Consider the following 55,934-nt stretch of genomic DNA (forward strand, 5'->3'; position numbering starts at 1 on the left):
GCTGGAGTGCAGCTTCCACAATCAGGCCTTCGACAGCCTGATCCCGAGCCTCAAGTTCCGTCGCTATGATGCCGCCATCGCCGCCATGGACGTGACCCCGGAGCGGGCCGCCCAGGTCGACTTCTCCGACATCTACTATGTGAACTCCGCGGTGTTCGTGACCAAGAAGGATGCCTTCAAGGGTCCGGAAGAGCTGGTCGACAAGACCGTCGGCGTGCAGAACGGCAGCTCGCACCAGTCCTATCTGGTGGACAAGTGGATCAGCAAGGGCCTGCTCACCGTGCCTTACGCCAGCTACCAGAGCGCCTTCCTCGATATGATGAACGGCCGTATCGACGGGGTGTTCGCCGATACCGCCGTCGCCGCCGACTGGCTCAAGCAGCACAAGGATTATGCCGTCATCGGTACCCCTGTGACCGACGCCAAGTACTTCGGTACCGGCTTCGGCATCGCCGTGGCCAAGGGCAATCAGGAGTTGCTGACCCAGCTGAACAAGGGCCTGGCCGAGATCAAGGCCAATGGTACCTATCAGAAAATCTTCGACAAATACTTCGCGCAGTAAGCCATGTTGAGCCTGTTGTTGGATGCAGCCTGGATGACCCTGGGGCTGGCCTTGGCATCACTGGTCGGGGGCATGGCGCTTGCTCTGGGATTCAGCGCGGCCGAGCTCAGCAAGCGCAGTTGGTTGGTGTGGCCGGTGGCCACGCTGACCACGTTGATCCGTGGCCTGCCCGAGCTGCTGGTGGTGCTGTTCATCTACTTCGGCTCGACCCAGGTGCTGTTCCTCATCACCGGTGAGTACGTGGAGTTCAGCCCCTTCGCCTGCGGCGTGCTGGCGCTCTCTCTGCTGTTTGCCAGCTATGCCACTCAGACCCTGCGGGCGGCGCTCAATGCGGTGCCCGCCGGGCAGCGTCTGGCGGCGCTGGCGCTCGGCCTTGGCAAGGCCCACATCTTCTTTCGCATCGTGTTGCCGCAGGCCTGGCGTTACGCCCTGCCGGGTCTCGGCAACCAGTGGCTGGTGCTGCTCAAGGACACGGCCCTGGTCTCCCTCATCGGGGTGAACGAGATGATGCGTCAGGCCCAGATGGCTTCGGCCAGCACCTATGAACCCTTCACCTGGTATGCCGCCGCGGCCCTCATCTATCTGGCGATCAGCCTGGTGAGCGAGCTCGGGCTCAAGCAGGCTGCCCGTTATACCCGCCGGTACGGAGGCTGATCATGCAGGACTATCTCATGACCCTGTTGGGTGGTCTGGCGATCACCCTGCAGCTCACGGCACTTAGTTTGCTGCTCGGGGTGTTGCTGGCGGCCGCCATGACCTGGGTGCTGGAGCGACGCCTGCCGGTGGCGACCCAGCTGGTACAGCTGTGGGTGTTGCTCTTCACCGGTACCCCGCTGCTCATTCAGATCTTCCTCATCTACTACGGGCCGGGTCAGTTCGAGTGGCTCAAGTCCGGGCCGCTCTGGCCGCTGCTCAAGCAGCCCTGGTTCTGTGCCGTGCTGGCGCTGGGCTTCAACACGGCGGCCTATTCCACCCGGCTGTTCAAGGGGGCGCTCGACGCCATCCCCGCCGGTGAGGTGGAAGCCTGTCGGGCGCTCGGTTTCTCGGCCGGGCAGACCCTGTGGATGAAGGTGCGCCATGCCGCCCGCCGGCTGGTCCCCGCCTACTCCAACGAGGTGATCCTGGTGCTCAAGGGCAGTTCCCTCGCCAGCACCATCACCATCATGGATATCATGGGTCTGGCCCAGCGTCTCAACGCCCAGACCTATGACACCCTGGCGGTGTTCACCGTGGCCGGTGCGCTCTATCTGACCATGAATGGATTGTTAACAATTGGTTTCCGCTGGTGTGAGCGCAGAGCACTGGCATTCCAGTCCTGAAGCAGTCGTAATTACCCCTTAATGGAAGGGAAAGCACAGGAAATCTGTGCTTTCCGTCCCATTTATCGCATATTCCTCTCCGTTTTCGTCACCGCTTGCTCCCTGGCTCACAGAACCCGTGATTACAACTGTTATCAGATTGTTTTTTATCGGGGGATCCTTTAAGGTGAGGCGCACAATAAGAAACAGCTTTGACCCCCAACAAGAAACAACCTTAAACCTACGCTTGAACATGGAGTTGATCATGAAAGTTGCCGTTCTGGGTGCCGCCGGTGGCATCGGCCAAGCCCTCGCTCTGCTGTTGAAAAATCGCCTTCCTGCTGGTTCCGAGCTGAGCCTGTATGACATTGCCCCGGTCACTCCGGGTGTCGCGGCCGATCTGAGCCACATCCCGACTGACGTGAAAGTAAAAGGTTTCTGCGGTGAAGATCCGAGCCCGGCTCTGGTCGGCGCCGATGTCGTACTGATCTCCGCCGGCGTGGCGCGCAAGCCCGGCATGGATCGTTCCGACCTGTTCAACATCAACGCCGGTATCGTCAAGAACCTGGTAGAGAAGTGCGCGGCCAGCTGCCCGAAGGCGCTGATCGGTATCATCACCAACCCGGTCAACACCACGGTCGCCATCGCCGCCGAAGTGTTGAAGAAGGCCGGTGTCTATGACAAGCGTCGCCTGTTCGGCGTCACCACCCTGGACGTGATCCGCGGTGAGACCTTCGTGTCCGCTGCCAAGGGCCTGAACATCGACAAGATCCGTGTCAACGTGATCGGTGGCCACAGTGGTGTGACCATTCTGCCGTTGCTGTCCCAGATCGAAGGCGCCAGCTTCACCGCCGAGGAAGCGGCTGCCATGACCAAGCGCATCCAGAACGCCGGTACCGAAGTGGTGGAAGCCAAGGCCGGTGGTGGATCCGCCACCCTCTCCATGGGCCAGGCTGCCTGCCGCTTCGGTCTGTCGCTGATCAAGGGTCTGCAGGGCGAAGCCAACGTGATCGAGTGCGCCTACGTGGAAGGCAACGGCGAGCACGCCACCTTCTTCGCGCAGCCCATCCTGCTTGGCAAGAACGGCGTCGAAGCCGTGCTGGATTACGGCAAGCTGAGTGCCTTCGAGCAAGAGGCGATGGACAGCATGCTGGCCACCCTGAAGGCCGACATCCAGCTGGGCGTCGACTTCGTCAAATAAGCGCCAGCGCGTGCATGAGGGGAGCTTCGGCTCCCCTTTGTCGTTATGGCGATCCGCCGCGGCGGGCTAAGGGGTTGGGGTTTGCTGCCGATAACAGAGGGCAGCAGGAGATCCTCATGATGAAACCCAGTACCCTAATCGGCCTTATCTGTCTCGTCAGCCTCCCCTCGCAGGGGGCCGAGCCGGTCTCGGCCGCCCCAACCCAGACCCCGGCAGCGACCACCCCGGCGTCTTCTGCCGCCCTGTCATCGGCAGCTTCCAGTGCAGCGACGCCTGCTGTGACCACCGCCTCTATCGCTGCCGTAGCCACCCCGTTACCCTCCACGGCCGCACTGGCTGTACCGCCAGCCGCACCTGTTGTGCCTGTGCCGGCTGTCCCGCTGCCGACGGCGCCCGTCGCGGCGCCCTTGCCCAAGGCGGCCACGCCGGCACCCCTGACCACGGGGGATCTGCAGGCGGTGCCACTCTATCGACAGGACGAGCTGCTCAACTGGATAGAGCAGGGGCGCCATTTGACCCAGGTGAAGCAGGACAGATGCCAGCTGACCCAGGACATAGAGGCGCGCGCCTCTGTGATGAAGATCCCCGCCTACCAGTTCCTGTGGGGGGACATGCTGGCTTGGGGGGTCTGCATCAAGCCCGACGCCCAGATCGGGGTGCAATACATGTGGGAGGCGGCCAATCAGGGGCTGGCACCGGCGCTGGAGCAGCTGGGGCGCTACTACTGGAAGGGGATCCTGGTCCAGAAGGATCTGGTGCGGGCCGAGACCCTGATGCGGGAGGCCGCCAGCTTGGGGTTCCAGCGGGCACAGATGGAATGGGTCGAGATGCTGCTGCAGGGCATGGGCAGTCCGCTGGATTACGAGGAGGCCTATCACTGGCTGCACGGCGCCGTCATCGGTGACAAGGCCCGCCATCAGAAGGCCGCCAGCCTGCTGAGCCGGCTCGGCAATCGCATGCCCGCCAATGCGATCGCCCGCGCCAAGGCGATGCGCTAAGCCCGACTCGCTGCGACCCCTGCTATGACAAGGCCCACGAACCTGCGTTCGTGGGCCTTGTTGCATCGCATCATGAGCGAGAGTGAGGGCTCACAGATCCTGATGGGGGCCGAAGACCTCGTAGTGCAGCCTCTCTTCGGCGACGCCGAAGGCCAGCAGCTGCCGTTTCACCGCCTGCATGAAGCCGAGGGGGCCGCAGAAGTAGTAATGGGCGTTGGCCGGAATGAGCGCCGCGACCTGCTCCAACTCCATGGTGCCGTCGAAGTCGTAGTCTTCCCCCAGTACGTCCTGCTCGGCAGGCGCGCGATACCAGACCCGGCTCTGCAATCTGGCGTGCTGCCGGCTCTTCTCCCGGATCTCCTCCTTGAAGGCGTGCAAGGCACCCTGTTCGCAGGCGTGCAACCAGCGAATGTCGGCGTCGTGCCCGTTGGTCAGCAGCTGATTGAGCATGCTCAGCATGGGGGTGAGGCCGACCCCGGCGGAGAGCAGCACCACGGGCGTGCTGGCGTCGGCTTGCAGGAAGAAATCGCCGGTCGGCGGCATCAGCGCCACCTCATCACCGACTTGCAGCTGGTCGTGCAGCAGGTTGGATACCTGGCCATCCGCTTCGCGCTTGACGCTGATGCGGTAATCACGGCCGTTGGGTGCATCGGAGAGGGAGTACTGGCGGATCTCCTGATATTCCAGCTGCGGGTGGTTGAGCTGGATGCTGAGGTATTGACCCGGCTTGAAGTGCAGCACGGGCTGGCCATCGCTGGGGGCCAGCACGAAGGAGGTGATGAGTTCGCTCTCCACCCGCTTCTCCTTGATGAGGAAGGGGCGGGGGCCTTGCCAGCCACCGGCCTGGGTCGCCTTCTCCTGATAGATCTCGCTCTCGCGGCCGATGAAGATGTTGGCCAGCACCCCGTAGGCCTTGCCCCAGGCATCCAGCACCTCCTCGGTGACCGCACTACCACCCAATTCTTTGAGCGTGGCCAAGAGATGACTACCTACAATGTGATATTGTTCCGGCTGGATCATGAAGCCCGTATGCTTGTGGGCGATGCGCTCCACCGCGCCGGCCAGGGCGCCCAGGTTGTCGATGTTCTTGGCGTATGCCGCGACGGCGTTGAACAGGGCCAGCGGCTGGCCACCACTGCGCTGGTGCGCCAGGTTGAAGATATCCTTCAGCTCGGGGTTGTGGCTGAACATGCGCTGATAGAAATGCTGGGTGAGGGCAGGCCCCGCCGATTCGAGCAAGGGAATGGTACTTTTGATGACGGCGATGGTTGCTTGATCTAACATAAGAGGTCCTTACTAATTGAGCATTTAAAATGTCACTTAATAAGTTGCATCCTAGATGTTTAATTGATCTGAATCAACAAACAATTTTGCGCTATGCGCCATAGGCACTATGAGACTAACGAGTTATACCGATTTTGGATTGAGAGCCCTGCTCTATCTGGCGACCCTGCCGGAGGGGGAACTGTCGAGCGTGGCCAAGGTGTCCGCCCTGTACGGCGTGTCCCGCAATCACATGGTGAAGGTGGTGAATCAACTGGTGAAGCTGGGCTATCTGCAGTCCCAGCGCGGCAAGAATGGCGGGATCCGCATGGCCTGCGCGCCGGACACCGTCAACATCGGCCAGGTGATCCGGGCGCTGGAAGGCAATCTGGACGGGATCGACTGCAACTCCCCCGCCTGCCACATCGTCTCGGTCTGTCTGCTGAAGAATGCCTTGAAGGAGGCGATGAACGCCTTCCTGGCGGTGATGGACAGCTACACGCTGCAAGACTTGCTGGCCAATCGCGACGAGCTGCAGAAGGTGTTTGGTGACTTGATCCCGACCCTGGTGCTGGAGCCGGACGAAGAGAGCGAGTGAGACGAAAAAGGCTGCCATCGGCAGCCTTTTTTCAATCCTCGTAACCCGACTCGTCACGGTATAGATGCGGTATGATCCGCGCCATTTTCACCATGTTGTTCTCCACTTCGAGGATCTCGATCGGATAGCCTGCCAGCCTGACGCTGATGTTGGGCTGGGGGATCTCCTCCAGGTACTCCAGGATCACCCCGTTGAGGGTGCGGGGGCCGTCGATGGGCAGGTGCCAGTTCATCTCCTTGTTCAGCTCGCGGATGCTGGCGGAGCCTTCCACCAGGAAGGAGCCGTCCGGCTGGGGGTGGACCTCGTCGCTCGGCGTCGGTGTCATGGAGGTGGTGAAGTCGCCGACTATCTCCTCCAGTATGTCGTCCAGGGTGATCAGCCCCTGAATATCGCCGTATTCGTCGACGATCAGCCCAATCCGCTCCTTGTTGCGCTGGAACTTGGCCAGCTGCACGTTGAGTGGCGTCCCCTCCGGAATGAAATAGATGGGATCGACCTCCCGCAGCAGGCTGGACTTGCTGAACTGATCTCTGGCAACCAGCCTGAGGGCGTCACGTGCGTGTAAAAATCCGACAACGTCGTCGATATTGTCGCGATAGAGCAGGATCTTGGTGTGAGCACAGTGAGCCAGCTGGCGCAGTATGGTTTTCCAGTCGTCGTTGATGTCGATGGCGGCGATCTCGCTGCGCGGCACCATGATGTTTTCCACCGTCATCTTGTCCAGATCCAGAATGCTGAGCAGCATCTCCTGGTGGTGCTGGGGGATGAGGCTGCCCGCCTCGTTGACTATGGTGCGCAGCTCCTCGGGGTTGAGGGAGTGCGCATCTTTGGTGTGGTTCAACCGCATCAGCTTGAGCAGCAGCGTGGTGATGCCGTTGATGAGCCAGACGAAGGGGTAGAGCGGCACCATCAACCCCTTGAGCACCCAGGAGGCCGGGTAGGCGATCTTCTCGGGGTACATGGCCGCCAGGGTCTTGGGGGTAACCTCCCCGAACACCAGCACCACCAGGGTCAGGCCGAAGGTGGCGATGGCGACCCCGAGATCCCCGAACAGCCGGATGCAGACGATGGTAGCGATGGCGGACGCCAGTATGTTGACCAGATTGTTGCCGATGAGGATCAGTCCCAGCAGGCGATCCGGGCGAGCCAGCAGTTTTTCTACCCGACGGGCAGCCTTGTGCTTGGTCTGGGCGAGATGCCGCAACTTGTAGCGGTTGAGGGACATCAGGCCGGTTTCGGAACTTGAGAAGAAAGCAGACAAGAGGATCAAGATAACGAGAACAATCAGTAATGTGCTCGTTGAGATACTGTCCAAGAAGGGGCTCCTGTTGGATGTGTGGGTGAGGGTTGAGCAATCAGCTCAGCAAGACTTCCTTGACGAAACGGCTGCCAAAGTAGGCCAGGGTCAGGATGACGCTGCCGATGAGGCTCAGGGTGATGACCTTGCGACCGCGCCAGCCACGGGTGTGGTGACCCCACAGCAGCAGCACATAGATGCACCAGGCCAGGATCGAGAGGACCGCCTTGTGGGACTTGCCTTGGGCGAACATGTCCTCCAGAAAGAACAGGCCGGAGGCGATGGAGAGCGTCAGCAGGAACAGGCCGGCCGAGATCAGCTGGAACAGCCGCTTCTCCACCGTCATCAGCGGAGGCATGGCTGGCAAGTTGCTAATTTTTCTGGATTTAAGCTGTCTGTCCAGGTAGGCGAGCTGCAGCGCAAACAGGCAGGCGATCATCAGCACCGAGTAGGCCATCAGGGCGAGCCCTATGTGCAGCAGCAGCTGGGGGTGAGCCTCCAGGTGGGTGATGTAGCGACCGGGAATGAGGGCGCTGGCGGCGAGCAGCAAGGCCGAGAAGCTGTAGACCACGGGCAGCAGGATCCAGCCGTTGAAGCGGCGGGTGACGCAGGTCATGAAGCAGCTGATGATGAGGCTGACCAGGGAGGCGACGTTCAACATGCTGAGATTCTGGCCGGAGTGAGTGGCCAGCACTTCGCTTCCCACCGCGATGCCATGGGCGGTCAGGGCCAGGCCGACACAGGCGAACAGCGACACTTGCCCGACGGGCTTGGCACTGAGCAGCAGGTGCAGCGAGGCGATGATGGCCAGCAGGTAAAACGCCAGGGCCAGAACAGAGATCACGATCATAACCAGGTCGTTGTTAAGCAAGCTTTATGGATAAGAGGGGCAGTATACCTTGCACAAGATATGCTCGCCAGTTGTGCCAGGGGCTAACTGCCCATATATAAGTAGCAGGTGGTCACCCCGTGCGGCGAATAATCGTCCTCTGGCGTTGACTGGGGTATAATGCCCCCCATTTATTTCACCTGTCCATTCGATGGCAGCTAGCCACCGCAAGCGGTGAGTAATCGTCCTCATAGTGCTGACTGGGGTATAATGCCTCATTTGTTACGCCAAGAACCGGAATGCGTCATGTTTGAGAATTTGACTGAACGACTCTCGCGCACCCTGCGCAATGTCAGTGGCCGTGGTCGGCTGACCGAAGAGAACATCAAGGATACCTTGCGTGAAGTGCGCATGGCGCTGCTCGAGGCGGACGTCGCCCTGCCGGTCGTGCGTGACTTCGTGGCGCGGGTCAAGGAGCGGGCCGTCGGCCAGGAAGTGGCCAAGTCCCTGAGCCCGGGCCAGGCGTTCATCAAGATAGTGCATGGCGAGCTGGTCTCCGTCATGGGCGAGGCGAACGAGCAGCTCAACCTGGCCGCCCAGCCGCCGGCCATCATACTGATGGCGGGTCTGCAAGGTGCCGGTAAGACCACGACAGTGGCCAAGCTGGCCAAGTTGCTGAAGGAGCGCCACAAGAAGAAGGTGCTGGTGGTCAGTGCCGACGTCTATCGCCCGGCGGCGATCAAGCAGCTCGAGACCCTGGCCAGCGACATCGCGGTCGACTTCTTCCCCAGCGACGTGACCCAGAAGCCGGTGGCGATCGCCACCGCCGCCATCGATCAGGCGCGCAAGAAGTTCTATGACGTGGTGATCGTCGATACCGCCGGTCGTCTGCACGTCGACAGCGAGATGATGGCGGAGATCCAGGATCTGCACGCCACCATCAAGCCGGTCGAGACCCTATTCGTGGTCGATGCCATGACGGGTCAGGATGCGGCCAACACCGCCAAGGCCTTCAACGAGGCGCTGCCGCTCACCGGTGTCATCCTCACCAAGGCGGACGGTGACGCTCGTGGTGGTGCGGCCCTGTCCGTGCGCCACATCACCGGCAAGCCGGTCAAGTTCATCGGTATGGGCGAGAAGACCGATGCCCTGGAGCCGTTCCACCCGGACCGACTCGCCTCCCGCATCCTCGGCATGGGCGACGTGCTGTCGCTGATCGAGGAAGTGGAGCGCACCGTCGACAAGGAGAAAGCCGCCAAGCTGGCCGACAAGGTCAAGAGTGGCAAGGGCTTCGACCTGGAAGATTTCCGCGAGCAGCTGGCCCAGATGCGCAACATGGGCGGCATGATGGGCATGCTCGACAAGTTGCCCGGTATGTCCGGCCTGCCGGATAACGTGAAAGATCAAATGGATGACAAGCTCACCGTGCGGATGGAGGCCATCATCAGCTCCATGACGCCCAAGGAGCGTGCCCATCCCGATCTGATCAAGGGCTCCCGCAAGCGCCGCATCGCCGCTGGCTCCGGCATGCAGGTGCAGGACGTGAACAAGCTGCTCAAGCAGTTCACCGAGATGCAGCGCATGATGAAGAAGATGTCCGGCAAGGGCGGCATGCGCAAGATGATGGGCCAGATGAAGAACATGCTGCCGCCCGGATTCGGAGGGGGCCGCGGCCCGTTCTGATTTTTCTGCCCACCGGCAAGAAAGGCTCACCGGGGTGAGCCTTTTTCATGAGAATCCCTGTGCAAAAAATGGCTGGCTTGGTTGCAATTATTACGAATCCAAGTAGAATTACGCGGCTTATTTTAAGCTAGGGTCCGCGTATTTGCGGGCCTTGTTCATTAGATGTTTATGAGGACGATATGGTAACCATTCGTTTACAACGTGGTGGCGCGAAAAAGCGTCCGTTTTACCAGGTAGTAGTTTCCGACAGCCGTTGCGCCCGTGATGGTCGTTTCATCGAGCGTGTTGGTTTCTTCAACCCGGTTGCTACCGGCAACGCTGAAAAGCTGAAGCTGGACCTGGCTCGTATCGAGCATTGGGTTGCTACTGGTGCCGCTGTTTCTGACCGCGTTGCCAAGCTGATCAAAGACGCTGCCAAAGCTGCTTAATCAGCCAAACGGTAAGGAGTTAAGGTGGAAAAACCTATAGTTCTGGGCACCCTGGGTACCGTATACGGCATCAAGGGTTGGCTTAAAGTGAACTCCTTCACCGATGTTGCCGAAGCGATTTTCGATTACAACCCCTGGCTGATCAATCAGAACGGGGTATGGAGTGAGCTCAAGGTTTCGGCCTGGAAGCGTCACAACAAGGGTCTGATTTGCAAGATCGATGGTATCGATCTGCGTGAAGATGCCCTGGCATTGACCAATGTCGAGATTGGCGTCCCCGCCGATCTGTTGCCTGCGTTGCCTGAAGGTGAGTTCTACTGGCGTGACCTGATTGGTTGCTCGGTATCGACCACCAAGGGATACGACCTGGGCAAGGTGACCGAATTGATGGAAACCGGCTCCAACGATGTGTTGGTGGTTGAGGCCAATGTAAAAGATGCCTTCGGTGCGAAGGAGCGGTTGATTCCGTTCCTGGAAGAGCAGGTGATCAAGAATATTGATCTGACTGCTCGCACAATCGAAGTTGATTGGGATCCTGGTTTCTAGTTTCCCGCGCTAACACGGGTGCCGGAGGTTTCTTATGTGGATTGGGGTGATTAGCCTCTTCCCGGAAATGTTCCGAGCCATTACCGAGCACGGGGTAACGGGTCGGGCCGTCAAGAGTGGCCTGCTGCAGATTGAGTGCTGGAACCCTCGGGATTTCACCCATGACAAACACCGTACGGTCGATGATCGTCCTTATGGTGGTGGGCCTGGAATGCTGATGATGGTGCAGCCGCTGCGTGATGCAATTCATGCGGCCAAGCAAGCGGCGGGAGACGGGGCGAAAGTCATCTATCTCTCTCCTCAGGGGCGCAAGCTGACTCAAGCGGGCGTAACCGAGTTGGCGACGAGTCAGAAACTGATTCTGGTCGCCGGTCGATACGAAGGTATCGATGAACGCGTGATCCAAACCGAAGTCGACGAAGAGTGGTCTATCGGTGATTACGTGTTAAGTGGTGGCGAGTTGCCTGCCATGACCCTGATCGATGCGGTTTCGCGTCTGGTCCCCGGGGTCTTGGGTGATCAGGCCAGTGCCGAGCAGGACTCCTTTACGGATGGCCTGCTGGATCATCCCCACTACACTCGGCCGGAGTTGTTGGATGGATTGGCGGTGCCCGAGGCGCTGACAAGCGGCAATCACGAAGTGATTCGACGCTGGCGTCTCAAGCAGTCGCTCGGACGAACCTGGCAGAGAAGGCCGGAACTTATTAACAACCTAGCTCTGACTGACGAGCAAGAATCACTTCTTGCCGAGTATGTCCGCGAAGTGCGTGACAGCGTTAAGTAGAGTTTTCAGTTTATCCTAGGTAAGGAAAGACAATGAGCAAGATTATTCAGCAGCTTGAACAAGAGCAACTGCGTACCGACATCCCGGCATTTGCCCAGGGCGACACCGTACGTGTTCAAGTTCGTGTTAAAGAAGGTGGTAAAGAGCGTCTGCAGGCTTTCGAAGGCATCGTCATTGCCAAGCGTAACCGCGGTCTGCACTCTGCTTTCACCGTTCGCAAGATTTCCAACGGCGAAGGTGTTGAGCGTGTATTCCAGACTCACTCTCCGCTGATCCACAGTGTAGAACTGAAGCGTCGTGGTGATGTTCGCCGCGCCAAACTGTACTACCTGCGCAACCTGTCCGGCAAAGCTGCTCGTATCAAAGAGAAGCTCAACTAATTCTATTCGAATTGGTGTCGAAATATCGACAGGTAGTGAAAAGGCTCGCCAATGGCGAGCCTTTTTTGTATCCGGTGCCGGGCGTGCCGGCGCGACTCAGCCTGGCTGGCTGACCCGGATCACCGAGTTGTCCCGTCCGAAGGGGCCGGGCACATAGTCATCGGCCGCCCAGTCGTTGTCGTAGTGGCTCTCCCCATCCGGCTGCACCAGCTGGTAACAGTACTCGAAATGGCTGGGGCCATCGGTGGGCAGGTTGAGGGTTGCCCTGAACTCCCCACTCTTCATCCGTTTAAGTTCAATGGGTTGCCACTGGCTGAACTCCCCCAGCAGCAAGACCTGTTCGGCCTCGCCCGCGGCCTCTTTTTCCACTGCAAAGGTCACCTTGACCTCGGGACGCGACTTGAGAAACTGCTTGTTTATCGGCATGAAGCCTCCTTGTCATTAGCTGCGAAGAAAGTGTGTCTGGTTATTTTTATACCACTTTATGACAAGGATGTTTATAGGCGAGATCAAAGGGGCAGGGCGAAGTGGCGCCGCAGCAGCTGATGGGTGAAATCAATCTTGAGGTAGAAGCCTCGCGGCAGGGTCTGGATCGGCTGGCCGTTGCGGCCGATGGCGCGGGTCAGCGCCTTGCTGTTGGCCGCCTTGGGGCGCAGCTGCATGATCTGGCCGTGGCGGGCGCTGATCTGCTCCACTTCCCCCAGCACTATCATGTCCATCAGCTCCTCCCAATCCTGACGCAGCAGCCGATCTTCTTCCTCGCTCGGGCTCCACAGCAGCGGCATGCCGACCCGGCGCTCGCCGACGGGAATGTCACGGCTGCCCTCCACCGGGATCCAGAGCACCCGCGACAGCTTGTTGCGCACGTTCGACTCTTCCCAGCGCTGGCCGCTGATCCCGATGAGCGGTGCGACGCAGACGAAGGTGGTCTCCAGCGGCTTGCCATGAGGATCGACCGGGATCGTCTTGAGCTCTATGCCCAGATCCGGGAAGTCCTGCTCCGGCCTGCTGCCCGCACTGGCCCCCAGCTGCCATTCGATCAACTGGCCGATCCAGCCCTTGTCCCGCCTCAGATCGTGCGGCACCGGGATCCCGGCGGTCGCGGCGAGCTGGGCCAGGGTGAGGCCCGCCATGGCGTAGGCGCGAGCCAGCAATTCCTGCTCTGACTGGGGATTGGCGGGCATGGAGGACTCCTGTTAGAGGGGATGAGTCTAGCAAGTCTGATCCTCGCGGAGGATCGCTGTTTTTATAACCGATCCTTGCCCGGCTGTGCACAGGGTGGGCAAGATTGTGGATCATCATCTATGGCAATGATTTTAAAGGAATTTGACTTCTTTCTCCAGTCGTCGCGAGCGCAGGATCCCGGTTGCAATAAGTTGTCCAAGGGTTTGGCCTGGCTGTTGCACATAGTTATCCACAGAAATCTTGGATAACTGGCATAAAGTGGTGATGAAGGGTCAGCTATCAGAAATAAATGTGAGAGTGCACCGATTTTTCTCGCCATATCGGTGCAGATAATGCGCCATCCTTGTGGATAAACTAGCCTTGGTGGATCTTTGAGCAGTCGAACTTGTTCACAATTGACAGCCAGGATCCTCGGTGGCAAAAGACATGGATCTTGATCCAGCACTAAAATATTAACTGTATGTATTTAAATGAATATTATGTTTTTTAACGAATCGGGTATGATACGGCATGACTGGATGTCTTAGTATAAAACTACTGTATATACCCGCTTGATCACAGGCTTATGCACAGTCTGGGTGGGCAACTCGCAGAGCTTGATCTTCAGATTTGTTTATAACTTGGCTTGAAATGCCAAGTTATTCATGAGTGGCTGACTGCAGTCCCTGTTTGCTGCCACGGAGTGAATGTGGAACAATCTCTTTATAGATTCAGCCTTTATAAGGTGATCACGTGATAGATGGTGACGGATTTCGTCCCAATGTCGGGATCGTGATCTGTAACCGTGACGGACAAGTATTGTGGGCTAAGCGCTATGGGCAGCACTCCTGGCAGTTTCCGCAGGGGGGAGTTGATGATGGTGAATCGCCGGAACAGGCCATGTATCGTGAGCTGTACGAGGAGATAGGCCTCAGGCAAGACGATGTGACCATACTGGCGACCAGTCGCAACTGGCTGAAGTACCGCTTACCCAAACGACTCGTTCGCTGGGACAGTTCACCGGTCTGTATTGGCCAAAAGCAGAAATGGTTTTTGTTGCAGCTCGATCCGGGCAAAGAGTCCAGGATCCAATTCGGCTGTCATGGTCACCCGGAATTTGATGATTGGCGTTGGGTCAGCTTCTGGTACCCGGTCCGTCAGGTCGTCTCCTTCAAGCGGGAAGTCTACCGCCGGGTGATGAAGGAGTTTGCCCCGCTGGCCATGCCGGTACCCGTGGTGCAAGTTAATCGAAAGGATGGGCGGCGCAACCGCTCTCGCTAAGGAGCACAGCTAGTTGCTGACGGAACTCAGACGCATCGTCGAAAGCATGGCCGAGGCCAACACCCTCGAGCAGGCCTTGCAGGCATTGGTGAGCCAGACCCGGCTCGCCATGACGGTGGACTGCTGCTCCGTCTACGTCGCCGAACCGGACATGCGCCGTTATCGTCTGGCGGCGACCGATGGTCTGGCCGAGTCGGCGGTGGGCAAGGCCACGCTGCCGTTCGAGCAGGGCATCGTCGGCCTGGTGGGTCAGCGGGAAGAGCTGATCAACCTGGCCGATGCCCCTTCCCACCCCAGTTTCAAGTTCCTGCCCGATGTCGCCGAAGAGGCGTTTCGCTCCTTCCTCGGTGCCCCCATCATGCATCAGCGCCAGGTGGTGGGCATCCTGGTGGTACAACAGAAAGAGAGCCGGCTGTTCGATGAGGGGGAAGAGTCCTTCATGGTCACGCTGGCGGCGCAGCTGGCGGCCCGCATCGCCCAGGCCCAGGCCAAGGGCTGGTTGCAGAAGACCGACTGGAGCAAGCCGCTGCGCGGCATCGCCGGGGCCAGTGGCATCGCCATCGCCAAGGCCTGGGTGTGGCGCCCGCGCAAGGCGCTCAACAGCATCACCCCGCGCAAGGACGAGGAGCACGGCAAGCAGCTGGCGCGCCTGGAGCTCGCGGTGGAGGAGGTGCGCCACGATCTGGAGAGCCTGGCGCTGCGTTTTCGCGAGAGCTACAGCCAGGATTCGGTCGCCATCTTCGACATCTATCTGCACCTGCTCAACGATCCCGGTTACATCAAGCCGATCCGCAACAAGGTCAGCAAGGAACACTGGACCGCGATCTCCGCGGTCAAGCTCATCAGCGATCGGCTGATCGAGCAGTTCAAGGGGATGAAGGATCCCTACCTGCGGGAGCGCTCCACCGATGTGAAGGACATAGCCCAGCGGCTCATCAGCCGCCTGGTGCAGGATGAGCCTGAGCAGCTCACCATAGGGGAGCCGGTGGTGCTGGTCGCCGACGAGGTGACCGCCACCATACTCGCCGAGATCCCGCGCGAATTCTTGAGCGGTGTGGTCTCGCTGAAGGGGGGGACCAACTCCCATGCCGCCATCTTGGCCCGCGCCATGGGGGTCGCGGCCATCATGGGGGTGGATCTGCCGCTCGGCGACATCGGTGGTCGCACCCTGGTGGTCGACGGCTATAGCGGCGATCTCTTCATCGAACCCAATCAGGTGATCCTGACCGAGTACCGGCAGCTGCTCAATGAGGAGCGGGCGCTGGATACCCTGGTGCGCACCGTGGATCATCAGCCGTCCGAGACCGCTGACGGCACGCCGGTATCGCTGCTGCTCAACGCGGGCCTCAGCGCCGACACCGAGATCTCCCTCAATCATCTGGCGGACGGGGTGGGGCTCTATCGCACCGAGATCCCCTTCATGCTGCAGGACAGCTTCCCCTCCGAATGGGAGCAGACCGCGCGCTATCGCGGCATCCTGGAAACCTATCGCGATCGTCCGGTGTGCATGCGCACCCTGGATGTGGGCGGCGACAAGCAATTACCTTATTTCCCCATCGTCGAGGAGAATCCCTTCCTCGGCTGGCGGGGGATCCGGCTCACCCTAGATCATCCCGAGCTGTTCCTGGTCCAGCTCAAGGCCATGCTGCGCGCCAGCGAAGGGCTGGACAATCTGGCCATCATGCTGCCGATGATCAGCAGCGTCGGCGAGATCCGGGCCTCCCGCCGGCTGCTGGATCAGGCCTGGCGCGAGGTGTCGGAAGAGGCCGCCAGCCGCGATGCCGTGATCCGCTACCCCAGCCTGGGGGTGATGATAGAGGTGCCCTCCGCCCTCTATATCCTGCCGGAGATGGCGCCCCTCATCGACTTCTGGTCGGTGGGCAGCAATGACCTGACCCAGTATCTGCTGGCGGTGGATCGCAACAATGCCAGGGTCGCCAGCATCTATGATGCCTTCCATCCGGCGGTGATCCGCGCCCTGCAACTGCTGGTCGATGCCTCCCACCGTTACCAGAAGCCGGTCTCGGTGTGCGGCGAGCTGGCCGGGGATCCGGTCGGCGTGTTGCTGCTGCTGGCCATGGGCTACCGCCGCTTCAGCATGAATACCCACAACATCTCCCGCATCAAGTACGTGCTGCGCCAATCCAATCTCGGCGAGCTGAAGGCCCTGATGGCCGATGGCCTCAAGCACGACAATCCCCATGTGCTGCGTGGCCTGTTTGCCCGCTATCTGGAAGAGCACGGCCTCGGCGGTTTGCTGCGCGCGGGCCACAAGGCCAAGCTGCCCGATTGATATTCAGTCTTGTTCCTGCTGACGAATGATCGGAGAATGCGGCTTTTCTTATGACTGGGGCCGCACTATGCAGCACGATGGATATTGGGTTTTCTCGCAGATTGATCCCGTAGCATTCAGTTTGGGACCACTATCGGTACGCTGGTATGGTCTCATGTACCTGTTTGGCTTCGCCTTTGCCATGTGGCTGGCGGGCCGTCGCGCCGATGCGCCAAACAGTGGCTGGACCCGCAACGAGGTCTCTGATCTGCTGTTCTACGGCTTCCTCGGGGTGATCCTGGGTGGCCGGGTCGGTTACGTGCTGTTCTACAACTTCGACCTCTTCCTGGCAGACCCTCTCTATCTGTTCAAGATCTGGACCGGCGGCATGTCGTTCCACGGTGGCCTGATCGGGGTCATCACCGCCATGATCTGGTTTGCCCACAAGACCAAGCGCCATTTCTTCACCGTGGCTGACTTCGTGGCGCCGCTGATCCCGTTCGGGCTGGGGGTCGGCCGCATCGGCAACTTCATGAACGGCGAGCTGTGGGGTCGGATCACCGATGTGCCCTGGGCCATCATCTTCCCGGAAGCCGGCCCGGAGCCGCGCCATCCCTCCCAGCTCTACCAGTTCGCCCTGGAAGGGGTGGTGCTGTTCATCATCCTCAACCTGTTCTGGCGCAAGAATCCGCCTCGTGGCGCCATCTCCGGCATGTTCCTGCTGTGCTACGGTCTGTTCCGCTTCCTGGTGGAGTTCGTACGCCAGCCGGACAGCCAGCTTGGTCTCTACTTCCAGGAGATCAGCATGGGCCAGATCCTCTCTACCCCGATGATCATCATCGGCGCCCTGATGATCTGGGTCGCCTACAAGCGGCCGCAGCTGTTCGGTAACGGGGCAAAGGAGGCTAAGCAATGAGGGCTTATCTCGACCTGATGCAGAAGATCCTGGATGAGGGCACGGTCAAGTCCGACCGTACCGGCACCGGCACCGTCTCTCTGTTCGGTCACCAGATGCGCTTCAATCTGGCCGACGGCTTCCCGCTGGTCACCACCAAGAAGTGCCACCTGCGCTCCATCATTCACGAGCTGCTCTGGTTCCTCAATGGCGACACCAACACCGCCTATCTGAAGGAGCACGGGGTCAGCATCTGGGATGAGTGGGCCGACGAGCACGGCGATCTGGGCCCGGTCTATGGCGCCCAGTGGCGTTCCTGGCCGGCGGCCGATGGCAGCGTCATCGACCAGATCCAACGGGCGGTGGATGACATCAAGCACAACCCGGATTCGCGCCGTATCATCGTCTCGGCCTGGAACGTGGGCGAGCTGGACAAGATGGCGCTGGCACCCTGCCACGCCTTCTTTCAGTTCTACGTGGCGGACGGCAAGCTCTCCTGCCAGCTCTACCAGCGCAGCTGTGACGTCTTCCTCGGGTTGCCGTTCAACATCGCCAGCTACGCCCTGCTGACCCACATGATGGCCCAGCAGTGCGATCTGGCGGTGGGGGACTTCGTCTGGACCGGTGGCGACGTGCACCTCTACTCCAACCACATGGAGCAGACCGCTCTGCAGCTCTCCCGCGAGCCGCGCCCCTTGCCGCAGCTGGTGATCAAACGCAAGCCGGACTCCATCTTCGACTACCAGTTCGAGGATTTCGAGATCCAGGGCTACGATCCCCATCCCGGCATCAAGGCGCCCGTCGCCATCTGATCCGGGCTTTCGCGTCGGTGGCGAGCTATTCCCTGAGTGGGAGCGCCATCCGACATCGAGACAGGGTTCGACCGCATCTGTTCGAAAGGCGCCTCAGGGCGCCTTTTTTACGCACCCAATAAAATATTTATGCATTTTCATGAATGGCGAGATGGCTGGGAAAAGGCATGTGAAAACATGCTTATAGCAGATGGCTTTATTTTTGCCTTCGGTTTTCCCGTTGTTAATGGCAGTTAGAAACGATTTTTCATTGGCTCACTTCGACTCTAGACTGAAAAAAATGCAATATTGTGGACAGTTAGACCATGAGTGACGTATTCAAAAGATTTCTCAAACTGGAGTCGGCCTCCGGAATAATTCTGATCCTGGCGGCCCTGCTGGCCATTGGCCTGGCCAACTCGGCTTTTGCCGAGCACTACCAGGCCTTCCTCAATACCCCGGTGCAGGTGCGCATCGCCGCCCTCGACATCGACAAGCCGCTGTTGCTCTGGATCAACGACGGCTTCATGGCGATCTTCTTCCTGCTGGTCGGGCTGGAGGTCAAGCGTGAGATGCTGGAGGGGGCGCTGTCGTCCCGGGTACAGGCGACCTTCCCGGCCATCGCCGCGGTGGGTGGCATGCTGGCCCCTGCGCTCATCTACGCCTTCTTCAACTACGAAGACGAGGTGACCCGAGCCGGTTGGGCCATCCCGGCCGCGACCGACATCGCCTTCGCCCTCGGCGTGATGGCGTTGCTGGGCAAGCGGGTGCCGACCAGCCTCAAGGTGTTCCTGCTGGCGCTGGCCATCATGGACGACCTGGGGGTCATCATCATCATCGCGCTCTTCTATACCCAGCAACTGTCGCTGACCGCACTGGTGGTCGGCGTCCTGGCGACCCTCACCCTGCTGTGGATGAACCGCCGTGGCGAAGACAGGATCGGCCTCTACATGCTGGTCGGTCTGGTGCTCTGGGTGGCGGTGCTCAAGTCCGGCGTCCATGCGACCCTGGCCGGGGTGGTGGTGGGCTTCATGATCCCGCTCAACGGCAAGCGTTATGCCTCGCCGCTCAAGCACCTGGAGCATTCGCTGCATCCCTGGAGCGCCTACCTGATCCTGCCGCTGTTTGCTTTCGCCAACGCCGGGGTCTCCCTCGATGGAATAGGCATGTCGGCCCTGCTGAGCCCGGTGCCCCTTGGCATCATGCTGGGGCTGTTCGTCGGCAAGCCGCTCGGGGTGTTCACCATCAGCTGGCTGGCGGTGAAGCTCGGCATCGCCCAGCTGCCGAACGGGGTCAACTTCAAGCAGATCTTCGCGGTCAGCATCCTGTGCGGCATCGGCTTCACCATGTCGATGTTCATCGCATCGCTGGCCTTCGAGCACGGCGGATTGGATTACGGCAGCTACTCACGCCTCGGGATCCTGGTGGGATCCACCCTGGCGGCCGTGGTCGGTTATCTCGCCCTGCGGATATCGCTGCCCAACCGGGAGGCGGATCAAAGCACGGAGGGGTTATGAGAAGACTAGGATGGTTGGTCATGCTGGCTAGCCCGGCGCTCTGGGCTAGCAGCCTGGCGGATTGCCAGCAGGATGCGGCATCCAGCAGTTGTTCCGCCTATCTCAATGGGGTGGTCGACAGCGCCGTCATGCTGGGTGACCAGCAGGCCAGGGCCCAGTTCGGCGAGACCTTCGCCGAGCGGGCCCTGAGCAGCCGGGCCGGGGAGCGGGTGAAGAAGTCCCACAAGCGCTACTGCGGGGAGCGGATACCGGACAAGGCGCAGCTCAAACTCCGGTTGCAGACGCAGTTCGCCGCAAACAAGGTTGACTCGATCAGCGACATGTATGACATTCTGGCGGCTGAACTCAGCTGCTACCGGAGTCCGCCAGCCGCGGGAACCCCAACGGATGTCACACCTTAATTACAACCACCTTTACTATTTTTGGATGACTCAGAAGAAGGGCTCCGTCACCCAGGCGGCGGAGGCCCTCTTCCTCACTCCCCAGACCGTCACCGGTCAGATCAAGCTGCTGGAGCAGCGTCTGGGCGGCAAGCTGCTGATGCGCAAGGGGCGTGCCCTCGAAGCCACCGAGCTCGGTCAGCTGGTGTTCCGCTATGCCGACAAGATGTTCAGCCTCTCCTATGAGATGCTGGATATCGTCAATTATCGCAAGGAGAGCCAGATCCTGTTCGACGTCGGCATCGCCGATGCGCTCTCCAAACGTCTCGCCAGCCGGGTGCTGCTCTCGGTCATCCCCAACGATGGCTCCATTCACCTGCGCTGCTTCGAATCGACCCACGAGCTGCTGCTCGAACAACTGAGCGAGCACAAGCTCGACATGATCCTCTCCGATTGCCCGGTGGATTCCAGCCAGCATGCGGGCCTGCTCTCCAAGCGGCTCGGCGGTTGCGGTGTCAGCTTCTTCTGCAAGGCGCCGCTGCCCGAGAAACCCTTTCCCGCCTGTCTGGAGGAGCGCAAGCTGCTCATCCCCGGTCGTCGCACCGCCATGGGGCGCCAGCTGACCCAGTGGTTCGAGCAGCAGGGCATCTCTCCCAGCATCCTGGGGGAGTTCGACGATGCGGCGCTGATGAAGGCATTCGGCTTCTTCAATCAGGGTATCTTCATGGCACCGACCATCTATCGGGAGGAGATCCTGGAGGGGGAGGAGGTGATGCTGCTGGGGGAGACCCAGGATCTGATGGAGGAGTATTACGTCATCTTCGCCGAGCGGATGATCCAGCATCCGGCGGTGAAGCGGGTATGCGAGAGCGACTTCTCCTTCCTGTTTGCCGGCCAGGAGGATTTCGCGACGATCCAGCCGGCGACCCTGTCGTTTTAAATGGAAGGGGCAGGGGGTATGATCCTTGCCTCGCATGAGGGGAGATGAGATGCAACTGGAAGAGATGGCGGCGAATGCTGGGCGTGCGGTGGCCTTGCTCAAGGCGCTGGCCAATGAACGACGGCTGTTTATCCTGTGTCAGTTGCTGGAGCGGGAGTTGTCGGTGGGGGAGCTCAACGAGCGGCTCGGTCTGAGTCAGTCGGCCCTGTCACAACATCTGGCGTTGCTGCGGCGAGATGAGCTGGTGGCGACGCGAAAAGAGGCCAAGACGGTCTACTATTCGCTGCGCAGCCATGAGGTGCGGGAGTTGATAGGTTTGCTGCACCGGCTTTACTGCAGCGCAGATAAATAAAAAACCGGCACTAGGCCGGTTTTTTGAGCTTTATTCAGCCGAAGCTGATTAAGCCATAGCTTTGATCTGGGCAGACAGGCGGCTCTTGTGACGAGCAGCTTTGTTCTTGTGGATCAGGCCTTTGGTAGCCATGCGATCCATGATCGGCTGAGCGGTAGCGAAAGCAGCAACGGCAGCAGCTTTGTCGCCAGAAGCGATTGCAGCAATTACTTTCTTCAGATAGGTACGGGTCATGGAACGACGGCTGGCGTTGTGTTGACGACGTTTCTCTGATTGAATCGCGCGCTTCTTAGCAGATTTGATATTAGCCAAGGTAAAACTCCTAAAACTGTCTTAGCGAGTGTATTGAAAAGGCCCGGAAATATGCCTTCTCAACCACATATTGTCAAATGATTTGTGCAAATAAACACCGCCCCCCGGTGGTGTGTCAGTTGGGAGGCGGTTAAACTGTCGGCCGATTCTAGCAGCATTCTTTCCATTCTGACAGTTCCAGAGGCCTCGTCTTGAGTAAGAAATTGATCAAATCTGGCATGATAGTGTCCGCAATGACGCTGGTGTCCCGTGTGATGGGCTTGGTGCGCGATGTGGTCATCGCCAATCTGCTCGGCGCCGGGGTGGCCGCAGACGTCTTCTTCTTTGCCAACCGCATTCCCAACTTCCTGCGTCGACTGTTCGCCGAGGGGGCATTCAACCAGGCCTTCGTACCGGTGATGACCGAGTACAAGAAAAATGGCGACGAGCAGGCGGTGCGCGATCTGCTGGCCGCGGTGGCGGGCACGCTCGGCGGCATCGTCACCATAGTCACCCTGCTCGGCGTGCTGGGCTCGGGCGTGCTGACGGCCCTGTTTGGCTGGGGCTGGTTCTGGGACTGGCTGCACGGCGGCCCGGCGGCCGAGAAGTTCGAGCTGGCCAGCCTGATGCTGAAGATAACCTTCCCCTATCTCTGGTTCATCACCTTCACCGCCATGGCGGGAGCCATCCTCAACACCTTCGGCCGTTTTGCCGTCTCCTCCTTCACGCCGGTGTTCCTCAACCTCACCATGATTGCGGCGGCCTGGTGGATTGCCCCGCTGCTGGAGCGGCCCGAGATCGCGCTGGCGATCGGGGTCTTCCTCGGCGGCCTGGTGCAGTTCCTGTTCCAGTATCCCTTCCTGCGTCAGATCAACATGCTGGTGTGGCCCAAGTGGGGTTGGCACCATCCCGGGGTGGTCAAGATCCGCACCCTGATGATCCCGGCACTGTTCGGCGTCTCGGTCAGCCAGATCAACTTGCTGATCAACACCATGCTGGCCTCCTTCCTGGCGACCGGCGCCATCAGCTACCTCTATTACTCGGATCGGCTGCTGGAGTTCCCCCTCGGCCTGTTTGCGGTGGCCATCAGCACCGTGATCCTGCCGGCACTGGCCAAGAAGCACGTGGATGCGGAGTCGGCCGATTTCTCCCGCACCATGGACTGGGGGGTACGGATGGTGATGCTGCTCGGCCTGCCCGCCATGGTGGGGATCGCCGTACTGCGTGAGCCCATCCTGCGGGTGCTGTTCATGCGTGGTGAGTTCGGCCTGCACGAGGTCAGCATGTCCAGCGCCAGCCTGCTGGCCTCCACCACTGGGCTGCTCTCCTTGATGCTGATCAAGGTGCTGGCGCCGGGCTACTACGCCCGCCAGGACACCAAGACCCCGGTGCGGATCGGGGTGATGTCCATGATCGCCAACATGGTGTGCAACCTCATCTTCATCTTCCCGCTCGGTTATGTGGGGCTGGCGCTGTCGACGGCCTGCTCCGGCACCCTGAACGCGGCCCTGCTGTTCAAGGGGCTCTATCAGCAGAATGTCTACCGGCCATCCCGCCATACCGGGGTGTTCTGTCTCAAGCTGCTGGTGGCGACCCTGGCGATGGGGGGGATGCTTGGCTATCTGTCACCGGATCTCGCCCAATGGGGCGCCTGGAGCATGGGCAAGGCCAGCCTGGAGCTGACCCTGCTGCTCTGCATGGGGGGCGGTCTGTACGGGATCATCTTGCTGGCGCTCGGCATTCGACCGAGGCACCTGAAATCGGGTCAGCAACAGGAGTGATCCTGCTGCACGCCATGGGATCGCCCCGATGGCGTTCGGGATCCGGGCCAGATAGCTGAAATCGGGCCATGAGGGCTGACCCTGCCTGCTGCCTGATATATAATCCGCCGATTTCCATGGCAGCAACGCACAAGGCACTGATGGAGCTTATTCGCGGCATTCACAATATCCAGCCCCGTCATCGGGGCTGCGTATTGACCATAGGCAACTTCGATGGGGTTCATCAGGGGCACCATGCGGTGCTGGCTCGGCTGCAGGAAAAAGCCGCCCAACTCGGTCTGCCCGCCTGCGTCATGCTGTTCGAGCCGCAGCCGCTTGAGCTGTTTGCCGGTGATGCCGCACCGGCCCGCCTCAGCCGCTGGCGAGAGAAGTATGAAGCCCTCAAGGGCATGCGGATCGATCGCATGCTCTGCGTCCGCTTCACCCACCGCTTCGCCGAACAGGCGGCCAGCACCTTCATCGAGCAACTGCTGGTGGAGAAGCTCGGTGTGCACTACCTGGTGGTGGGGGACGATTTTCGCTTCGGCAAGGGGCGGGAGGGGGACTTCCAGCTGCTGGAGGCGGCGGGGCGGCGTTTCGGTTTCGAGGTGATCAGCACCCAGAGTTTCCAGATCGAACGCCAGCGGATCAGCAGCACGCTAGTGCGCGAGGCGTTGAAAGCGGGCCGGATGGCGGAGGTGGAGCTGATGCTTGGCCGCCCCTACGCCATCAGTGGTCGGGTGGCCCACGGCGACAAGCTGGGGCGCACCATAGGTTTTCCTACCGCCAATCTCGCGCTCAAACGGCAGGTGATCCCGGTCGGTGGCGTGTTCGCGGTGGAAGTGTTATGTTCCGGCAAGACCTTCCCCGGTGTCGCCAATGTGGGCGTACGGCCGACCTTGAGCGGTACGCAAGCCAGATTGGAAGTACATCTATTTGATTTTTCTGGTGATCTATATGGTCAGCAGGTCAAGGTGCTGCTTCGCCACAAGCTGCGCGAAGAGCAGAAATTTGCCTCTTTCACCGCCTTGAAAGAGCAGATCGAACGAGATGCCCTGGCGGCCCGAGCCTGGTTCGGGCTGCCACCATTCAATTTACCCAGCACTCTTTTAGAAAAGAAGGGAACCCAGGACTGATGAGCGACTATAAACACACCCTGAATCTGCCGGAAACCGAGTTTCCGATGCGTGGCGATCTGGCCAAACGCGAACCCAACATGCTGAAGCGTTGGTACGATCAGGACCTTTACGGCGCCATTCGCCGCGCCAAAGCGGGTCAGCCTTCTTTCATTCTGCACGACGGTCCTCCCTATGCGAATGGCAGCATTCACATCGGTCACTCGGTCAACAAGATCCTCAAAGACATCATCATCAAGTCCAAGGGCCTCTCCGGTTTCGATTCCCCCTATGTGCCGGGCTGGGATTGTCATGGTCTGCCCATTGAGCTTAAGGTCGAGGGGCTCGTCGGCAAGCCTGGTGTGAAGGTGTCTGCCGCCGAATTCCGCGCCGAGTGCCGCAAATATGCCAAGACCCAGATAGAAGCACAGAAGACCGACTTCATCCGTCTGGGCGTGCTGGGTGACTGGGACAAACCTTACCTGACCATGGACTTTGGCACAGAGGCGAACATCATTCGCTCCATGGCCAAGATCGTCGAGAACGGCCACCTGCACAAGGGCTCCAAGCCGGTGCACTGGTGTACCGACTGTGGCTCCGCCCTGGCCGAAGCCGAGGTGGAGTATTACGACAAGAACTCCCCCTCCATCGACGTGCGCTTCAAGGCCGTCGACGAGGCCGCGGTTGCCGCCAAGTTTGATTGCGCCGAGGGCCACACCGGCCGCGGCCCGCTCTCCGTGGTGATCTGGACCACCACCCCCTGGACCCTGCCAGCCAACCGTGCCGTCGCCCTGAACGCGGATCTGGACTACGCCCTGGTGCAGGTCGACGGGGACAATCCCGAGCGCCTGATCCTGGCCGCCGATCTGGTCAAGGACGTGATGGACCGTGCCGGCTTCGATCAGTTCCACAACCTGGGCTATGCCAAGGGTGCGGCACTCGATCTGCTGCGCTTCCACCACCCCTTCTACAACTTCGATGTGCCCATCGTCCTGGGTGAGCACGTCACCCTGGATGCCGGTACCGGCGCGGTACACACCGCCCCTGGCCACGGCCAGGAAGACTTCGTGGTCGGCCAGAAATACGGCCTGGAAGTGGCTAACCCGGTGGGCAGCAACGGCGTTTACCTGCCGGATACCGAGCTGTTCGCCGGCCAGCACGTATTCAAGGCCAATGCCTCCGTCGTCGAGGTGTTGACCGAGCGCGGTGCCCTGCTGCACCACAAGGTGTTCAACCACTCCTATCCGCATTGCTGGCGTCACAAGACCCCCATCATCTTCCGTGCCACCCCGCAGTGGTTCATCAGCATGGAGCAGAAGGGGCTGCGCAAGCAGGCTCTTGCCGAGATCGAGCGTATCGAGACCGATGGCATCGCCCAGCACGGCCAGAGCGGCTGGGTGCCGGCCTGGGGAAAGAACCGCATCCAGGCCATGGTCGAGAACCGCCCCGACTGGTGTATCTCCCGTCAGCGCACCTGGGGTGTACCCATCTCCCTGTTCGTTCACAAGGAGACTCAGCAGCTGCACCCGGAATCCGTGCGCCTGATGCACGAAGTCGCCAAGCGGGTCGAGCAGTCTGGTATCCAGGCCTGGTGGGATCTGGACAAGTCTGACCTGCTCGGTGCCGACGCCGACCTGTACGACAAGGTGCCCGATACCCTGGACGTCTGGTTCGACTCAGGTTCGACCCACTCCTCAGTGGTGGATGCGCGTCCCGAGTTCAACGGCAAGTCGGCCGACATGTATCTGGAAGGCTCCGACCAGCACCGTGGCTGGTTCATGTCCTCCCTGATGATCGGCGTGGCCATGAAGAATAAGGCCCCCTACAACCAGGTGCTGACCCATGGCTTCACCGTCGATGGTCAGGGCCGCAAGATGTCCAAGTCCATCGGCAACGTGGTCAGCCCGCAGGATGTGATGAACAAGCTCGGCGCCGATATCCTGCGTCTGTGGGTTGCCAGCACCGACTACACCGGCGAGATGACCGTCTCCGACGAGATCCTCAAGCGCTCCGCCGACGCCTATCGTCGCATCCGCAACACCGCCCGCTTCCTGCTGGCGAACCTGAACGGCTTCAATCCGGCGACCGACATGGTGGCTCCGGCTGACATGGTGGTGGTGGATCGTTGGGCCGTGGGTCGTGCCAAGGCGGTACAGGCCGAGATCGTGACCGCGTTCGACGAGTACAACTTCCACGGTGTGACCCAGAAGCTGATGCAGTTCTGCTCCATCGAGATGGGCTCCTTCTACCTGGACGTGATCAAGGACCGTCAGTACACCGCCAAGGCCGACAGCCTGGCCCGTCGCTCCTGCCAGACCGCGCTCTATCACATCGTCGAGGCCATGGTGCGCTGGATGGCGCCGATCATGAGCTTCACCGCCGACGAGATCTGGGCCCTGCTGCCGGGCGAGCGCGGTGAGTTCGTGTTCACCGAAGAGTGGTATGACGGCCTGTTCGGGCTGGATGCTGGCGAGCAGATGGGCGATGCCTTCTGGGCCGAGATCCTGACCGTGCGGGGTGAGGTCAACAAGGCGCTGGAAGCGGCCCGTGGCGAGAAGCGCATCGGCGGCTCCCTGCAGGCCGAACTGACCCTGTTCGCCAAACCGGCACTGGCTGAGCGCCTGAATGCCCTGGCCGATGAGCTGCGCTTCGTGCTGCTCACCTCCAAGGCCAAGGTGGTGGTCGCTGATGCTGCGCCCGAAGGCTCCGTCGCCACCGAGCGCGACGATCTGTGGCTGAGCGTGGCTCAGTCTGCCGCCGCCAAGTGCGATCGTTGCTGGCACCATGTGGAAGACGTGGGTACCATCGCCGGTCACGAAGAGATCTGTGGCCGCTGCGTCACCAACGTTGAGGGTGACGGCGAAACGCGTCAATTTGCCTGATGAACATGACACATAACAAGAGCGGCCTGCGTTGGCTGTGGCTGGCGGTGCTGGCATTCGTACTGGACCAGGCGAGCAAGCTCGCCGTAGTCAAGCTGCTGCCGTTTGGCTACCCGGGGGTGGAGATCACCCCCTTCTTTAACTTGGTGCACGTCTACAACAAGGGGGCGGCGTTCAGCTTCCTGGCCGATCAGGGGGGCTGGCAGCGCTGGTTCTTCGCGGTGCTGGCGTTCGCCATCTGCGGTCTGCTGATCCATTGGCTGCGCAAGCAGTCGGTGACCCAGCGTTGGAGCGGCATCGCCTACTCCCTGATCATCGGCGGCGCGCTCGGCAACGTGTTCGATCGGCTGGTACTGGGCCACGTGGTCGATTTCCTCGACTTCTACTGGCAGCGCTCCCATTGGCCGGCGTTCAACCTGGCCGACAGCTTCATCTTCATCGGCGCCGCCATGATAGTGCTGGAAGGCTTCCGCTCCGAGAAGCAGAAGGAGGCGGCATGAGCCAGCTGATTACTGCTGACAGCAGCGTGCTGTTCCACTTTTCCATCAAGCTGGAAGATGGCTCTGTGGCCGACAGCACGGCGTTGCACGGCAAGCCGGCCCGTCTGCGGATGGGTGACGGCAGCCTGACGGATAGCTTCGAGCAGTGCCTGCTGGGGCTGCAACAGGGGGAGGCCAAGAGCTTCACCCTGAGCCCGGAACAGGCCTTCGGCCTCTCCAACCCGGACAACATCTACCATCTTGACCGTGCCAAGTTCGGTGCCGATGTGGAGCCCAAGATCGGTACCATCATCGTCTTCGACCAGCCCAATGGCAGCGAGCTGCCCGGCATCATCCGGGCGGTGGAAGGCATGTCGGTGACGGTCGATTTCAACCATCCCCTGGCCGGCCATACCGTCACCTTCGAGGTGGAGATCCTGGCCGTCGATGACGAGGAGAAGGTGCACTGATGGATATTCTGCTCGCCAACCCACGTGGTTTTTGTGCCGGTGTCGACCGTGCCATCAGCATCGTCGAGAGTGCGCTGGAGAAGTTTGGTGCCCCCATCTATGTGCGCCATGAGGTGGTACATAACCGCTATGTGGTGAACAAGCTCAAGGAGGCGGGCGCGGTGTTCGTCGAAGAGCTCGACGAGGTGCCGGACGACAGCATCGTCATCTTCTCCGCCCACGGCGTCGCCAAGGTGGTGCGCGAGATGGCCAAGTCCCGTGCCCTCAAGGTGTTCGATGCGACCTGTCCGCTGGTGACCAAGGTGCATATGGAAGTCCATCGCGCCAGCCGCAAGGGGTCGGAGGCGGTGCTCATCGGCCACGCCGGCCATCCTGAGGTGATCGGCACCATGGGCCAGTATGAGAACAGCGAGGGGGGCATGTATCTGGTGGAGACACCGGAAGACGTGGCCAAACTCAAGGTGAAGAATCCGGATGATCTCTGCTTCGTCACCCAGACTACCCTCAGCGTGGACGAAACCTCGGACGTCATCGACGCCCTGCGCAAGCACTTCCCCAAGATCCAGGGGCCGCGCAAGGACGACATCTGCTACGCCACCCAGAACCGCCAGGACGCGGTGCGGGAGATGGCGGGGCTGGTGGATGCCATGCTGGTGGTCGGTTCGCGCAACTCCTCCAACTCCAACCGCCTGCGGGAGCTGGCCGAGAAGGTGGGGGCTCGCGCCTACCTGATCGACGATGCCTCCATGATCGAAACCGGCTGGCTGGAAGGGGTCGAACGGATTGGCGTGACGGCGGGTGCCTCGGCACCCGAGGTGCTGGTGCAGAATGTCATCGCCCGTTTGCGTGAGCTGGGCGGCAAGATAGTGGCCGAACACCCGGGTCGCGAGGAGAACGTGGTATTCGAAGTGCCACCCGAGTTGCGTATCCTCTGATTGAGATGCCGGCCCTGTGCCGGCATTTTTGTGATCGACATCCCATTCCTCGTATATAAAAGCAGCATAACTTCTCGTTTGAACCCGGAGTTGCAATTACCAACACCGACAACTCTGATTAGACTGTCTCTATCTCACCAATACCGCCCCAACCATGGATGGGACTGAAGGAGGGTTTGGCACGGTGCACAACAGGACGTTTGCGCCTCTCGGCTTCACGCTCATCGAGCTGATGGTCACCATTGCACTCTTATCTATCCTGCTGACGCTGGGAGTCCCTTCCTTTAACTCCTTGATCAGGAACATGAGCCTGACGACGCAGGCGAATCAGTTCGTGGCTTCCGTGCAACTGGCGCGCAGCGAGGCGGTTCGGCGCAATCGCAATGTGTTGCTGTCGGCTCAGGCTGGCAACGCGGCCTTGCATTGGGAGAGGGGATGGCAGGTGTGGAGTGACAACAACGGTAACGGCAGCCTGGATGGTGGCGAGCTGATCCGCCAGTTCGGCTCGTTCGACGATAACATCCTGGTCAGTGACACGGCAGTGTTGCGGTTCACCAGCAATGGTTTTCTCGACGGTCGCTCCCCTCAGGGGCATCTTTTCAGTCTCGGGCCATCTTCCTGCGCAGGAGGGGGAGCGCGGGACATCAGCGTCAGCGGGACCGGCCATCCGTCGGTTGAGGAGGCCACATGTCTGTGATGCGCGTGACCGGTTTTTCCCTGCTCGAAGTGATGATCTCCGTGCTGGTGCTGTCGGTCGGTATTCTCGGCATGGCAACGCTCCAGTTACAGGCGCTCAAGAGCAACCAGTCGGCGCTGAGCAGCACCGAGGCCACCCAGTACAGCAACCTGATCGGTGATCTGATGCGGGCCAATCGCAGCGCCGCCCTGGCCGGCCAGTACGATATTGCACTGGGAGAACGGGCTTCGGGCGCGACGGCGGCCGTGGCGGATCTTCAATACTGGAAGCTGACGCTCGCATCCTTGCCGCAGGGAGATGGGGCCGTGGTGGTCAGTCAGGGGCGAGCCACCATCACGGTGCAGTGGCAGGGGGGGCGTCAGGCGGGCGAGCCTGTCCAGCGTTCACTGATCGTGAGGACCGAGCTGTGAATGCCGCCTCGAGACGGCATCAGGCCGGGGTGGGCCTGGTTGAACTGATGATTGCGCTGCTGCTTTCCCTGTTCACCATTGGGGTCATCATTCAGGTATTCCTTGGCAATCACCGGACCTTCCTGATCACCGAGGCGGTCGCCCGGGTGCAGGAGGAGAGCCGCTTTGCCCTCAATCTGTTGCAAAAAGAGCTGCGTCAGACCGGCTACCTGGGTTGCATCAGCAAGCAAGGCGTCACCATCACCAGCACCCTGAGCGCGACTACGACCCCTTACGACTTTCGCATCCGTGTTCGCGGCTACGACAACCTGGGTAGCACACTGCCCACCGCGATCTCCGGATTGTTTGGCGCGACTGAGCCCAGGCCGCGCAGTGGCAGCGACGTGTTGCTGATCCAGAGCCCGGTCGGCAATGGCGTGCCCGTGGTGCGTAACAACAACGCCGCCCAGTTGTTTGCCCAGCTGTTGTCGACCAAGGCCGACTACTGTGCGCCCAACAGGCCCGCCTACAGCGACTTCTGTGAGGGAGATATCGTCATGGTGTCCGATTGCCAGAAGGCGAGGGTCTTCCAGATCACCAATGTGCAGGCTGCGGGGGGGGAGCTCAACATCACCCACTCCAACAGCGGCAGTTATATGCCGGGCAATGCGGTGAGCTCCTGGGGGGGGAACGGCGCACCTGCCGAGGAGCGGTTCGGTCCGGGTTCACTGATCCATCGCATGGAGACGCGCCTCTACTACATCGCCCGTCCCGCCGCCGACAGGCCCTGGACACTCTATCGCAAGAGCGGCAGCGCTACCGGCACACCCGTGGTGGACGGGATCGCCGACCTGCAACTCACCTTTGGTGAAGATCGCAACCGGGATCGGGCCGCCGACACCTATGTGGCGGCGGGCGCCGTGACCAACTGGGACAATGTGCTGAGTGTCGGCATCGCCCTGCTGCTACGCAGCACTCAGGGAGGGGTGCTGTCCTCGCCCCAATCGGTCAGTTTCGCCGGTGGTACCTTCCAGAGTGCGGACAGTCACTGGTACTGGGCCACCGAAACCACGGTGGCGCTGCGTAACCGGGTCCCCTAGGAGGCATGATGCAGCAGAAAGGAATGGCACTGATCCTGAGCCTCATCTTCCTGACGGTGGTGAGCATGCTGGCGATGGCGGCCATGCGTGGTGGCCTGCTGCAGGAGAAGATGGCGGGGAATTATCGGGAAAGTCTGCAGGCGTTTCAGGCCGCCGAGGCGGCGCTGCGGGGAGCGGAGCGCTATATCGAAGGCGGTACTGCAGGCCCCTTCAACAACAGCAGCGGGCTCTATGAGCTAGTGGATTCGGCCGTGGATCCGCTGGCATCGACTACCTCGTGGCGTAGCCACAATACCGGCGGCCAGGGACAATCCCCCGGGTATTTCATCGAGCGATTGCCCTATACCCAGGGGGCAAGTGAGAACCTGGCTGCGGACGAACCCCAGAGTGAGCGTCGCCTCTATCGCATCACGGCCAGAGGATATGGCCTCTCGAACGAGAGTGTTGTGCTGTTGCAGTCAACTTACAGTCGCTAGGAGGGGAGCCAGGATGCGTACATCTCTGTGGATGTTATTGGGGTTGTTGCCGGTGTTGCCGGTGCTCGGTGCGCTCGATATCGCCCAGACCCCCCTCTATCTCGGTACTCGCGCCGAGCCCAATATCATGTTCACCTTGGACAACTCGAGCTCGATGCTCTCTGAGGTGATGCCGGAAGAGTTGGTGCCAACTAATCTCAGCGTGTTCTTCATCTATCCCAGAGCCGATGATGTGTATGGCAGCTATGACTGGAGCAACAGCACTGTTACGTTCGCCAGCAACAGCGATTTCAATGCCTATAACCGGTCGAGTCAGAACAACAGACTCTACTACAACCCCTCATTGACCTATCGCCCCTGGGCCAATGCGGATGGTTCCCTGATGGCGAATGCCAGCATCACCTGTGCGCCCCACAATCCGACCAATACGACTGCTGGCTGTCGCGACCTGACCAAAAATAACAAGTTCCGGGCAGACTATTACACGAACTTTTCCTCCGACTACAACAGAAACGCGGAAGAGACATTCTGGCCAGCCATCTACTTTTCCTACAAGGGAAGTGGCGACCTAAAGAAGGTTGGCAGCTATACCCGGGTCGAGATCAAGTCGGGCACTACCTATGACAGCCGGCCCAACCGCAGCGATTGCAAGAGTGCTCCTGTCTGTGCCTATGCCGAGGAGATCCAGAATTTTGCCAACTGGTATACCTATTACCGCTCCCGGATCCTGGCCGCCCGTGCAGGGGTCGGACGAGCCTTTGCCAGCCAAGGTAATACCCTTAGGGTGGGATTCACCACCATCAACAGTGGGAGCACCATGCTGCGCATCGTGGCACCCTTTAGCGGCACCCAGCGCACCGGTTTTTTCACGGATCTGTATAGCGGCAAATTCAATGGCATAAACTACACGCCGCTGCGGACCAGCCTCCAGGATGTGGGGAATTACTTCTCCCGCACTGACAACAATGGCCCCTGGGCGACCAGTGCCGGCAGCACGGCGGCACATCTGACCTGCCGTCAGAGTTACAACATCCTGATGACGGACGGGTACTGGACCGAGGGACGCTCTTATAATCCCAGTCCCGCGGTCGGTGATGTGGACAAGGATGGTACAGCCGACACCTTGGCTGACGTATCCCTCAATTTCTGGAAGACGGACCTGCGCACCGATCTGGCCAACAAGGTACCGACTAGCACCACAGATCCGGCAAATTGGCAGCATTTGGTCAACTTCACCGTGGGATTGGGGGTTAATGGCACGTTGAATCCCGCCAACGGGGTGCCAAGCCGCTGGCCCGATCCTTACGATTCTGACGCTAAGAAGGTCGATGATCTGTGGCATGCGGCAGTCAACAGCAAGGGCGGCTTTTTCAGTGCCGCCGATCCCGATACCTTCGCCACCGCGCTCAGCAACACCCTGGCCCAGATAGCATCACGCACCAGTTCTGCCAGCTCGGTGACGGCCAATGCGACTCGACTCGACAGCAATACCCATATCTATCAGGCCCGCTACAACAGCGGGGACTGGTCCGGTCAACTCATCGCCATTCCGCTTGATGATAGTGGGGCTCTGGAGAACAAGACCTGGGATGCGGCGGCTCAGATCCCGTCTCCCGCGGATCGCCGGATCTTCACCCTGCAGGGAGGGAGTGGCATCAATTTCACCTGGGGCGATCTCAGCGCCACCAATAAGGCCTTGTTTGCCCTCGGGGGGGACACGCTGGGAGAGGCCAGGGTGGGTTACTTGCGCGGTGATCGCAGCCGTGAACAGGGACGTGGGGGCACCTTCAGGGATCGCAGCTCTGTGCTGGGGGACATCATCAACTCGGATCCCGTCTATGTGGGGCGCCAGGATTACGGCTATGGCGCGGCCAGCGGAATGACCCAGACCGAGCGGGAACGCTATGTAGCCTTCCTAAGCTCGACCCTGGTGACCGGACGCCCACCGATGCTCTATGTCGGGGCGAACGACGGGATGCTACACGGCTTCAGGGCCAGCGACGGCGTCGAGACCATGGCTTATGTGCCTGCATCCCAGCTTGGGGAGCTGACGCCCTTGGCCCAGCCGGGTTATGCACATCGTTACTATGTTGATGGGTCGCCCAAGGTGGGGGATGCCTATCTGAATGGTGGCTGGAAGACCGTATTGCTGGGCAGTACCGGGGCCGGAGGCAAGGCCGTGTTCGCCATCGACGTTACCAATCCAGCTAACATGATGGCCAGTAATGTGATGTGGGAATTTAACACGAGCAGCAACGCCGAAATGGGCGTAGCGCTCTCGGTGCCCACCCTGGGAAAGGTCAAGGCCGGGGACAAGTGGGTTGCTCTGGTGGCCAATGGTTACAACAGCCAAAGCCAGATGGCCAGGCTGTTTGTGATCGATCTGGCGGATGGCTCCCTCATCAAGGAGTTGAATACCGGGGTCGGCTCGAGTTCGGCGCCCAATGGCCTGTCGAGTCCTCTGCCGGTGGACGTGGATGGGGACAAACTGATCGACTATGTCTACGCCGGCGATCTGCAAGGCAATCTGTGGAAGTTCGATCTGACCGCCAACAACAGCAACCAGTGGGGGGTGGCGCTCAAGACCGGCAACCAGGGTATTCCCCTTTACCAGGCGTGTGATGGTACCTGCTCCGCCACCAGCCGCCAGCCCATCACGGTCAGGCCATTGGCGCTGCGACACCCCAATGGGGGGGTTATGGTCCTGTTCGGTACCGGGAGCTATATCACCAATGATGACAAGAGCCTGCCGAGCACGCCGCGGATTGACGCCGTATACGGCATCTGGGATGCCAATGGTCAGAGCAGCACCATCACGGCCAGCCAGTTGCAGAGCCAGGCGATCACCAGCGAGTTGGCGGCTAATGGCACTACCCGCAAGTTCAACGTAAGGGTGGTCTCCAACAATGTGGTGGATTACAGCGCCCGCAAGGGATGGTCTCTGAGGCTTATTTCACCAGGTTTTAGCAAAGGTGTCGGGGAACGTCAGGTTGCGGAGATGCTGTATCGTCACAAGCGGTTGATTTTCAATACTCTCATCCCCTCATCTGACGCCTGTGACTTCGGTGGCCGCTCCTGGTTGATGGAGATCGAGCCCTTCTCTGGGGCCCGTCTCAGCTACTCGGTGTTCGATGTCAACGGCGATAGTGCCATCAATGACGATGACTATGTCGAGGTGCCGGATGGCAATGGCGGTTCAACCAAGGTGCCCGGCAGTGGCAAGCAGTTTGATGAGCTGACGACGACCCCAAGCGTGGTGGAAGATGGCGAGGTAGAGCGCAAGTATATGAGCGGCTCCAGCGGCAATGTGTCGGTGACCCTGGAGGAGGGGGCTGGTGATCAGGGAGGAAGGCAGTCTTGGATTCAATTGGAATGAAAAATGCTAAGGGATTTTCCCTACTGGAACTGATGATAGTGGTGGTGGTGGTGGCGATCCTGTCGGCGGTCGCTTATCCCAGTTATCAGGCTCATATAGCGGCGTCGCGTCGGGCCGAGGCAAAGGCGGCGTTGATGGAGGCGGCCCAGTATATGGAGCGGGAATTCACTCAGGCGGGCAGCTATAACGCGGCCAACCTCGCATCGGCGGGGCTCAGTACCTTGCCGCGAGATGGTAGCTCGGCCTATTACCAAATGGCCGTGAATGCCAGCGGTGCGGCCTTCATCCTGACCGCCACCCCAACGGGAGGGATGGGCGGAGACGAATGTGGTGTCTTGATGCTGGATCAGGTTGGACGGCAAACAGTATCGGGTGCCTCGCTCACTGCCGCGGACTGCTGGTGATTCACTTCCAGCAGTTGGTTGGTGTTTTGTTGTCTGCCTTGTTGATGGTCAGGATGGTGCAGCCCGTATCACTACTCTGACCTCCCTTCGCGGTGGCGATCAGGGTGTAAACTGTGGGGGTAGCGCCAGAGATGGTGAAGGTGTAGTAATCGCTCGCTGGGTTACCGACTTGGGATGGTGTCCCGCTATAACTGGCGTTGGATATCCGAAACTCTTCCTGTTTGAGCTGCATGCTGAGCAGGCCCTTGAACGCCTCGGCGCGGCGGGATTTACGCAGTCCATCGGTAAAGCTCGGATAGGCAATGGCCGCCAGGATGGCGACTATGGCGACCACGACCATCAGCTCTAGCAGTGTGATACCTGATTGTTTGACTCTCATTGGCGGCACGCCTCGGGAAACGGGTTGATACTATAGAATAGTATTGACGGTGCGCTCTGCTGGCACGGGCAAAAAGAAAGGAGTCTTGAGCTAAATGGTACGCACAGCGGACAGAACCGCCGGTTTTACCCTGATTGAGTTGCTGATCGCCCTGACGTTGGTGGCTATCTTGGTGGCTGTGGCGTTGCCCAGCTATCAGTCATTGCGGCAGGAGCAGATGGTGCGGGCGGCGACGCAGGCTCTCTATACCGATGTCATGCTGCTCAAATCCGAGGCTGTCAAACGTAATCAGACGTTGAATCTCCTCCTTTTTAATAGCGGCACGAGTAACTGGTGCTACCGAGTTCATATCGATGGCAGCTGTAGCAGCTGTACTGATACTTGCTCCAGCATAGAGGGGCGGAAAGGGGGGGATGCCAGCGAGTTTCCCGGCCTCATTTTAGAGGCGAGTTACAGTGAATCAGCAACTAACATCAGGCCACTCAATATTTCTCCCCGTCGAGGCACGCTGACGGCGGGCAATATTGCTATCTCATCAGGTGACTACTCCATGCGGGTCGTAACCAACAATGTTGGGCGGGTACGCACCTGTGCAGTCCGCAATGTCAGTGGGGTGCCGGGATGCTGAGACGCCATACAGGTTTCAGTCTGGTGGAGCTGATGGTTGCCATGGTGGCTGGTCTGCTGCTGGTAGCGGCGGTGACGACGCTCTTCGCTACCGTTCTCAGGGCCAATAGTACCGCTATGAAGGTGAGCCGCCTCAATCAGGAGATACAGGCAATTACCGATATGATGGCCCGTGACATCGAGCGGGCAGGCTATGATGCCAGTGCGGCCACCGCAACCCGACTGGTGTCTGGCGCAGCCCCTTCCCCTTTCTATTTCAATGCCAGTGCCGATCTGCTGGATGAGACGGCAACAGGCTCGAAGCTATATCGCTGTATTAGAGTGAATTATGATGACAATGAAAATGGTGTGCTGAACAACAGCGTGTCCAGCAGTCATGAGACGCGAGTTTACAGTTACAGCAGTGCCGACAAGGGAGTCAAGCTGGCGACGGGGGCCAGTCCTGCCTGTAATAGCGGTAGTCTCATCTCGACCGATAACACCATCGAAGTTACCCAGCTCACTTATAGCCTGCTCTCGAGCAGTCAGGTGAGTGGCGCCAGGGCCATTCAGCTCAATATCTCTGGTCGTTACAAAGACAATACTGCGCTGACCCTGAACTTGCAGCGCGATATCAAGCTGCGTAATGACGGATACTGATATGAGAACTCAATCCGGTTTTACAACCTTCACTGTCACGCTGATCCTGGTGCTGATCCTGCTGGCGGTCTCCCTGCTGGTGGGCAAGTTGCTGGTGGCCGATCGTCGTGTGACATTAAACGAAGCGCTCTATCGTCAGGTCATGGCGTTGGCGGAGCAGGGGCTCTCCTACGGTTTTGGCCGATTAGCCGCTGAAGGCTCTCTTTGTCCTGCAACCCCCTCCTGGTCTGGAAATTCATTCTCTCCATCTGGGGCTGGCGGCACCTATGGCCTGACTGTGGATTGCATGACCTCCTTCCCCGTGGTGGTGGGGAGTACCACCCAAGTGACCCCGATCCGCATTCGTTCCGTGGCCAATTTGAATAACAATCAGGCTCAGGCTGCGGTCGAGGCGCAATATGTGCAGAGCAATGTCTTGGCAGGAACCCCGGCTGCCCCGCTGACCGTCGCCGGCGGCATGGCGGTGGGGGGCAATTTCACCGTGGTGGCCAATCCCAATGGGGGCGGGCTGGGAGTGCCGCTGTCCATCTGGACCAATGATTATGTGGACCTCAACAATGGATCTGGCCAGACCTGCAATCAGGGAGACTACGCGGGTAGTTGCAGTGCCAATATCAGCCAGGCGGGCAGCAAGCAATCGGATATCAAGGATAGCGATCCCGCCTTCCCCAGTGATCTGGTCTGGTATCTGTTCAATGAGAATGATGATGACGCAGGTTGGGCAAACATCGAATCCAGGGCCAATCAGATGGTCACGAATTGCAATGGTCTGGGGCCGACGACCACCGGGCTTGTCATCGTCGACGGCGATTGTAATCCGGGGGCCAATATTGGCACTCAGGCCGCCCCTGTTGTGTTGATCATTCGAAATGGCAACCTGACCATCAATGGTAACCGCCAGCTCTATGGACTGGTGTTTGCTTACTCTGAAGACCCGGCCACGGCGACCGCAGATATCAAACTCACTGGCGGGGCCATCGTCAATGGTGCCCTGGCGGCCAACTTCAAGCTTGGCAATTCCAATGGTACCTATGATGCAAAATATGATGAGGCTGCGCTGAGCAATATCAGGACCGGTGCCGTCTTCCAGACTCTTAAACAGGTGCCGGGTAGCTGGCGCGACTGGTAGAGGATAAGCAGATGAAATGGCAAAAAGGATTTGGCCTGCTCGAGATACTGGTGACCCTGGTGGTGTTGGGGGTTGCCGTGGTCGGCCTGGTGGTTCTCTCAAAGTCGGCCCTGACCGCTTCTCAGGATGGGCGGCGCTATGAAATCGCCATGCGTCTGGCCGAATCCAAGATCGATGAGTTCCGTAACTTCAATAGTCTGGTGACGGCGACCGCCCCGCTCACGGCCTATGACGCCATTGCGAGCGGTAATGTGACCAAGAGCCAGTCTGGTGATAGCTATACGCTGGTTTGGACGGTAACCAACCAATATTGGAACGGGGCCACTTCGGCATGGCAGAACACGGCACCTGCGGGGTACCTGCAGAACTACCCTGGACGAAAACAGATCTATACGAGAGTCAACTGGACCAACAGCGGAGGGGGGCAGGCCGCGGTCACTCTCACGGGCTATGCCTCTCCCTCGGAATCGCTGACTGCAGAGCAACTGCATGGCGGGCTGGATACCGCCCGGACAGGGCCGAAGATAAATTATACCCCAGGGGTGGCGCCAGACGTCATCTCCATCGATCTTGGCAACGGCAGCAAGCAGGAGACAAGCAAACCTTCTCCGACCGTGGTGGCCAAAAATAACACTGTCGGCAAGGAGGTACAGTTTGAAACAATGACCTACCAGCCTGCGAACCAAGGCAATACCCAGCAAATCCAGCAAGATATCAGCTCGGTAAGTTGCGCCTGCACCTATGGTTCCACTTTGAGTGCCTATCTTCCGGGTCAGGCCTACAGTACTGCCACCAACCAGCTTTATTGGAAAGTGGGGTCATTGCAAAGCAAGCAGACCGGGACGGTGAATGGCAATGATCAGCCAGCTTTATGCAGCAGCTGTTGCAAGGATCACTTCGACGGAACGGGGACGGGATTCCCCAACTACTATGCGCCGCTCAATACCAGCCGGCAGCGCTACAACAGCTCTTTTACCCAGGTTGGTAGCGGAAGTTATATCGATGCCTGCCGTTTCGTTCGGTTAGACGGTTACTATCGTCCTCTCCCGGATTGGAACCTGATCAAGGTCATCGTCACTACTTCAGACTTCTTGGCCAAACAAGCCAATCAGGTCAGTTATCAGAATTACATCCAGTATGTGGTCAAAGCCTATATCGACTGGCAGAAACAGACTCTGAACTGGACATCAAACCCGACGGCGACGGCGCCAACGATCAGTGATTTCTCCACATGGCTTCAAACCCCCGCCAATGTCGCGCCCGGCGGAGATGCTACCACGGGCATCACGGTCAATACCGGCACGCGTCAGCTGATCGCCCGTGGCATCTATGTCGATATTCTAAACCCGACCTATCTGGCCGGGATAGATACCAGCGTCACCGGTTATCTGGCCAGAGTGCCATTTCAGGATATCAATCTGACCATGTTGGCGGAGTGGTCCATGACACCGCTCAGTGGTCAATTGACGGGGGTGGTGACCGACTATGCCGTCGTCAGTAATGAGCCTATCGACACCATCGTTGATCTCAACAACTACTACTTCGGCAGTTACAGTCGTGGCTACCTGGCCGCCAAGAAATCTACCAAGGATGCCAGCCAGGCTCTGCAGAGCGTGAAGGTAAAGGCCACCGTCTATCAGGGGAACTCGGGGATTACAGCGACGCTTATCTCACCGCGCGATCAGAGCCTGGCACTCAGCACCGAACTGGCAGTGGAAATAGACACTGGCGTGGTGACACAACCCTTGTTGACGGTAACGGGCAAGGTGGAGTGTCTCGAGAAAACAAAAAACAACGATCCAACGCCCAAGGCCTGCAAGAAGAATGTGTTCGGTGGTTTGAGCATCAGTACCTCGACATCCGGTGCCAATTGTCATGTGGATACGCCGAGCAGTGATAATCAGACGGCCATCTATACCTGTACGGCAGCCCAGAATATTACCCTGGTGGTGAATTTCTCCTATTCGGGAAACAACACGACCTTCCTGCTTAAGCCTAGTTCTTTAAGCATCCCTATGACTCCGCCAGCCAGCGGGCAAGTCATCAGCGGCCCCTGCACCCTGCTGGTGGACAACGGCGTTACCAATGCCGCCAACCTGACCTGCTCCCCCTAGGGCCGGTTGTGGGAACCAAGGCGCTGGCACAGCCAGCGCCTTTTCTTTATCATTCCCCATCATTTTCGAGTTTTAAGATGCATCGCCATGGCAAAAGCCCTCTCTCTGATGCTTGCCCAGTTAAATCTGACGGTAGGCGCCATCGAAGATAACTGTGACAAGGTGCTGGCTGCGGCCGCAGAGGCGGATCAGCAAGGCGCCGATCTGCTGGTGTGCTCCGAGCTGGCATTGACCGGTTACCCGCCGGAAGATCTGCTGCTGCGGGCCGACCTGATGATCCGGGTCGAGGCTGCACTGGCCCGAGTGGCGGCCTGGCAGGGCAATTGCGCCATCCTGGTGGGGCATCCCTGGCGCGAAGGCGAGGCGCTCTATAACGCGGCCTCCCTCTATGAGCGGGGCCAGCTGGTGGCGCGTTACTTCAAGCAGGATCTGCCCAACTACGGGGTGTTTGACGAGAAGCGCTACTTCACCGCAGGCACTGAAACCTGCGTCGTGGCTTTCAGAGAGCACAAATTGGGGCTGCTCATCTGTGAAGATCTGTGGCAACCGGGCCCGGCCCTGGCGGCCAAGGCGGCCGGCGCCGAGCTGCTGCTAAGCATCAACGCCTCCCCCTATGACAGGGAGAAGCCCTGGATCCGCAATGAGTTGATGACGGAGCGCTGCGATCAGACCGGCCTGCCATTCGTTTACCTCAATCAGGTCTGCGGCCAGGACGAGCTGATCTTCGACGGCTGCTCCAAGGTGTTCAGCAGCCAGGGCGAGCTGACCCACAAGTTGGCGCCTTTTGCCGAAGAGCTGGTGCTGGTGCGGTTCGAAAACGGTCAACCGGTGAAGCTACAGGAGCCTGCCGCCTCCCTCGCGCCATTGGCCGAGGTCTATCAGGCGCTGGTGTTGGCAGTGCGCGACTATGTCACCAAGAACGGCTTCCTGGGCGCCGTGCTGGGGCTCTCCGGCGGCATCGATTCCGCCCTGACCCTGGCCATCGCCGCCGATGCCATAGGGGCGGACAAGGTGCAGGCGGTGATGATGCCGTTCCGCTACACCGCCCAGATGAGCGTGGAGGATGCCAAGGAGCAGGCCGAGCGGATGGGGGTCGAGTTCGACATCATTTCCATCGAGCCCATGTTCGAAGGTTTCATGACCCAGCTGGCGCCGCTGTTTGTCGGCACCGCGCGGGACACCACCGAAGAGAACCTGCAGGCCCGCTGCCGTGGCGTCTTGCTGATGGCACTCTCCAACAAACGCCGCCGCATCGTGCTGACCACAGGCAACAAGAGCGAGATGGCGGTCGGTTATGCCACCCTCTACGGTGACATGGCGGGCGGCTTCGATGTGCTCAAGGACGTGCCCAAGACCCTGGTCTTCAAACTGTGTGAATATCGCAACAGCGTCGATTATGTGATCCCGCAGCGGGTCATCGATCGCCCCCCTTCGGCGGAGCTTGCTCCGGATCAGGTGGATCAGGACAGCTTGCCCCCCTATGACATCCTGGATGCCATCCTCAAACGTTATGTGGAAGAGGATGCCTCGGTCGCCGACCTGGTGGCGGAGGGCTTTGAAGAAGCCGTGGTACGCAAGGTGATCCGTCTGGTGGATCTCAACGAATACAAGCGCCGCCAAGCCGCCGTCGGGCCCCGTATCACGGCCCGCAACTTTGGTAAGGATCGCCGTTACCCCATCACCTCCGGGTTTGGCAAACAGAACTGGTAAGGAGTCACCATGAAGAAGATTGAAGCCATCATCAAACCGTTCAAGCTGGACGATGTGCGCGAGGCCCTAGCCGAGATCGGCATCAACGGCATGACAGTCTCAGAGGTCAAGGGCTTCGGCCGCCAGAAGGGGCACACCGAGCTCTATCGCGGCGCCGAATACATGGTGGATTTCCTGCCGAAGGTGAAGGTCGAGCTGGTGGTGCAAGACGAGGATCTCGATGCCTGCCTGGAAGCCATCCAGAACACCGCCCGCACCGGCAAGATCGGTGATGGCAAGATTTTTGTCTGCGAAGTGGAGCGGGTCATTCGTATCCGCACCGGCGAAGAGAACGAAGACGCAATTTGATGTGATGAATGAGCCTCGAAACGATGAAGAGAACCAAGATGCCATCCCGCTGATGTGGACGCGTCTCATGGTGGTAGCTGGCCTGCTGATGGGTCTGACCGCCTGTAGCTCCAAGCCACCGGCCCAGCCGGAGAACCTGTGCCAGATCTTCAGCGAGAAGCCGGATTGGCACAAGGCGGCGCTGCGGATGAGCGAGCGCTGGGGGACACCGGTGCACGTGGTGATGGCCATGATGTATCAGGAGTCCTCCTTCGTACACGATGCCCGGCCACCGATGGACTATTTCCTCTTCATCCCGACCGGGCGCGCCAGCTCGGCCTATGGCTATGCTCAGGTGAAGGATGAGACTTGGGATGACTATCAGCGGGAAAGTGGCAACGGCTGGAGCAATAGAGACGACTTTGCCGACGCCATCGATTTCATGGGCTGGTACACTAGCAAGGCGCAGCGGCTGAATGGCACCTCCAAGTGGGATGCCTATGGCCAGTATCTCAACTATCACGAAGGCTGGGGCGGCTACCGGCGTGGCAGCTTCCGCAGCAAGGGATGGCTGATGAAGGTCTCCCGCAAGGTAGAGGCCCGCGCCCAGCGCTACGGCGCCCAGTACCGACAATGCAAGGATCGGCTCCCCAGCGGGGGCTGGTTCTCGTAACCAATCAGGAGTCAGAAATGCCGTTATTAGACAGTTTTACCGTCGACCATACCCGTATGGAAGCCCCTGCCGTGCGGGTGGCCAAGACCATGCAGACCCCGAGCAAGGACACCATCACGGTGTTCGATCTGCGCTTCTGTGTGCCGAACCAGGAGATCCTCTCCGAACGCGGCATCCACACCCTGGAGCACCTGTTTGCCGGTTTCATGCGGGATCACCTGAACGGCAACGGGGTCGAGATTATCGACATCTCCCCCATGGGTTGTCGTACCGGCTTCTACATGAGCCTGATCGGCGCGCCGGACGAGGCGCGTGTGGGCGCTGCCTGGCAGGCCGCCATGAGCGATGTGCTGACCGTGCAGGATCAGGCCAAGATCCCCGAGCTGAACGAATATCAGTGCGGCACCTACAGCATGCACTCGCTGGAAGAGGCGCACGCCATCGCCCGTCACGTGCTGGAGCGCGGCATCGGCGTCAACCATAACGACGAGCTGGCGCTGCCGGAAGAGAAGCTGAAGAGCCTCTGAGCCGTTGGGTTGCAGAGATGAAAAAGGCCGGTCAATGACCGGCCTTTTTGCTGCGCGCAGGCTCAGGAAGGGAGCGGCATCACCCGGTTGCGACCGAGCTCCTTGGCCTTGTAGAGCAGCTTGTCGGTGCGCTCGACGAGGGCATCCCCCGTCTCCTGCCCCTGGTGTTCACCCACCCCGAACGAGGCGGTGATGTGATCGATGCGGCGGCCAGACTTGCGATCCAGGATCGACATCTTCTCGATGGCCCGGCGCAGGCTCTCCGCCATCTGCCGGGTCAGCGCCAGGGAGCGGCGTGGCGCCAGCAGCGCAAACTCCTCCCCCCCGAGTCGGTAGGCGGTGATCCCCTCCTTGCTGGCCTCCCGCAGCCGCTTGCCGAAGATGCGCAGCACCTGATCCCCCAGCAGGTGACCATATTCGTCGTTGAAGCTCTTGAAACGATCGATGTCGACCAGGATCAGCGAGAACGGCTGACGGGTGCGGATCAGGCACTCCATCTCCAGATCGAAGGCGCGGCGATTGAGCAGGTTGGTGAGGGCGTCCTCGGTGGCCAGCTTGCGGGTTTCGCTCAGCGCCTCCTTCAGCTCCTTGATCTCCTTCTCGGCGCTGCTGAGCTGACTGCGAAAGTGCATGGTGGACATGCGCACGTCCCGCGACTCGCGCACCAGCTCACGCAGTATGCCCATGGTGTCTTCCAGGCTCAGCCCCTCGTCATCGATGAGGCTCAGCCTGTCGAAGCTCTTGTCGAGCATCGCCTGGAACTGGCCGGTGTCGACCAGCGCATCCTGCATGGAGTGTCCCAGCTCGTTGGCCATGGCGGCCAGATTGAGCTTCATGGCCTCCATCTGCTGCTCATCCTGGCTGGCGAGGTGCTGATGGTAGAGGCGCTCGCAGGTGGTGAGGGAGCAGGTGCCCTGCAGCTTGACCGCCTGATCGATGGCGCTGTTCAGCTCGGGCATGTCGCCGGAGACGTAGTTGTACCAGAGGTGGTAATTGTTCGGGGTGGTAGGAATCTGATACTTGATCATCAGGGGGACCGCCTGTTTCAAATAGGCGGCAGATTGGGCGAACGAGTCCTTGCTCATGAGTTCCGAGTCTCACATACCTGCAAACTGCGGCCAGTATGACAGAGAGATTGGCCAAAAGGCAGTCGATGGATGCCATTAGCTCCCCCCTTCGATATAATGTCTTCATTATTACCTACCCTAAGGCCTGCTTATGTCTCAAAAAGATCCTTTCCTCCAACGCGAGGCCGAAAAATACGAAAACCCCATCGCCAGCCGCGAGATGCTGCTGGAGCTCATCAAGGGCCATGAGAAACCCATGTCCCGGGAAGAGTTGGCCAAGGCCCTCAAGCTGACCGAAGAAGAGCCGCTGGAGGCCTTGCGCCGTCGTCTGCGCGCCATGGAGCGCGATGGGCAGCTCGTGTTCACCAGGAACCAATGTTACGCCCTGCCGGATCGTCTGAATCTGGTGAAAGGCTATGTGCTCGGCCATAAAGATGGATTCGGTTTTCTGCGCCCCGAGGGTGGTGGATCGGATCTCTTCCTGAACAACCGTGAGATGCAGCGCCTGATGCACGGCGACTACGTGCTGGTACAGCCGACCGAGATCGATCGCAAGGGCCGGCAGGAGGCCAGACTGGTGCGCCTGCTCAAGCCCCGCGAGGCGGACATCGTCGGCCGCTACTTCGTCGAGAACGGGGTCGGCTTCGTGGTGCCGGATGACAGCCGCATCGGCCAGGACATCCTCATCCCCGAAGGGGAGAACAAGGGTGCCCGCCAGAGCCAGGTCGTGGTCGTTCGCATCACCCAGCGCGCCACCTCCCGCATCAATTCGGTCGGTACCGTGCTGGACGTGCTGGGCGAGAACATGGCGCCGGGCATGGAGATCGAGATCGCCCTGCGTACCCACGGCATCCCGCACACCTGGCCGGAAGAGGTGACCAAAGAGGTCGCAGGTCTGGGCGAACAGGTGCCGGAGAAGGCCAAAGAGGGTCGTATCGACCTGCGTGCCCTGCCGCTGGTCACCATAGACGGGGAAGATGCGCGTGACTTCGATGACGCCGTCTTCTGTGAAGCCAAGCGCGGTGGCGGCTGGCGCCTGTGGGTCGCCATCGCGGATGTCTCCTCCTACGTGAAGCCCGGCACGGCGCTGGATGCCGAAGCCTATCAGCGCGGCAACTCCGTCTATTTCCCCGAGTTCGTGGTGCCCATGCTGCCGGAGGTGCTCTCCAACGGCCTCTGCTCCCTGAACCCGCAGGTCGACCGGCTGTGCATGGTGTGCGAGATGACCATCTCCGCCGCCGGCCGCATGTCCGGTTACAAGTTCTACGAAGCGGTGATGAATTCCCACGCGCGCATGACCTACAGCAAGGTGGCGGCGATCCTGGATGGCGAGCCCAAGCTGCGTCAGCAGTACGAGCCGCTGGTGGGCCACATCGAGGAGCTCAACAACCTCTACAAGGCGCTCAAGCACGCCCGTCACCAGCGTGGCGCCGTGGAATTCGAGAGCGAAGAGACCCGCTTCATCTTCAACGCCCAGCGCAAGATCGACCAGATAGTGCCGCTGGTGCGCAACGATGCCCACAAGATCATCGAAGAGTGCATGATCCAGGCGAACGTGGCCGCGGCCCGTTACATCGAGAAGAACGAAGCCTTTGCCCTGTTCCGGGTGCACGATCGTCCGGGCGAAGAGCGCCTGACCGGTTTCCGTGACTTCCTGGCCGAACTGGGTCTGGAGCTCAAGGGGGGTCTCGAGCCCGAGCCGAAGGACTTCGCCGAGCTGGCCGCCAAGTTTGAGGGGCGTCCGGATGCCGAGCTGCTCTCCACCATGTTGCTGCGCTCCATGCGCCAGGCGGTCTATCAGGCCGACAACATAGGTCACTTCGGTCTGGCCCTGAAGTCCTACGCCCACTTCACCTCGCCGATCCGCCGCTATCCGGATCTCATCCTGCACCGCGCCATCAAGTACCAGACGGCCAAGGAGCAGCAGGGCAACCTGCGCCATAAGTGGACCCCGAGCGGGGGTTATCACTACCAGCTGGAAGAAGTGGATCCCATGGGCGAGCATTGCTCCATGACCGAGCGCCGTGCCGACGATGCGACCCGCGACGTGGCCGACTGGCTCAAGTGTGAGTACATGCTGGATCACGTGGGTGACGAGTTTGATGGCGTCATCGCCAGCGTCACCGGCTTCGGTTTCTTCGTCCGTCTGGCGGAGATCCACATCGACGGTCTGGTGCACGTCAGCACCCTCACCAACGACTACTACCAGTTTGATCCCCTGCACATGCAGCTGATCGGCGAGAACTTCCGCCGTCGCTACCGCCTGGGTGACAAGGTACGCGTCAAGGTGATGGGCGTGAACCTGGACGATCGCAAGATCGACTTCGTGATGGTGGAAGCGCCACTCACCGGCAAGGATGGCAAAGAGGTAGTGCGCAAGCCCGCCAAGGGTGGTCTGCGTCACGATAAACGCAAAGAGAGCAAGGATAGCGGCAAATCCGACAAGGGTGGCCGTGCCAAGCCCAGCAACAGACGACCGAGCAAGAAGGCTCGCGAAAAGACCAAGAGCACTAAATGAGTACAGAACTGATCTACGGCATTCACGCTGTATCCGCGCTGCTGGAGCGCACCCCGGAGCGCTTCATCGAGGTGTGGGCCCTCAAGGGCCGTGAAGACGACAGGTTGCAGCCCCTGCTGGACGAGCTGGAAGCGCTCGGCCTCAAGGTGCAGAGCGTGAACCGCAAGACGCTCGATGATAAAGCCGAGGGCAACAATCACCAGGGCATCATGGCCAAGGTGATAGAGGCGCCCAAGCTGGCCGAGCACGATCTGGCCAGCCTGCTGGACAGCCTGGCCTCGCGACAAGCCCAGCCTTTCCTGCTGGTGCTGGACGGGGTGACGGATCCGCACAACCTCGGCGCCTGCCTGCGCAGCGCCGACGCGGCCGGGGTCCATGCGGTCATAGTGCCGCGGGACAAGGCCACCGGCCTGACCTCGGTGGTGCGCAAGGTCGCCTGTGGCGCCGCCGAAGTGGTGCCGCTGATCCAGGTCACCAACCTGGCCCGCAGCCTGCGCGAGTTGCAGGAACGCGGTGTCTGGCTGGTCGGCACCGCCGGCGAAGCGGATCACGATCTCTATCAGGCCAAGCTGACCGGCCCGATGGCGCTGGTGATGGGCGCCGAGGGCAAGGGCATGCGTCGCCTGACGCGCGAGCACTGCGACGAGCTGGTGAGCATCCCTATGGCCGGGGCTGTCTCCAGCCTCAATGTCTCGGTGGCGGCGGGCGTCTGCCTGTTCGAAGCCGTGCGTCAGCGCCGCGTCTGAGCCAAGGGTGATGGACAGACCCCCGTTCAGCCGGGATCGGGTCACAGATGAGCAGGAGGCCACGCGCCTCCTCTCTTTTGCCCGCTCCTTGACGCTCGCCCCCCGAGCCTGCCTCTGGCACGCCGGTGACAGCCCGGATCTGCTGGTCAGGGTGGAGCAGGGCTTGCTGCGGGCCAAGGTGGTGCTGGCGGATGGGCGCGAGTACATCAAGGAGTTCTACTGGGAGGGGGACGAGTTTATCGACTTCCACCACCTGCTCAGTGGCGAGCCCGCCCGCTACAGCGTGGAGGCGCTGGAGCCCTGCCGGCTGCAGCTGTTCGCCCTGGCCGATCTGCGCCAGCTCAACTGCTGGCCCGCCTGGTATCAGCACCTGCTGGCGGTGCAACTGCGCATCAAGGAGGAGAAGGAGCTGTTGCTGCTGACCGAGAGCCCCCAGGCCCGCTACCAGCACTTCCTGCAGAGCTTCCCGGCCCTGGATGCCAGGGTGCCGGATCACCAGATCGCCGCCTATCTCGGCATCAGCCCCATCAGCCTCAGCCGCATTCGCAAACGGCTGAAGGATCTTAACAAAGGTTAATGCCGGTCTGGCTGCGCTCACCTATGCTGGCGGGCCTAATCGATAAGGAGTTGCCGATGAACTGGAGTCTCAAGGCTTGGTCCGAGCTGACCACGGACGAACTGTATGATCTGCTGGCCCTGCGGGCCGAAGTCTTCGTGGTGGAGCAGACTTGCCCTTTCCAGGATCTGGATGGGCTGGATCGCCGCGAAGGGGTGCTGCACCTGCTCGGCTACGAGGGCCGGCACCTGGCGGCCTATAGCCGGATCATGGCGCCTGGCATAGGTGACGAGCATGGCTGCGCCATCGGCCGGGTGGTCACCTCGCCCCAGTCGCGGGGTGGCGGCCTGGGTCACCGGTTGCTGGCGGAGGCCGTCAGGGGCTGCGAGGCTGGCTGGCCGGGTCACTCCATCTGGCTCGGCGCCCAGGCACACCTGCAAGGCTTCTACGGCCAGCACGGTTTCGTGGCGGAGGGGGAGGGCTATCTCGAAGACGACATCCCCCACATGGGCATGCGCAAAACGGCGGTCTGAGCCCGGGCCTGGATGTCGGGCAAGGGCGCCAGTTTGAGATGGCTCCCACACTGCCGTGATACAAACGGATATGATCGGCCCCCCATCTTGACTGGAACGTTGTCGTGACCCCCACCCTCTTTGCGGCCATCCTGCTGGCTGCCCTGTTACACGCCCTCTGGAATGCGCTGGCCAAGCGCCAGGCCGAGGGGCGGGTCAGCGTCTTGCTGGTCTCCCTCTGCTCCGGCCTCTTTGCCGCGCCCTTCCTGCCCCTGGTGGGGTGGCCGGCCGCCACCGAATATCCCTGGCTGGCGCTCTCCATCCTGCTGCACTGCGGTTATTGCCTGTTCCTCGGCCGGGCCTACCGACTCGGCGAGTTCGGCCAGATCTATCCGCTGGCCCGTGGTAGTGCACCCCTGCTAACCCTGTCGCTGGGGGCGCTGCTGTTGGGGGAGGTCCCCGGGGGGCTGGCGGTGGCGGGCGCCCTGGTGCTGGTGAGCGGGGTGCTGTTGATGGCCTGGCGCGGTGGCATCAGGCTGGCGCCTGCGGCCCTGAGTGCCGTGCTGATCACGGCGTTGTTCACGGCCGCCTATACCCTCTCCGATGGGGCGGGCGCCCGCTCGGCCGGCGCGCCGGTGCGCTACACCCTCTGGCTGTTCACCCTGACCGCGCTGGTGATGCCGCTGCTGATGCGCTGGCAGAGTCGCACCGCCTGGCGGGATCTGGATGCCGCGGCCTGGTATACAGGCGCGCTCGGCGGCGCCTTGTCACTGCTGGCCTACGGCATCGTCATCTGGGCCATGACCCAGGCGCCCATCGGGCTGGTGGCGGCGCTGCGCGAGAGCAGCGTGCTGTTTGCGGTGCTGCTCTCCTGGTGCTGGCTGGGGGAGAAACTGGGCCGGGTCAGGCTGATGGCAGCGCTGGTGATCCTGTGCGGCATCCTGCTGATCCGGATCGGCTGAAGAGGGTCAGGCCGGGGGCGCCCGGCCTGAGAGTGGACTTAAGGGGTGACCCGGCTGATCAGGCAGAAGCCTTCGTCGGCGGGGCTCAGCTGCACGCTGACCCGGCCCAGCGCGGCCAGGCTGTCGACGTGGGTGCCACCGCAGGGGATGGTCACCTCTGCTCCCTCCAGGGTGCAGTGCCAATAGCGGGAGTCGATGATGGCCTCACCGGCGCGGGAGCGGCGAATGTCGCCACCCTCCGCCAACCAACTGGCCAGCTGGGCGTTGATCTCCTGCTCGATGGCGGGCAGGGCCGCCAGCAGCTCGGCCGCCATCACCCCCTTCTTGCGCAGGCTCTTGCCGATGCGATACAGCTCCTGCGAGCCTCTGGGCTCGACCCGCGAGGTCTGGATGGCGAGCCGGTCAAAATCGGGCTGGCCGAGGGCATCCCGCTCGCTCGGCTCCTTGCGCCAGTAAGGGGTCAGCACCCGGTTGAGGGCCAGCGCCGCCAGATGGCAACCGCTATGGCCCAGGCTCAGGGTATGGCGGGCATCGGCATCTACCTGCAACTCGACGTGGGTCTCCACGGCCAGCTCATGCCTGCCCGTCAGCGGATGCACCACCACGAAGGCCCAGCCCTCGGCCCCCCGTTTGACCGGTATATCCTGATCCACGAACAGCTCGCCGTCCGGGCTGATGGCGCCCATGCGGCAGGGGCCCACGCTGGCTTCGCCACTATCCCAGCAAACCCTGCCCACATCGCCCGGTTGATCGGGCCAGAGATGACTCTGGGGATGGAAGGGGCTGAGGTCGGTGACCAGCAGGGTCGGCTCGCCGGCCTGGCAATAGACTACCCTGGCCTGCTCTTGGTGATGGCCCAGCACGAAGCTGGCTCGGCTATGTTCCATGGATGGCTCCCGCGCGTTGCGAATGATAGAGAGAGCCGCAGCATACGCCAAAGCGAAGACAGGCTCATTAATCTGGGTTAATGAGCCTGTCAGTATATTGCCGACGGGGTCAGAGCATGGAGACCAGCAGATAGGCATTGAGGCCGATCACCAGGGCGACGATGAGTCGCCCCAGCGCCTGAGTCACCGGGTGATTGCGATGCTGGCCCATGAGGGCGCGATCGCCGGTCAGCATCAGCAGCGGGATCAGCGCCAGCGCTATGCCGAAGCTCAGGATCACCTGGCTCAGCACCAGGATATCCGTGGTGTTGAGCCCCATGGCGATCACCACGAAGGCGGGGGCCATGGTGATGGCCCGACGCAACCAGAGTGGGATGGTGAAGCGTACGAAACCCTGCATCACCACCTGTCCGGCCAGGGTTCCCACCACGGTGGAGGAGATGCCGGACGCGACCAGGGAGAGGCCGAACAGGGTGGCGGCCGCCTGTCCCAACAAGGGCGTGAGCGTCTGGTAGGCGGACTCCAGCTCGGCCACGGGCTGGTCGCCCACCCCGTGAAAGGCCGCGGCGGCCATGGCCATCATGGCCAGGTTGACGAAGCCGGCGATGGTCATGGCGATGGCGACGTCCACCCGGGTGCTGTGCAGCCGCTGGGGGACCGTGCCCCTGTCCTGGGTGTGCTGGGTCAGCGCCGAATGCAGATAGATGACGTGGGGCATCACGGTCGCCCCCAGCACGCCTGCGGCCAGATAGACGGCATCGCCGTTGGGCAGCCCGGGGAAGAGCGCGCCCTCCAGCAGGCTCGGCAGATGGGGGCGGGAGAAGACCAGCTCGACGATGTAAGCGGCGGCCACGAACAGCAGCAGGCCGCCCACCACGAACTCCAGCGGCTTCTGGCCGCGAGACTGCAGCATCAGGATGGCCCAGGTGACCACGGCGGTGATGCAGGCCCCCTCCAGCAGGGTGACGCCGAGCAGCAGCTTGAAGCCCACGGCGGCGCCGATGAACTCGGCGAGATCCGTGGCCATGGCGATGATCTCCGCCTGCACCCAGTAAGCCCAGACCGCGGGTCTGGGTAACTTGTCCCGGATGTGTTCCGCGAGGTTCTTGCCGGTGACTATGCCGAGCTTGGCGGAGAGGGTCTGCACCAGCATGGCCATCAGGTTGGCCCACACCACCACCCACAGCAGTTGATAACCAAAGGTGGAACCCGCCTGGATATTGGTGGCGAAGTTGCCCGGGTCTATATAGCCGATGGCGGCGATAAAGGCGGGCCCCAGCAGGGTCAGCTTGAATTTTCGGGCCGGGATGGCCGTGCTCAGGGCGGGTTGCATACTGTCATCCTCCATAGGATATGAGGATAGAATAGATCTAAATGATAATTGTTATCAATTGAAGTTTTGCATCAGGCTCATCGATAAAAACATCTATCGACGCCAGTTGCAGTGAGAGAGGCGATTTCGTACAATACGCCGCCCTAGAAAGCAGTGTCTAAACACCACTATGTTCCTTGCCTCCGAGGTTTGGCTGCACCTGGGCGGAGGCTGAATTAATCCGTAAGGAGCTAAAATGCGTCATTACGAAATCGTCTTCATGGTTCATCCGGACCAGAGCGAGCAAGTACCTGGCATGATCGAGCGTTACACCGGCGCTATCACCACCGCTGGTGGTACCATTCATCGCATGGAAGATTGGGGCCGTCGTCAACTGGCTTACCCGATCGACAAGCTGCACAAGGCTCACTATGTTCTGATGAACGTAGAAGCAGAGCAGGCCGTTATCGACGAACTGGAAACCAACTTCCGCTTCAACGATGCCGTTATCCGCAACATGATCATGCGCACCAAGCACGCCGTGACTGAAGTTTCTCCTATGGCCAAGGCCAAGGAAGAGCGCTTCGTCCGTCGTGACGACGAGCGCCGCGAAGATGCTGTTGAAGCGTCTTCCGAAGAGTAATTCTTAGATCAACGCATTAGAGGATAAAGGCCATGGCACGTTATTTCCGTCGTCGTAAGTTCTGCCGCTTCACCGCCGAGAACGTTACCGAGATCGACTACAAAGATATCGTTACTCTGAAAAACTACGTCACTGAATCTGGCAAGATCGTACCGAGCCGTATCACCGGTACCCGCGCCAAGTATCAGCGTCAGCTGGCACGCGCCATCAAGCGTGCTCGTTACCTGGCTCTGCTGCCGTACACCGATCTGCACAACAAGTAAGAATCGGTCCGGCACTTAAGCCTAACTCCACATTTATAGAGGAAAGGTAATGCAAGTTATCCTGCTCGACAAAATCGCCAAACTGGGCGGTCTGGGTGATCAAGTCGCTGTTAAAGCTGGCTACGCCCGTAACTATCTGATCCCGCAAGGCAAAGCCGTTATGGCTACCAAGGCCAACATCGAGACCTTCGATGCTCGCCGTGCTGAACTGGAAGCCAAACTGGCTGCCGGTAAAGCTGCCGCTGAAGAGCGCGCTGCCAAGCTGGGTGAACTGGCTGCCGTTGTCATCGCCTCCAAGTCTGGCGACGAAGGTAAGCTGTTCGGTTCCATCGGTACCCGTGACGTGGCTGACGCCATCACTGCTGCCGGCGTTGCTGTTGCCAAGAGCGAGGTCCGCATGGGCAACGTTCTGCGTAACACCGGCGAGTACGAAGTTGTTGTTCAGCTGCACGCTGACGTCAAGGCAACCGTACAGATCCAGGTTGTTGCTCTGTAATAGCGATTCGCTTTGCAGAAAAAACCCGCGCACATGCGCGGGTTTTTTTCTTTTTGAATCAAGAGGGGATCAAGGGGTAGAGTAGGGTTCTGTTCCTCTGGAGGAGATCCTTATGGCTGCCTGGGTCGAAGGTCGGGTACTCGAGCGCATCGAGTGGACCCCCACCCTGTTTTCCCTGCGTGTGGAGGCGGAGCTCGCCCCCTACAAGGCGGGGCAATTTACCAAGCTGGCCCTGCAGCAGGGTGAGCGCCGCATCCAGCGGGCCTACTCCTTCGTCAATCCCCCCTCTGCCCCCTATCACGAATTCTATCTGGTCGAGATCCCGGAGGGTGAGCTGACGCCGTCCCTCGGCTCGTTGCAGGCGGGGGACTCGGTGCTGGTCCAATCCCAGGCGACCGGCTTCCTGACCCTGGATGAACTGCCCGCCGGGCGCGATCTCTGGCTGCTCTCCACCGGCACCGCCATCGGTCCCTTCCTGGCCATGCTGGCGGACGGCGAGGCCTTCGAGCGCTTCGACAATCTGGTGCTGGTACACGGAGTGAGGAAGGGGGAGGAGCTGAGTTATCGGTCGCTTATCGAGAGCTTTGTCGAGCGGCACGGGCCGCGCTTTCACTACGTTCCCTTCGTCAGCCGCGAGGAGTGGCCCGGTGCCATGGCCGGCCGGATCCCGGCGGCCATCGGCGAGGGGCGCCTGCAGGCGCGGGTCGGGCTCGAATTCTCTGCGGTACACAGCCAGGTGATGATATGCGGCAATCCCGCCATGGTGAAGGAGACCCAGCAGACCTTGATTGAGCTGGGGTTGGCCAAGAACCTGCGGCGGGCCCCCGGCAATATCAGCGCGGAAAATTACTGGTAGCGGACAGCATTCAGGGGCCATGGGCCCCTGAATCGTTATTTGTTTTTGCCTTTCCCATTGCCCTTGTCTTTTTCTTTGTATTTCACGCTGCCGCCATTGTCCCAGTCGTCCTTGTCGTGGCCCTTGCCCGGGTTGTTGCCGCTGTGGACGCTGCGGTTGTAATGGTCACGGTACTTGCTGTCCATCTTGTCACAGTCGATCTTGACCCGGTCGCTGCTGATGTTCAGGCAGTTGTTCTGCCACCAGCCATATTCCCTGTCATCCCAATCCAGATTGACCCGCACGTTGTCGGTCGAGATCTTGATGTCGTCGTTGTCGTAATTCTTGGGGGCGGCGATGGCCGTACCCTGAGCCAGGAACAGAGAGATCAGCAGTGTGGTAGTTTTGTTCATAATGGTCTCGATAACGGGGAAATATTCATCAGTGTATGTCTTTTAGCTTAACCTCGGCGGAACTTAGTATAAAAGCACCAGCCATGGATTATGCCGAGCCGTGGCTCCCTGGGGCGGCAATTTGCCCAATTCGGTCGCGTTCTATTCACCTAGATGAGGATATGAAGGAATTCAAGTGATTAATCTTCATTCTGTGGCCTGGGCGACTATAATCGGCAGCCAACTTTTCCTCGGCACCACATCCTCTTCATCATGACTACACAGGCCACCGCCGCGCTGCGCTACCCCAAGGGGTGGTTCGCACTGACCACGGTTTACAGTTTTACCGGGTTGGCCATTCTGGCCTCCATCGTCTTCTCCCTGCTGCTGTTTCTCTCCATCGACGACAACCCGCTGATGAAGTGGCTGTTCGGCGGGCTGGCCATCATCTTCGAACTGGGCAAGTTTTACGTCTGGTACGAATACGGTGAGTGCAAGGCCCGGCGGGATCTCGGTGGCGCCTTCTGGTCGCTGCTGTTCTACAGCGTGCTGGCGGCCATCTCCATCGGTGGCAGCATAGGCGGCATCAACAGCGCCACCAACACCATACTGAGCCAGCAGGCGCGCCACGAGCGGGAAATTGCCCGCTTCGACGAGCAGATCGCCAGCATAGAGCGGCAGATCCAGCTCAACGAGGAGGCGGCTCGCAAGTACATAGAGATGGCGCGCATCTCCAGCGGCGTCAGTGGCTTGCAGCAGGCCAACACCAAGCTCAGGCTGAAGCAGG

General features: G+C 60.3%; 60 protein-coding genes (2 of these 60 cut by a window edge). 49 read left to right on the plus strand and 11 right to left on the minus strand.

The window, feature by feature from the left end:
- The 5 genes from EL255_RS02930 to EL255_RS21495 form a co-directional block, all read left to right on the plus strand.
- A protein-coding gene (locus EL255_RS02930; RefSeq protein ID WP_042652108.1) for a transporter substrate-binding domain-containing protein crosses the window boundary here: on the plus strand, window positions 1–562 show its 3' portion. 176 nt of this gene lie to the left of the window's left edge; only the last 562 of its 738 coding nucleotides appear in the window; its start codon lies off the left edge, out of view; the stop codon is at window positions 560–562.
- Between the two features lie 3 nt (window positions 563–565).
- Window positions 566–1,216 carry an arginine ABC transporter permease ArtQ gene (artQ, locus tag EL255_RS02935; RefSeq protein ID WP_042652109.1) on the plus strand — a complete coding sequence of 217 codons (651 nt, stop codon included), beginning with the start codon at window positions 566–568 and terminating at the stop codon, window positions 1,214–1,216.
- A gap of 2 nt (window positions 1,217–1,218) precedes the next feature.
- Entirely contained in the window at window positions 1,219–1,881 is a 663-nt protein-coding gene (gene artM / locus EL255_RS02940; RefSeq protein ID WP_042652110.1) for an arginine ABC transporter permease ArtM, read from the plus strand.
- 244 nt (window positions 1,882–2,125) lie between these two features.
- Window positions 2,126–3,061, plus strand: coding sequence for a malate dehydrogenase (gene mdh, locus EL255_RS02945; RefSeq protein WP_042652201.1), 936 nt, complete (start codon window positions 2,126–2,128; stop codon window positions 3,059–3,061).
- 407 nt (window positions 3,062–3,468) lie between these two features.
- The gene (locus EL255_RS21495; protein WP_170176024.1) at window positions 3,469–4,059 is read left to right on the plus strand and encodes a tetratricopeptide repeat protein; all 591 of its coding nucleotides are present in this window, start codon (window positions 3,469–3,471) and stop codon (window positions 4,057–4,059) included.
- A gap of 90 nt (window positions 4,060–4,149) precedes the next feature.
- Here EL255_RS21495 and hmpA read toward each other — a convergent pair whose 3' ends face one another.
- Window positions 4,150–5,343, minus strand: a complete 1,194-nt coding sequence (gene hmpA / locus EL255_RS02955) for an NO-inducible flavohemoprotein (RefSeq protein WP_042652112.1) — start codon at window positions 5,341–5,343, stop codon at window positions 4,150–4,152.
- A 109-nt stretch (window positions 5,344–5,452) separates the two neighbouring features.
- On the opposite strand from hmpA, the gene EL255_RS02960 reads away from it, so the two are divergent.
- Window positions 5,453–5,920, plus strand: coding sequence for an Rrf2 family transcriptional regulator (locus EL255_RS02960; RefSeq protein WP_042652113.1), 468 nt, complete (start codon window positions 5,453–5,455; stop codon window positions 5,918–5,920).
- A gap of 31 nt (window positions 5,921–5,951) precedes the next feature.
- On the opposite strand, the gene EL255_RS02965 is transcribed toward EL255_RS02960, so the two are convergent.
- Both EL255_RS02965 and EL255_RS02970 read right to left on the minus strand, forming a co-directional pair.
- Window positions 5,952–7,235: an HlyC/CorC family transporter gene (locus tag EL255_RS02965; protein WP_042652114.1), complete on the minus strand. Its 1,284-nt coding sequence runs from the start codon at window positions 7,233–7,235 to the stop codon at window positions 5,952–5,954.
- A 40-nt stretch (window positions 7,236–7,275) separates the two neighbouring features.
- Entirely contained in the window at window positions 7,276–8,067 is a 792-nt protein-coding gene (locus tag EL255_RS02970; protein ID WP_042652115.1) for a cytochrome C assembly family protein, read from the minus strand.
- A gap of 285 nt (window positions 8,068–8,352) precedes the next feature.
- Between EL255_RS02970 and ffh the strand changes: the two genes are divergently transcribed.
- From ffh to rplS, 5 genes are all read left to right on the plus strand, one after another.
- Window positions 8,353–9,729 (plus strand): signal recognition particle protein, encoded by a 1,377-nt coding sequence (gene ffh / locus EL255_RS02975; protein WP_042652116.1) that lies wholly within the window; start codon window positions 8,353–8,355, stop codon window positions 9,727–9,729.
- Window positions 9,730–9,908: 179 nt separating this feature from the next.
- Complete coding sequence (rpsP, locus tag EL255_RS02980; RefSeq protein ID WP_050717510.1) at window positions 9,909–10,157, plus strand: 30S ribosomal protein S16; 249 nt, start codon at window positions 9,909–9,911, stop codon at window positions 10,155–10,157.
- 24 nt (window positions 10,158–10,181) lie between these two features.
- Complete coding sequence (rimM, locus tag EL255_RS02985; protein ID WP_042652117.1) at window positions 10,182–10,703, plus strand: ribosome maturation factor RimM; 522 nt, start codon at window positions 10,182–10,184, stop codon at window positions 10,701–10,703.
- Between the two features lie 34 nt (window positions 10,704–10,737).
- Entirely contained in the window at window positions 10,738–11,487 is a 750-nt protein-coding gene (gene trmD / locus EL255_RS02990; protein ID WP_042652118.1) for a tRNA (guanosine(37)-N1)-methyltransferase TrmD, read from the plus strand.
- A gap of 32 nt (window positions 11,488–11,519) precedes the next feature.
- Window positions 11,520–11,867: a 50S ribosomal protein L19 gene (rplS, locus tag EL255_RS02995; RefSeq protein WP_005313505.1), complete on the plus strand. Its 348-nt coding sequence runs from the start codon at window positions 11,520–11,522 to the stop codon at window positions 11,865–11,867.
- A gap of 96 nt (window positions 11,868–11,963) precedes the next feature.
- On the opposite strand, the gene EL255_RS03000 is transcribed toward rplS, so the two are convergent.
- Window positions 11,964–12,293 (minus strand): isoamylase early set domain-containing protein, encoded by a 330-nt coding sequence (locus EL255_RS03000; protein WP_042652119.1) that lies wholly within the window; start codon window positions 12,291–12,293, stop codon window positions 11,964–11,966.
- Between the two features lie 83 nt (window positions 12,294–12,376).
- Complete coding sequence (gene mutH, locus EL255_RS03005) at window positions 12,377–13,051, minus strand: DNA mismatch repair endonuclease MutH (protein ID WP_042652120.1); 675 nt, start codon at window positions 13,049–13,051, stop codon at window positions 12,377–12,379.
- 733 nt (window positions 13,052–13,784) lie between these two features.
- On the opposite strand from mutH, the gene rppH reads away from it, so the two are divergent.
- The 8 genes from rppH (at window position 13,785) to EL255_RS03045 (ending at window position 21,459) form a co-directional block, all read left to right on the plus strand.
- Window positions 13,785–14,312: an RNA pyrophosphohydrolase gene (gene rppH / locus EL255_RS03010; RefSeq protein WP_042652121.1), complete on the plus strand. Its 528-nt coding sequence runs from the start codon at window positions 13,785–13,787 to the stop codon at window positions 14,310–14,312.
- A 13-nt stretch (window positions 14,313–14,325) separates the two neighbouring features.
- A complete protein-coding gene (ptsP, locus tag EL255_RS03015; RefSeq protein ID WP_042652122.1) occupies window positions 14,326–16,605 on the plus strand; it encodes a phosphoenolpyruvate--protein phosphotransferase in 2,280 nt (759 codons plus the stop codon).
- A 67-nt stretch (window positions 16,606–16,672) separates the two neighbouring features.
- A complete protein-coding gene (gene lgt / locus EL255_RS03020) occupies window positions 16,673–17,500 on the plus strand; it encodes a prolipoprotein diacylglyceryl transferase (RefSeq protein ID WP_042652123.1) in 828 nt (275 codons plus the stop codon).
- Window positions 17,497–18,291, plus strand: a complete 795-nt coding sequence (thyA, locus tag EL255_RS03025; protein ID WP_042652124.1) for a thymidylate synthase — start codon at window positions 17,497–17,499, stop codon at window positions 18,289–18,291. Before lgt ends, thyA begins: the two co-directional genes overlap by 4 nt.
- 305 nt (window positions 18,292–18,596) lie before the next feature.
- The gene (gene nhaA, locus EL255_RS03030; RefSeq protein ID WP_042652125.1) at window positions 18,597–19,787 is read left to right on the plus strand and encodes a Na+/H+ antiporter NhaA; all 1,191 of its coding nucleotides are present in this window, start codon (window positions 18,597–18,599) and stop codon (window positions 19,785–19,787) included.
- Between the two features lie 20 nt (window positions 19,788–19,807).
- Window positions 19,808–20,188: a hypothetical protein gene (locus EL255_RS03035; RefSeq protein ID WP_197720932.1), complete on the plus strand. Its 381-nt coding sequence runs from the start codon at window positions 19,808–19,810 to the stop codon at window positions 20,186–20,188.
- Window positions 20,175–21,107 carry a transcriptional activator NhaR gene (gene nhaR, locus EL255_RS03040; protein ID WP_042652127.1) on the plus strand — a complete coding sequence of 311 codons (933 nt, stop codon included), beginning with the start codon at window positions 20,175–20,177 and terminating at the stop codon, window positions 21,105–21,107. The genes EL255_RS03035 and nhaR overlap by 14 nt, the downstream gene beginning before the upstream one ends.
- A 49-nt stretch (window positions 21,108–21,156) precedes the next feature.
- On the plus strand, window positions 21,157–21,459 hold the full coding sequence (locus EL255_RS03045) for an ArsR/SmtB family transcription factor (RefSeq protein ID WP_042652128.1): 303 nt from the start codon (window positions 21,157–21,159) through the stop codon (window positions 21,457–21,459).
- A gap of 48 nt (window positions 21,460–21,507) precedes the next feature.
- Here EL255_RS03045 and rpsT read toward each other — a convergent pair whose 3' ends face one another.
- A complete protein-coding gene (gene rpsT, locus EL255_RS03050; RefSeq protein WP_005892298.1) occupies window positions 21,508–21,771 on the minus strand; it encodes a 30S ribosomal protein S20 in 264 nt (87 codons plus the stop codon).
- Window positions 21,772–21,962: 191 nt separating this feature from the next.
- Here rpsT and murJ point away from each other — a divergent pair, with 191 nt between their 5' ends.
- The 12 genes from murJ to EL255_RS03110 all read left to right on the plus strand — a co-directional run bounded on the left by murJ (window position 21,963) and on the right by EL255_RS03110 (window position 35,833).
- Window positions 21,963–23,531 carry a murein biosynthesis integral membrane protein MurJ gene (gene murJ, locus EL255_RS03055; protein ID WP_042652129.1) on the plus strand — a complete coding sequence of 523 codons (1,569 nt, stop codon included), beginning with the start codon at window positions 21,963–21,965 and terminating at the stop codon, window positions 23,529–23,531.
- Between the two features lie 140 nt (window positions 23,532–23,671).
- On the plus strand, window positions 23,672–24,646 hold the full coding sequence (gene ribF, locus EL255_RS03060) for a bifunctional riboflavin kinase/FAD synthetase (RefSeq protein ID WP_042652130.1): 975 nt from the start codon (window positions 23,672–23,674) through the stop codon (window positions 24,644–24,646).
- Window positions 24,646–27,507, plus strand: a complete 2,862-nt coding sequence (ileS, locus tag EL255_RS03065) for an isoleucine--tRNA ligase (protein WP_042652131.1) — start codon at window positions 24,646–24,648, stop codon at window positions 27,505–27,507. Before ribF ends, ileS begins: the two co-directional genes overlap by 1 nt.
- Window positions 27,507–28,007, plus strand: coding sequence for a signal peptidase II (lspA, locus tag EL255_RS03070; protein WP_042652132.1), 501 nt, complete (start codon window positions 27,507–27,509; stop codon window positions 28,005–28,007). Before ileS ends, lspA begins: the two co-directional genes overlap by 1 nt.
- Window positions 28,004–28,456, plus strand: coding sequence for an FKBP-type peptidyl-prolyl cis-trans isomerase (gene fkpB / locus EL255_RS03075; RefSeq protein ID WP_042652133.1), 453 nt, complete (start codon window positions 28,004–28,006; stop codon window positions 28,454–28,456). Before lspA ends, fkpB begins: the two co-directional genes overlap by 4 nt.
- A complete protein-coding gene (ispH, locus tag EL255_RS03080; protein ID WP_042652134.1) occupies window positions 28,456–29,391 on the plus strand; it encodes a 4-hydroxy-3-methylbut-2-enyl diphosphate reductase in 936 nt (311 codons plus the stop codon). Before fkpB ends, ispH begins: the two co-directional genes overlap by 1 nt.
- A gap of 184 nt (window positions 29,392–29,575) precedes the next feature.
- Complete coding sequence (locus tag EL255_RS03085; RefSeq protein WP_269471668.1) at window positions 29,576–30,088, plus strand: GspH/FimT family pseudopilin; 513 nt, start codon at window positions 29,576–29,578, stop codon at window positions 30,086–30,088.
- A complete protein-coding gene (gene pilV / locus EL255_RS03090) occupies window positions 30,079–30,498 on the plus strand; it encodes a type IV pilus modification protein PilV (RefSeq protein ID WP_042652136.1) in 420 nt (139 codons plus the stop codon). The genes EL255_RS03085 and pilV overlap by 10 nt, the downstream gene beginning before the upstream one ends.
- On the plus strand, window positions 30,495–31,577 hold the full coding sequence (locus EL255_RS03095; RefSeq protein WP_232018898.1) for a PilW family protein: 1,083 nt from the start codon (window positions 30,495–30,497) through the stop codon (window positions 31,575–31,577). Before pilV ends, EL255_RS03095 begins: the two co-directional genes overlap by 4 nt.
- Before the next feature lie 8 nt (window positions 31,578–31,585).
- A complete protein-coding gene (locus tag EL255_RS03100) occupies window positions 31,586–32,053 on the plus strand; it encodes a pilus assembly PilX family protein (protein ID WP_232018899.1) in 468 nt (155 codons plus the stop codon).
- Between the two features lie 13 nt (window positions 32,054–32,066).
- On the plus strand, window positions 32,067–35,429 hold the full coding sequence (locus EL255_RS03105) for a pilus assembly protein (protein ID WP_042652137.1): 3,363 nt from the start codon (window positions 32,067–32,069) through the stop codon (window positions 35,427–35,429).
- Window positions 35,426–35,833: a type IV pilin protein gene (locus tag EL255_RS03110; RefSeq protein WP_042652138.1), complete on the plus strand. Its 408-nt coding sequence runs from the start codon at window positions 35,426–35,428 to the stop codon at window positions 35,831–35,833. Before EL255_RS03105 ends, EL255_RS03110 begins: the two co-directional genes overlap by 4 nt.
- Before the next feature lies 1 nt (window position 35,834).
- Here EL255_RS03110 and EL255_RS03115 read toward each other — a convergent pair whose 3' ends face one another.
- Window positions 35,835–36,212, minus strand: coding sequence for a type IV pilin protein (locus EL255_RS03115; protein WP_042652139.1), 378 nt, complete (start codon window positions 36,210–36,212; stop codon window positions 35,835–35,837).
- 94 nt (window positions 36,213–36,306) lie between these two features.
- On the opposite strand from EL255_RS03115, the gene EL255_RS03120 reads away from it, so the two are divergent.
- The 8 genes from EL255_RS03120 to luxS all read left to right on the plus strand — a co-directional run bounded on the left by EL255_RS03120 (window position 36,307) and on the right by luxS (window position 43,958).
- On the plus strand, window positions 36,307–36,840 hold the full coding sequence (locus EL255_RS03120) for a GspH/FimT family pseudopilin (RefSeq protein ID WP_042652140.1): 534 nt from the start codon (window positions 36,307–36,309) through the stop codon (window positions 36,838–36,840).
- A 20-nt stretch (window positions 36,841–36,860) separates the two neighbouring features.
- A complete protein-coding gene (locus tag EL255_RS03125; protein WP_042652205.1) occupies window positions 36,861–37,478 on the plus strand; it encodes a PilW family protein in 618 nt (205 codons plus the stop codon).
- A 1-nt stretch (window position 37,479) separates the two neighbouring features.
- Window positions 37,480–38,607, plus strand: a complete 1,128-nt coding sequence (locus EL255_RS03130) for a PilX N-terminal domain-containing pilus assembly protein (RefSeq protein ID WP_042652141.1) — start codon at window positions 37,480–37,482, stop codon at window positions 38,605–38,607.
- Window positions 38,608–38,618: 11 nt separating this feature from the next.
- Window positions 38,619–40,721, plus strand: a complete 2,103-nt coding sequence (locus tag EL255_RS03135) for a prepilin-type N-terminal cleavage/methylation domain-containing protein (protein WP_042652142.1) — start codon at window positions 38,619–38,621, stop codon at window positions 40,719–40,721.
- Window positions 40,722–40,808: 87 nt separating this feature from the next.
- Window positions 40,809–42,431, plus strand: a complete 1,623-nt coding sequence (locus EL255_RS03140; RefSeq protein ID WP_042652143.1) for an NAD+ synthase — start codon at window positions 40,809–40,811, stop codon at window positions 42,429–42,431.
- A 9-nt stretch (window positions 42,432–42,440) separates the two neighbouring features.
- Window positions 42,441–42,779 (plus strand): nitrogen regulatory protein P-II, encoded by a 339-nt coding sequence (gene glnB, locus EL255_RS03145; protein ID WP_005308848.1) that lies wholly within the window; start codon window positions 42,441–42,443, stop codon window positions 42,777–42,779.
- Between the two features lie 52 nt (window positions 42,780–42,831).
- Complete coding sequence (locus tag EL255_RS03150; protein ID WP_331854934.1) at window positions 42,832–43,431, plus strand: transglycosylase SLT domain-containing protein; 600 nt, start codon at window positions 42,832–42,834, stop codon at window positions 43,429–43,431.
- Window positions 43,432–43,448: 17 nt separating this feature from the next.
- On the plus strand, window positions 43,449–43,958 hold the full coding sequence (gene luxS, locus EL255_RS03155; protein WP_042652145.1) for an S-ribosylhomocysteine lyase: 510 nt from the start codon (window positions 43,449–43,451) through the stop codon (window positions 43,956–43,958).
- Window positions 43,959–44,020: 62 nt separating this feature from the next.
- Here luxS and EL255_RS03160 read toward each other — a convergent pair whose 3' ends face one another.
- On the minus strand, window positions 44,021–45,043 hold the full coding sequence (locus EL255_RS03160) for a GGDEF domain-containing protein (protein ID WP_042652146.1): 1,023 nt from the start codon (window positions 45,041–45,043) through the stop codon (window positions 44,021–44,023).
- Window positions 45,044–45,176: 133 nt separating this feature from the next.
- Here EL255_RS03160 and rnr point away from each other — a divergent pair, with 133 nt between their 5' ends.
- The 5 genes from rnr (at window position 45,177) to EL255_RS03185 (ending at window position 50,319) form a co-directional block, all read left to right on the plus strand.
- A complete protein-coding gene (gene rnr / locus EL255_RS03165; protein ID WP_042652147.1) occupies window positions 45,177–47,543 on the plus strand; it encodes a ribonuclease R in 2,367 nt (788 codons plus the stop codon).
- A complete protein-coding gene (rlmB, locus tag EL255_RS03170; RefSeq protein WP_042652148.1) occupies window positions 47,540–48,289 on the plus strand; it encodes a 23S rRNA (guanosine(2251)-2'-O)-methyltransferase RlmB in 750 nt (249 codons plus the stop codon). Before rnr ends, rlmB begins: the two co-directional genes overlap by 4 nt.
- Window positions 48,290–48,299: 10 nt before the next feature.
- A complete protein-coding gene (locus tag EL255_RS03175) occupies window positions 48,300–48,866 on the plus strand; it encodes a Crp/Fnr family transcriptional regulator (RefSeq protein WP_042652149.1) in 567 nt (188 codons plus the stop codon).
- Between the two features lie 56 nt (window positions 48,867–48,922).
- A complete protein-coding gene (locus EL255_RS03180) occupies window positions 48,923–49,378 on the plus strand; it encodes a GNAT family N-acetyltransferase (RefSeq protein WP_042652150.1) in 456 nt (151 codons plus the stop codon).
- 104 nt (window positions 49,379–49,482) lie between these two features.
- Window positions 49,483–50,319 carry a DMT family transporter gene (locus EL255_RS03185; protein WP_042652151.1) on the plus strand — a complete coding sequence of 279 codons (837 nt, stop codon included), beginning with the start codon at window positions 49,483–49,485 and terminating at the stop codon, window positions 50,317–50,319.
- Window positions 50,320–50,357: 38 nt separating this feature from the next.
- On the opposite strand, the gene EL255_RS03190 is transcribed toward EL255_RS03185, so the two are convergent.
- Both EL255_RS03190 and EL255_RS03195 read right to left on the minus strand, forming a co-directional pair.
- Window positions 50,358–51,206: an alanyl-tRNA editing protein gene (locus EL255_RS03190; RefSeq protein ID WP_042652152.1), complete on the minus strand. Its 849-nt coding sequence runs from the start codon at window positions 51,204–51,206 to the stop codon at window positions 50,358–50,360.
- Between the two features lie 109 nt (window positions 51,207–51,315).
- Complete coding sequence (locus EL255_RS03195; protein WP_042652153.1) at window positions 51,316–52,539, minus strand: Nramp family divalent metal transporter; 1,224 nt, start codon at window positions 52,537–52,539, stop codon at window positions 51,316–51,318.
- A gap of 235 nt (window positions 52,540–52,774) precedes the next feature.
- On the opposite strand from EL255_RS03195, the gene rpsF reads away from it, so the two are divergent.
- The 4 genes from rpsF to EL255_RS03215 all read left to right on the plus strand — a co-directional run bounded on the left by rpsF (window position 52,775) and on the right by EL255_RS03215 (window position 54,776).
- Window positions 52,775–53,161, plus strand: coding sequence for a 30S ribosomal protein S6 (gene rpsF, locus EL255_RS03200; RefSeq protein WP_042652154.1), 387 nt, complete (start codon window positions 52,775–52,777; stop codon window positions 53,159–53,161).
- 32 nt (window positions 53,162–53,193) lie between these two features.
- Window positions 53,194–53,424: a 30S ribosomal protein S18 gene (gene rpsR, locus EL255_RS03205; RefSeq protein ID WP_005313392.1), complete on the plus strand. Its 231-nt coding sequence runs from the start codon at window positions 53,194–53,196 to the stop codon at window positions 53,422–53,424.
- Between the two features lie 49 nt (window positions 53,425–53,473).
- Complete coding sequence (gene rplI / locus EL255_RS03210) at window positions 53,474–53,920, plus strand: 50S ribosomal protein L9 (RefSeq protein ID WP_042011812.1); 447 nt, start codon at window positions 53,474–53,476, stop codon at window positions 53,918–53,920.
- A 112-nt stretch (window positions 53,921–54,032) separates the two neighbouring features.
- Entirely contained in the window at window positions 54,033–54,776 is a 744-nt protein-coding gene (locus EL255_RS03215; protein ID WP_042652155.1) for a ferredoxin--NADP reductase, read from the plus strand.
- A 35-nt stretch (window positions 54,777–54,811) separates the two neighbouring features.
- Here the strand turns inward: EL255_RS03215 and EL255_RS03220 are convergent, their stop codons facing one another.
- Window positions 54,812–55,168: a hypothetical protein gene (locus EL255_RS03220; RefSeq protein WP_042652156.1), complete on the minus strand. Its 357-nt coding sequence runs from the start codon at window positions 55,166–55,168 to the stop codon at window positions 54,812–54,814.
- A 252-nt stretch (window positions 55,169–55,420) separates the two neighbouring features.
- On the opposite strand from EL255_RS03220, the gene EL255_RS03225 reads away from it, so the two are divergent.
- Window positions 55,421–55,934, plus strand: the 5' portion of a protein-coding gene (locus EL255_RS03225) for a hypothetical protein (RefSeq protein WP_042652157.1). It continues 479 nt past the right edge of the window; the window shows 514 of its 993 coding nt (coding positions 1–514); the start codon lies at window positions 55,421–55,423; its stop codon lies beyond the right edge, outside the window.

It is taken from the genome of Aeromonas encheleia, assembly GCF_900637545.1.
Lineage (GTDB): Bacteria > Pseudomonadota > Gammaproteobacteria > Enterobacterales > Aeromonadaceae > Aeromonas > Aeromonas encheleia.

Coding starts and splice junctions, on each gene's coding strand:
- EL255_RS03110 (WP_042652138.1), top strand. CDS start 35,426: ATGAAAAATGCTAAGGGATTTTCCCTACTGGAACTGATGATAGTGGTG.
- artQ (WP_042652109.1), top strand. CDS start 566: ATGTTGAGCCTGTTGTTGGATGCAGCCTGGATGACCCTGGGGCTGGCC.
- nhaA (WP_042652125.1), top strand. CDS start 18,597: ATGAGTGACGTATTCAAAAGATTTCTCAAACTGGAGTCGGCCTCCGGA.
- EL255_RS03105 (WP_042652137.1), top strand. CDS start 32,067: ATGCGTACATCTCTGTGGATGTTATTGGGGTTGTTGCCGGTGTTGCCG.
- rlmB (WP_042652148.1), top strand. CDS start 47,540: ATGAGTACAGAACTGATCTACGGCATTCACGCTGTATCCGCGCTGCTG.
- pilV (WP_042652136.1), top strand. CDS start 30,079: ATGTCTGTGATGCGCGTGACCGGTTTTTCCCTGCTCGAAGTGATGATC.
- EL255_RS03045 (WP_042652128.1), top strand. CDS start 21,157: ATGCAACTGGAAGAGATGGCGGCGAATGCTGGGCGTGCGGTGGCCTTG.
- EL255_RS03130 (WP_042652141.1), top strand. CDS start 37,480: ATGAGAACTCAATCCGGTTTTACAACCTTCACTGTCACGCTGATCCTG.
- lgt (WP_042652123.1), top strand. CDS start 16,673: ATGCAGCACGATGGATATTGGGTTTTCTCGCAGATTGATCCCGTAGCA.
- rpsR (WP_005313392.1), top strand. CDS start 53,194: ATGGCACGTTATTTCCGTCGTCGTAAGTTCTGCCGCTTCACCGCCGAG.
- EL255_RS03140 (WP_042652143.1), top strand. CDS start 40,809: ATGGCAAAAGCCCTCTCTCTGATGCTTGCCCAGTTAAATCTGACGGTA.
- EL255_RS03180 (WP_042652150.1), top strand. CDS start 48,923: ATGAACTGGAGTCTCAAGGCTTGGTCCGAGCTGACCACGGACGAACTG.
- glnB (WP_005308848.1), top strand. CDS start 42,441: ATGAAGAAGATTGAAGCCATCATCAAACCGTTCAAGCTGGACGATGTG.
- EL255_RS03190 (WP_042652152.1), bottom strand. CDS start 51,206: ATGGAACATAGCCGAGCCAGCTTCGTGCTGGGCCATCACCAAGAGCAG.
- rpsP (WP_050717510.1), top strand. CDS start 9,909: ATGGTAACCATTCGTTTACAACGTGGTGGCGCGAAAAAGCGTCCGTTT.
- ispH (WP_042652134.1), top strand. CDS start 28,456: ATGGATATTCTGCTCGCCAACCCACGTGGTTTTTGTGCCGGTGTCGAC.
- trmD (WP_042652118.1), top strand. CDS start 10,738: ATGTGGATTGGGGTGATTAGCCTCTTCCCGGAAATGTTCCGAGCCATT.
- lspA (WP_042652132.1), top strand. CDS start 27,507: ATGAACATGACACATAACAAGAGCGGCCTGCGTTGGCTGTGGCTGGCG.
- fkpB (WP_042652133.1), top strand. CDS start 28,004: ATGAGCCAGCTGATTACTGCTGACAGCAGCGTGCTGTTCCACTTTTCC.
- EL255_RS03000 (WP_042652119.1), bottom strand. CDS start 12,293: ATGCCGATAAACAAGCAGTTTCTCAAGTCGCGTCCCGAGGTCAAGGTG.
- EL255_RS03160 (WP_042652146.1), bottom strand. CDS start 45,043: ATGAGCAAGGACTCGTTCGCCCAATCTGCCGCCTATTTGAAACAGGCG.
- ileS (WP_042652131.1), top strand. CDS start 24,646: ATGAGCGACTATAAACACACCCTGAATCTGCCGGAAACCGAGTTTCCG.
- EL255_RS03175 (WP_042652149.1), top strand. CDS start 48,300: ATGGACAGACCCCCGTTCAGCCGGGATCGGGTCACAGATGAGCAGGAG.
- EL255_RS03195 (WP_042652153.1), bottom strand. CDS start 52,539: ATGCAACCCGCCCTGAGCACGGCCATCCCGGCCCGAAAATTCAAGCTG.
- luxS (WP_042652145.1), top strand. CDS start 43,449: ATGCCGTTATTAGACAGTTTTACCGTCGACCATACCCGTATGGAAGCC.
- EL255_RS03115 (WP_042652139.1), bottom strand. CDS start 36,212: ATGAGAGTCAAACAATCAGGTATCACACTGCTAGAGCTGATGGTCGTG.
- mutH (WP_042652120.1), bottom strand. CDS start 13,051: ATGCCCGCCAATCCCCAGTCAGAGCAGGAATTGCTGGCTCGCGCCTAC.
- EL255_RS03135 (WP_042652142.1), top strand. CDS start 38,619: ATGAAATGGCAAAAAGGATTTGGCCTGCTCGAGATACTGGTGACCCTG.
- EL255_RS02960 (WP_042652113.1), top strand. CDS start 5,453: ATGAGACTAACGAGTTATACCGATTTTGGATTGAGAGCCCTGCTCTAT.
- rpsF (WP_042652154.1), top strand. CDS start 52,775: ATGCGTCATTACGAAATCGTCTTCATGGTTCATCCGGACCAGAGCGAG.
- nhaR (WP_042652127.1), top strand. CDS start 20,175: ATGTCACACCTTAATTACAACCACCTTTACTATTTTTGGATGACTCAG.
- ribF (WP_042652130.1), top strand. CDS start 23,672: ATGGAGCTTATTCGCGGCATTCACAATATCCAGCCCCGTCATCGGGGC.
- hmpA (WP_042652112.1), bottom strand. CDS start 5,343: ATGTTAGATCAAGCAACCATCGCCGTCATCAAAAGTACCATTCCCTTG.
- rplI (WP_042011812.1), top strand. CDS start 53,474: ATGCAAGTTATCCTGCTCGACAAAATCGCCAAACTGGGCGGTCTGGGT.
- EL255_RS03220 (WP_042652156.1), bottom strand. CDS start 55,168: ATGAACAAAACTACCACACTGCTGATCTCTCTGTTCCTGGCTCAGGGT.
- EL255_RS03035 (WP_197720932.1), top strand. CDS start 19,808: ATGCTGGCTAGCCCGGCGCTCTGGGCTAGCAGCCTGGCGGATTGCCAG.
- EL255_RS02970 (WP_042652115.1), bottom strand. CDS start 8,067: ATGATCGTGATCTCTGTTCTGGCCCTGGCGTTTTACCTGCTGGCCATC.
- artM (WP_042652110.1), top strand. CDS start 1,219: ATGCAGGACTATCTCATGACCCTGTTGGGTGGTCTGGCGATCACCCTG.
- EL255_RS03150 (WP_331854934.1), top strand. CDS start 42,832: ATGTGGACGCGTCTCATGGTGGTAGCTGGCCTGCTGATGGGTCTGACC.
- EL255_RS03120 (WP_042652140.1), top strand. CDS start 36,307: ATGGTACGCACAGCGGACAGAACCGCCGGTTTTACCCTGATTGAGTTG.
- rplS (WP_005313505.1), top strand. CDS start 11,520: ATGAGCAAGATTATTCAGCAGCTTGAACAAGAGCAACTGCGTACCGAC.
- rnr (WP_042652147.1), top strand. CDS start 45,177: ATGTCTCAAAAAGATCCTTTCCTCCAACGCGAGGCCGAAAAATACGAA.
- thyA (WP_042652124.1), top strand. CDS start 17,497: ATGAGGGCTTATCTCGACCTGATGCAGAAGATCCTGGATGAGGGCACG.
- EL255_RS03215 (WP_042652155.1), top strand. CDS start 54,033: ATGGCTGCCTGGGTCGAAGGTCGGGTACTCGAGCGCATCGAGTGGACC.
- EL255_RS03100 (WP_232018899.1), top strand. CDS start 31,586: ATGCAGCAGAAAGGAATGGCACTGATCCTGAGCCTCATCTTCCTGACG.
- ffh (WP_042652116.1), top strand. CDS start 8,353: ATGTTTGAGAATTTGACTGAACGACTCTCGCGCACCCTGCGCAATGTC.
- mdh (WP_042652201.1), top strand. CDS start 2,126: ATGAAAGTTGCCGTTCTGGGTGCCGCCGGTGGCATCGGCCAAGCCCTC.